General features: G+C 47.5%; 59 protein-coding genes. 6 read left to right on the top strand and 53 right to left on the bottom strand.

Annotation, left to right across the window (positions count from 1 at the left end):
* Positions 1 to 2: 2 nt before the first annotated feature.
* From EBR25_04170 to EBR25_04130, 9 genes are all read right to left on the bottom strand, one after another.
* Positions 3 to 2,561 carry an ABC transporter permease gene (locus EBR25_04170; GenBank protein NBW40185.1) on the bottom strand — a complete coding sequence of 853 codons (2,559 nt, stop codon included), beginning with the start codon at positions 2,559 to 2,561 and terminating at the stop codon, positions 3 to 5.
* Complete coding sequence (locus EBR25_04165) at positions 2,558 to 3,244, bottom strand: ABC transporter ATP-binding protein (GenBank protein NBW40184.1); 687 nt, start codon at positions 3,242 to 3,244, stop codon at positions 2,558 to 2,560. Before EBR25_04165 ends, EBR25_04170 begins: the two co-directional genes overlap by 4 nt.
* Complete coding sequence (locus tag EBR25_04160; GenBank protein ID NBW40183.1) at positions 3,241 to 3,738, bottom strand: DUF1499 domain-containing protein; 498 nt, start codon at positions 3,736 to 3,738, stop codon at positions 3,241 to 3,243. Before EBR25_04160 ends, EBR25_04165 begins: the two co-directional genes overlap by 4 nt.
* Positions 3,689 to 3,901, bottom strand: a complete 213-nt coding sequence (locus EBR25_04155) for a DUF2256 domain-containing protein (protein ID NBW40182.1) — start codon at positions 3,899 to 3,901, stop codon at positions 3,689 to 3,691. Before EBR25_04155 ends, EBR25_04160 begins: the two co-directional genes overlap by 50 nt.
* Entirely contained in the window at positions 3,885 to 4,448 is a 564-nt protein-coding gene (locus tag EBR25_04150; protein ID NBW40181.1) for a DUF3833 family protein, read from the bottom strand. The genes EBR25_04155 and EBR25_04150 overlap by 17 nt, the downstream gene beginning before the upstream one ends.
* Before the next feature lie 12 nt (positions 4,449 to 4,460).
* A complete protein-coding gene (locus EBR25_04145; protein ID NBW40180.1) occupies positions 4,461 to 5,189 on the bottom strand; it encodes an SDR family oxidoreductase in 729 nt (242 codons plus the stop codon).
* Positions 5,190 to 5,383: 194 nt separating this feature from the next.
* Positions 5,384 to 5,926 (bottom strand): hypothetical protein, encoded by a 543-nt coding sequence (locus tag EBR25_04140; protein NBW40179.1) that lies wholly within the window; start codon positions 5,924 to 5,926, stop codon positions 5,384 to 5,386.
* A 124-nt stretch (positions 5,927 to 6,050) separates the two neighbouring features.
* Positions 6,051 to 6,824 carry a hypothetical protein gene (locus tag EBR25_04135; protein ID NBW40178.1) on the bottom strand — a complete coding sequence of 258 codons (774 nt, stop codon included), beginning with the start codon at positions 6,822 to 6,824 and terminating at the stop codon, positions 6,051 to 6,053.
* Between the two features lie 160 nt (positions 6,825 to 6,984).
* The gene (locus EBR25_04130; protein NBW40177.1) at positions 6,985 to 7,413 is read right to left on the bottom strand and encodes a hypothetical protein; all 429 of its coding nucleotides are present in this window, start codon (positions 7,411 to 7,413) and stop codon (positions 6,985 to 6,987) included.
* A gap of 692 nt (positions 7,414 to 8,105) precedes the next feature.
* Between EBR25_04130 and EBR25_04125 the strand changes: the two genes are divergently transcribed.
* Positions 8,106 to 9,053 (top strand): hypothetical protein, encoded by a 948-nt coding sequence (locus tag EBR25_04125; GenBank protein ID NBW40176.1) that lies wholly within the window; start codon positions 8,106 to 8,108, stop codon positions 9,051 to 9,053.
* A gap of 109 nt (positions 9,054 to 9,162) precedes the next feature.
* Here EBR25_04125 and EBR25_04120 read toward each other — a convergent pair whose 3' ends face one another.
* The 3 genes from EBR25_04120 to EBR25_04110 form a co-directional block, all read right to left on the bottom strand.
* Positions 9,163 to 9,984 carry an OmpA family protein gene (locus EBR25_04120; GenBank protein NBW40175.1) on the bottom strand — a complete coding sequence of 274 codons (822 nt, stop codon included), beginning with the start codon at positions 9,982 to 9,984 and terminating at the stop codon, positions 9,163 to 9,165.
* A gap of 124 nt (positions 9,985 to 10,108) precedes the next feature.
* Positions 10,109 to 10,927, bottom strand: a complete 819-nt coding sequence (locus EBR25_04115; GenBank protein ID NBW40174.1) for a YmdB family metallophosphoesterase — start codon at positions 10,925 to 10,927, stop codon at positions 10,109 to 10,111.
* A 7-nt stretch (positions 10,928 to 10,934) separates the two neighbouring features.
* Entirely contained in the window at positions 10,935 to 11,552 is a 618-nt protein-coding gene (locus EBR25_04110; GenBank protein ID NBW40173.1) for a 5-formyltetrahydrofolate cyclo-ligase, read from the bottom strand.
* Between the two features lie 166 nt (positions 11,553 to 11,718).
* Between EBR25_04110 and EBR25_04105 the strand changes: the two genes are divergently transcribed.
* Together EBR25_04105 and EBR25_04100 are read left to right on the top strand one after the other, a co-directional pair.
* Entirely contained in the window at positions 11,719 to 12,432 is a 714-nt protein-coding gene (locus tag EBR25_04105) for a hypothetical protein (protein NBW40172.1), read from the top strand.
* 169 nt (positions 12,433 to 12,601) lie between these two features.
* On the top strand, positions 12,602 to 13,333 hold the full coding sequence (locus EBR25_04100; protein ID NBW40171.1) for a response regulator: 732 nt from the start codon (positions 12,602 to 12,604) through the stop codon (positions 13,331 to 13,333).
* Positions 13,334 to 13,485: 152 nt separating this feature from the next.
* On the opposite strand, the gene EBR25_04095 is transcribed toward EBR25_04100, so the two are convergent.
* Positions 13,486 to 14,025: a hypothetical protein gene (locus tag EBR25_04095; protein NBW40170.1), complete on the bottom strand. Its 540-nt coding sequence runs from the start codon at positions 14,023 to 14,025 to the stop codon at positions 13,486 to 13,488.
* Positions 14,026 to 14,169: 144 nt separating this feature from the next.
* Positions 14,170 to 15,765: a response regulator gene (locus EBR25_04090; protein NBW40169.1), complete on the bottom strand. Its 1,596-nt coding sequence runs from the start codon at positions 15,763 to 15,765 to the stop codon at positions 14,170 to 14,172.
* Between the two features lie 115 nt (positions 15,766 to 15,880).
* Here EBR25_04090 and dcd point away from each other — a divergent pair, with 115 nt between their 5' ends.
* From dcd to EBR25_04075, 3 genes are all read left to right on the top strand, one after another.
* Positions 15,881 to 16,411 carry a dCTP deaminase gene (gene dcd, locus EBR25_04085; protein ID NBW40168.1) on the top strand — a complete coding sequence of 177 codons (531 nt, stop codon included), beginning with the start codon at positions 15,881 to 15,883 and terminating at the stop codon, positions 16,409 to 16,411.
* A gap of 372 nt (positions 16,412 to 16,783) precedes the next feature.
* A complete protein-coding gene (locus tag EBR25_04080) occupies positions 16,784 to 17,047 on the top strand; it encodes a 30S ribosomal protein S20 (protein ID NBW40167.1) in 264 nt (87 codons plus the stop codon).
* A 297-nt stretch (positions 17,048 to 17,344) separates the two neighbouring features.
* Positions 17,345 to 17,788, top strand: coding sequence for a hypothetical protein (locus tag EBR25_04075; GenBank protein ID NBW40166.1), 444 nt, complete (start codon positions 17,345 to 17,347; stop codon positions 17,786 to 17,788).
* On the opposite strand, the gene EBR25_04070 is transcribed toward EBR25_04075, so the two are convergent.
* The 39 genes from EBR25_04070 to fusA form a co-directional block, all read right to left on the bottom strand.
* Complete coding sequence (locus EBR25_04070; protein NBW40165.1) at positions 17,785 to 19,122, bottom strand: rhomboid family intramembrane serine protease; 1,338 nt, start codon at positions 19,120 to 19,122, stop codon at positions 17,785 to 17,787. The genes EBR25_04075 and EBR25_04070 overlap by 4 nt on opposite strands.
* Positions 19,123 to 19,147: 25 nt before the next feature.
* Positions 19,148 to 19,810 carry a hypothetical protein gene (locus tag EBR25_04065; protein NBW40164.1) on the bottom strand — a complete coding sequence of 221 codons (663 nt, stop codon included), beginning with the start codon at positions 19,808 to 19,810 and terminating at the stop codon, positions 19,148 to 19,150.
* Positions 19,811 to 19,912: 102 nt separating this feature from the next.
* The gene (locus EBR25_04060; GenBank protein NBW40163.1) at positions 19,913 to 20,818 is read right to left on the bottom strand and encodes a dienelactone hydrolase family protein; all 906 of its coding nucleotides are present in this window, start codon (positions 20,816 to 20,818) and stop codon (positions 19,913 to 19,915) included.
* Complete coding sequence (lptG, locus tag EBR25_04055) at positions 20,815 to 21,960, bottom strand: LPS export ABC transporter permease LptG (GenBank protein ID NBW40162.1); 1,146 nt, start codon at positions 21,958 to 21,960, stop codon at positions 20,815 to 20,817. The genes EBR25_04060 and lptG overlap by 4 nt, the downstream gene beginning before the upstream one ends.
* A 34-nt stretch (positions 21,961 to 21,994) precedes the next feature.
* On the bottom strand, positions 21,995 to 22,807 hold the full coding sequence (locus tag EBR25_04050) for a hypothetical protein (GenBank protein ID NBW40161.1): 813 nt from the start codon (positions 22,805 to 22,807) through the stop codon (positions 21,995 to 21,997).
* Positions 22,808 to 22,818: 11 nt separating this feature from the next.
* Positions 22,819 to 23,157: a hypothetical protein gene (locus EBR25_04045; protein NBW40160.1), complete on the bottom strand. Its 339-nt coding sequence runs from the start codon at positions 23,155 to 23,157 to the stop codon at positions 22,819 to 22,821.
* A 218-nt stretch (positions 23,158 to 23,375) separates the two neighbouring features.
* Positions 23,376 to 24,137, bottom strand: a complete 762-nt coding sequence (locus EBR25_04040; protein ID NBW40159.1) for an enoyl-ACP reductase — start codon at positions 24,135 to 24,137, stop codon at positions 23,376 to 23,378.
* Between the two features lie 20 nt (positions 24,138 to 24,157).
* Positions 24,158 to 24,652 (bottom strand): 50S ribosomal protein L17, encoded by a 495-nt coding sequence (locus EBR25_04035; GenBank protein NBW40158.1) that lies wholly within the window; start codon positions 24,650 to 24,652, stop codon positions 24,158 to 24,160.
* A gap of 87 nt (positions 24,653 to 24,739) precedes the next feature.
* Complete coding sequence (locus EBR25_04030) at positions 24,740 to 25,759, bottom strand: DNA-directed RNA polymerase subunit alpha (GenBank protein NBW40157.1); 1,020 nt, start codon at positions 25,757 to 25,759, stop codon at positions 24,740 to 24,742.
* 113 nt (positions 25,760 to 25,872) lie between these two features.
* Positions 25,873 to 26,499, bottom strand: a complete 627-nt coding sequence (locus EBR25_04025) for a 30S ribosomal protein S4 (GenBank protein ID NBW40156.1) — start codon at positions 26,497 to 26,499, stop codon at positions 25,873 to 25,875.
* A 93-nt stretch (positions 26,500 to 26,592) separates the two neighbouring features.
* Positions 26,593 to 26,994, bottom strand: coding sequence for a 30S ribosomal protein S11 (locus tag EBR25_04020; protein ID NBW40155.1), 402 nt, complete (start codon positions 26,992 to 26,994; stop codon positions 26,593 to 26,595).
* 58 nt (positions 26,995 to 27,052) lie between these two features.
* Positions 27,053 to 27,436: a 30S ribosomal protein S13 gene (locus EBR25_04015; GenBank protein NBW40154.1), complete on the bottom strand. Its 384-nt coding sequence runs from the start codon at positions 27,434 to 27,436 to the stop codon at positions 27,053 to 27,055.
* Positions 27,437 to 27,538: 102 nt separating this feature from the next.
* A complete protein-coding gene (locus EBR25_04010) occupies positions 27,539 to 27,655 on the bottom strand; it encodes a 50S ribosomal protein L36 (protein ID NBW40153.1) in 117 nt (38 codons plus the stop codon).
* A gap of 442 nt (positions 27,656 to 28,097) precedes the next feature.
* Complete coding sequence (locus EBR25_04005; protein ID NBW40152.1) at positions 28,098 to 28,667, bottom strand: adenylate kinase; 570 nt, start codon at positions 28,665 to 28,667, stop codon at positions 28,098 to 28,100.
* Between the two features lie 80 nt (positions 28,668 to 28,747).
* Positions 28,748 to 30,088 (bottom strand): preprotein translocase subunit SecY, encoded by a 1,341-nt coding sequence (secY, locus tag EBR25_04000; GenBank protein NBW40151.1) that lies wholly within the window; start codon positions 30,086 to 30,088, stop codon positions 28,748 to 28,750.
* Positions 30,089 to 30,441: 353 nt separating this feature from the next.
* On the bottom strand, positions 30,442 to 30,939 hold the full coding sequence (locus tag EBR25_03995; GenBank protein NBW40150.1) for a 50S ribosomal protein L15: 498 nt from the start codon (positions 30,937 to 30,939) through the stop codon (positions 30,442 to 30,444).
* A gap of 215 nt (positions 30,940 to 31,154) precedes the next feature.
* Positions 31,155 to 31,355 carry a 50S ribosomal protein L30 gene (locus EBR25_03990; GenBank protein ID NBW40149.1) on the bottom strand — a complete coding sequence of 67 codons (201 nt, stop codon included), beginning with the start codon at positions 31,353 to 31,355 and terminating at the stop codon, positions 31,155 to 31,157.
* Positions 31,356 to 31,444: 89 nt separating this feature from the next.
* Positions 31,445 to 31,981: a 30S ribosomal protein S5 gene (locus EBR25_03985; GenBank protein NBW40148.1), complete on the bottom strand. Its 537-nt coding sequence runs from the start codon at positions 31,979 to 31,981 to the stop codon at positions 31,445 to 31,447.
* Positions 31,982 to 32,046: 65 nt separating this feature from the next.
* A complete protein-coding gene (locus EBR25_03980; GenBank protein NBW40147.1) occupies positions 32,047 to 32,448 on the bottom strand; it encodes a 50S ribosomal protein L18 in 402 nt (133 codons plus the stop codon).
* Between the two features lie 74 nt (positions 32,449 to 32,522).
* Complete coding sequence (locus tag EBR25_03975) at positions 32,523 to 33,059, bottom strand: 50S ribosomal protein L6 (protein NBW40146.1); 537 nt, start codon at positions 33,057 to 33,059, stop codon at positions 32,523 to 32,525.
* Positions 33,060 to 33,153: 94 nt separating this feature from the next.
* On the bottom strand, positions 33,154 to 33,555 hold the full coding sequence (locus EBR25_03970) for a 30S ribosomal protein S8 (GenBank protein NBW40145.1): 402 nt from the start codon (positions 33,553 to 33,555) through the stop codon (positions 33,154 to 33,156).
* A gap of 31 nt (positions 33,556 to 33,586) precedes the next feature.
* Positions 33,587 to 33,772 carry a type Z 30S ribosomal protein S14 gene (locus tag EBR25_03965; GenBank protein NBW40144.1) on the bottom strand — a complete coding sequence of 62 codons (186 nt, stop codon included), beginning with the start codon at positions 33,770 to 33,772 and terminating at the stop codon, positions 33,587 to 33,589.
* A gap of 21 nt (positions 33,773 to 33,793) precedes the next feature.
* On the bottom strand, positions 33,794 to 34,342 hold the full coding sequence (locus EBR25_03960; GenBank protein NBW40143.1) for a 50S ribosomal protein L5: 549 nt from the start codon (positions 34,340 to 34,342) through the stop codon (positions 33,794 to 33,796).
* 73 nt (positions 34,343 to 34,415) lie between these two features.
* Positions 34,416 to 34,766 (bottom strand): 50S ribosomal protein L24, encoded by a 351-nt coding sequence (gene rplX, locus EBR25_03955; GenBank protein NBW40142.1) that lies wholly within the window; start codon positions 34,764 to 34,766, stop codon positions 34,416 to 34,418.
* Positions 34,767 to 34,847: 81 nt separating this feature from the next.
* A complete protein-coding gene (locus tag EBR25_03950) occupies positions 34,848 to 35,216 on the bottom strand; it encodes a 50S ribosomal protein L14 (GenBank protein ID NBW40141.1) in 369 nt (122 codons plus the stop codon).
* A gap of 114 nt (positions 35,217 to 35,330) precedes the next feature.
* Complete coding sequence (locus EBR25_03945) at positions 35,331 to 35,639, bottom strand: 30S ribosomal protein S17 (protein ID NBW40140.1); 309 nt, start codon at positions 35,637 to 35,639, stop codon at positions 35,331 to 35,333.
* Between the two features lie 104 nt (positions 35,640 to 35,743).
* The gene (locus tag EBR25_03940) at positions 35,744 to 36,025 is read right to left on the bottom strand and encodes a 50S ribosomal protein L29 (GenBank protein NBW40139.1); all 282 of its coding nucleotides are present in this window, start codon (positions 36,023 to 36,025) and stop codon (positions 35,744 to 35,746) included.
* Between the two features lie 12 nt (positions 36,026 to 36,037).
* Entirely contained in the window at positions 36,038 to 36,463 is a 426-nt protein-coding gene (locus EBR25_03935) for a 50S ribosomal protein L16 (protein ID NBW40138.1), read from the bottom strand.
* Between the two features lie 100 nt (positions 36,464 to 36,563).
* Entirely contained in the window at positions 36,564 to 37,229 is a 666-nt protein-coding gene (locus EBR25_03930) for a 30S ribosomal protein S3 (GenBank protein NBW40137.1), read from the bottom strand.
* 839 nt (positions 37,230 to 38,068) lie between these two features.
* Entirely contained in the window at positions 38,069 to 38,440 is a 372-nt protein-coding gene (locus EBR25_03925; protein ID NBW40136.1) for a 50S ribosomal protein L22, read from the bottom strand.
* A gap of 95 nt (positions 38,441 to 38,535) precedes the next feature.
* On the bottom strand, positions 38,536 to 38,799 hold the full coding sequence (locus EBR25_03920) for a 30S ribosomal protein S19 (protein ID NBW40135.1): 264 nt from the start codon (positions 38,797 to 38,799) through the stop codon (positions 38,536 to 38,538).
* A gap of 82 nt (positions 38,800 to 38,881) precedes the next feature.
* Entirely contained in the window at positions 38,882 to 39,709 is an 828-nt protein-coding gene (locus tag EBR25_03915; GenBank protein NBW40134.1) for a 50S ribosomal protein L2, read from the bottom strand.
* Between the two features lie 65 nt (positions 39,710 to 39,774).
* Positions 39,775 to 40,092 carry a 50S ribosomal protein L23 gene (locus EBR25_03910; GenBank protein ID NBW40133.1) on the bottom strand — a complete coding sequence of 106 codons (318 nt, stop codon included), beginning with the start codon at positions 40,090 to 40,092 and terminating at the stop codon, positions 39,775 to 39,777.
* Positions 40,093 to 40,148: 56 nt separating this feature from the next.
* Positions 40,149 to 40,841 carry a 50S ribosomal protein L4 gene (locus EBR25_03905; protein ID NBW40132.1) on the bottom strand — a complete coding sequence of 231 codons (693 nt, stop codon included), beginning with the start codon at positions 40,839 to 40,841 and terminating at the stop codon, positions 40,149 to 40,151.
* Positions 40,842 to 40,871: 30 nt separating this feature from the next.
* Positions 40,872 to 41,546: a 50S ribosomal protein L3 gene (locus tag EBR25_03900; GenBank protein ID NBW40131.1), complete on the bottom strand. Its 675-nt coding sequence runs from the start codon at positions 41,544 to 41,546 to the stop codon at positions 40,872 to 40,874.
* Between the two features lie 56 nt (positions 41,547 to 41,602).
* Complete coding sequence (locus EBR25_03895; GenBank protein ID NBW40130.1) at positions 41,603 to 41,914, bottom strand: 30S ribosomal protein S10; 312 nt, start codon at positions 41,912 to 41,914, stop codon at positions 41,603 to 41,605.
* A gap of 134 nt (positions 41,915 to 42,048) precedes the next feature.
* Positions 42,049 to 42,234, bottom strand: coding sequence for a hypothetical protein (locus EBR25_03890; protein ID NBW40129.1), 186 nt, complete (start codon positions 42,232 to 42,234; stop codon positions 42,049 to 42,051).
* A 327-nt stretch (positions 42,235 to 42,561) separates the two neighbouring features.
* Positions 42,562 to 43,758, bottom strand: coding sequence for an elongation factor Tu (gene tuf, locus EBR25_03885; protein NBW40128.1), 1,197 nt, complete (start codon positions 43,756 to 43,758; stop codon positions 42,562 to 42,564).
* 163 nt (positions 43,759 to 43,921) lie between these two features.
* Positions 43,922 to 44,280: elongation factor G (gene fusA, locus EBR25_03880; protein NBW40127.1), on the bottom strand; the 359-nt coding region annotated here is incomplete at its 5' end.

The raw sequence follows: 44,280 nt of genomic DNA, 5'->3' as shown, positions 1-44,280 counted from the left end.
ACCTACTCATAACGTAATACCTCCACTGGAATTTCTCGCAAGGTATAGTGGGCGACAATTGAGGGAACGATAACCGCCATCAACAGAACCGTGAAAAAGAACGCGCCCAACAGACTCCATGGAAATAGAAATACTACAGTCCATCCAAAGAATACTACATTCACCCGATACACAAGAAGTAACGACAGGCATAAACCAAAGAAAATTCCAAGAATCGCTGCTGCTGCCACGACACCCACAGACTCTCGTATGAGAAGTTGTCGTAAAAATGAGTACGGTGATCCAATACTGCGTAAGGTTAACTGCTCACTCTTTGCATCCAGTACAGATGTTACTAAGAGTAAAACCAGAAAAAGCGAAGCGATAGCGGTGGTAATCAATTGTAATACATAAGTAATTGTAAATGTTCCGTCAAAGATCTTCAAAGCAGTCTGTCGCAGCCCTTCTCGATCAGTAACCTGAAAGAGTTCGGGGAAATGTTCTTCTATCAACTCTTTCACATCCTGAGGCTCACTTCCCTCACGCAGAAAAACCGAAATGCCCGTAAATATACCAGAATCTCCGAATACTTCCTCGTATCGATTCTGATCCAAAAGGATAGCTCCGAGATCTGATGAAAAATCTTGAATGACACCTACAATTTCAAAAATATGCTCCTCTCCATCGCCCGCAACAAAAAGACTATCTCCTACACGTAACTTCAGTTTTCGAGAAAAGCTTTCTGACACGACAGCACCCTTGCCAGAAATGAAATCACTCCACTGAACTTGCTTCTCACCCAAGACCACGAGCGTATTCATACGTTGCGCTAACGGAGCATCAATACTCCGAATAAAAATTTGCTCGCCCTTATACACATAACTCAGCTGACGTCCTGATTGCACCCCCTCGGTATCTTGACTCTCATGCATCATCCTCACTGCTCTCTGGAGTTTCTCCGGCGTAGTATGCGGCCCCTCTTGGGGGGTAAGAAAAAGATCGGCTGAAAGTACCGTCTCTAACCATCCATTAAAGGTAACTCGAAAACTTGAGACCATCGTAGAGACACCAATCAATAAACCAAAGGTTACTGATAGCGCTCCGACAGCAAGCGCAGAGTCTCCCAATCTCATTCTGATATTTTGCATAGCAATCTGGGTACTGGGACTCAACTTGTCTGAAATCGGATCGAGAATTGAGAAGAACACAATGAGGAGAATCGGTGCTATAAGTAAAATACTGGCACTCAGTGCTGTAGGAGAAAGGAATGGCATCAACAGGGCACCTCGCATAAACAACTCGCTTGATGTGCCGTATGCCACAAGTGCAAGAAGAACAGCTCCACATCCTGCAACAAACGGATGTATGAGAAGCCTCTGACGCAGATGCTCACGTGAAAAATATGAGAGGGGTGCCTTTCGTCGAATCATAATCGCGGGGAAGGCTCCTGAAATGATACCAATCAACGCTCCAATAGCAGCACCTTCGAACAATGGGCCAATGTCGGGAGTGATACCTTCAGAGAAAAGTGGCATATACAAGGTCTGTATTGTACCTCGCACAGCACTCACGGTGTACTGACCAAGAAGATAACCACCAACCCCTCCCAAAAGCCCACCAGCCACGCCAAGCCAAAGTGCTTCCACAAGCACGAGCCGAGAAAGTGCTGACGGAGACGCTCCAATTGAAACAAATGTTGCCATATCGCGGCGACGCCTGAGGAGCAACAAGCTCACGATCTGAAATCCGAACAATATGGCTACAAACAAAGAAAGAGCCGATAGAAATACGAGATTAATCCGAAGCGCTTCACTCGTTTGAGCAAGATGTTGCGAACGAAGCGCAGGAGTCGTTAAGAATGTACTGCCTGGAAGTATCGACTCCACCTGATTTTTTACCTGTTCGTCAGAACGTTCTGCCGAAAGATAGAGATTTATCCCTGTGAGCCGTCCAGGTGTTCCAAGGAGGGTATCAACAAGGGAGAGATCTCCAATCGCTATTTTTTCACCATATACATCATAGATATGAGAGCCTGCCTCAAGAAGTGAAACAGACAGCCTATGGGTGTCGCCCGGCTTTCCTAAAAACGTAGACGACTGCTCCTCAATAAAACCCTCTAAGGCTGGAGCAAGATAAATCCGCCCATATTGAAGTATAGAAAAGTCAAATACATTTCCTGCTTCTCTCTCAGAACCCCCAAGACCTCCAACAAATTCACCAATACGACTATGGAGAAGATCTATTCCCAGCAATGTAATTTGCTCTACGCGTTCTCCATTTGCTATCCAAACCTGTCCGAGACGAAACGGAAAAATATCTTCAACCCCTTCAACGGCACGAATCCTTGGAATAACAAGATTCGCTTGAAAGGTTTCACTTCTCGGAACAATCTGAAAAGCACTCGTTCCACTCAGAAAATCAACAGTCTGTTGAAATTCCTTCAAGACCGCTTGATTTGCTAACCGAATCGATACAAAGAGCGAAACCGCTAGAGCAATAGCGCAGAGCCCGAGCACAGTAAAAATTCGCTCTCGTACGAATACACCGAATGAGTATCGAACAAGAAGAGAGGAGAACCTCACTGCAACACTCCATGAGCACTCATTTCGAGCACTCTATCAGCATCCGCTGAAAATCCCCGATCATGGGAGACCATAATCAGTGTAGTTCCTGTCTCACGCACAATCTCCTGAAACAATTCGCCAACTCGTTGAGAATTCTCCTCATCAAGATTGCCCGTGGGTTCATCCGCTAGAATAAGAGTTGGACTCAAAAGAAGTGCTCTGGCAATGGCTGTACGCTGTGCCTCACCACCAGAAACCTGATGTGGGCGCCGGTCAAGGATCGTTCCTACACCCATAAAATGAACAAGATACTCCATCCGTTCTCGTACTTTCCTCCTCGATATCCCAGCGATATCCGCTGGTAGGAGAATATTTTGAGCCAGAGTAAGATGACTAATAAGATTAAAAAACTGAAAAACTATCCCAATCTGATGAAGGCGAATGTGCGCTAACTCCTCAATCCCCTTCCCCTCATAAGACTCACCATTGAGCACTATAGAACCCGACTCATAACTCTCAAGCCCCGCTATACAGTGAAGAAGACTACTTTTTCCCAGACCACTCTTCCCAGTAATAAGAGTAAATGTTCCCCGCATCACCTCTAAGAACAAACCGTTCAGCACTGGCTCTTCTCTGCCGGGATACCCCTTCGTCAGATCACGAACGGTTACAATAGGAGCCTGGCCATCACCTCCTCTCACGATCTCTCATCCTCCTGGGGCACAAGTCGATTATTCTGCTGAAGCCTCTTTTCAATTTCTCTAAACAAACTCGTAATTCTCCTCGCATTGACTCCTAAGTCGCTTTTTCCAATTCGCGACCGCGAACGCATATGTACGATAGCCTCATTCTCTCCATCGAGCGATCGCACCTGAAGCACTATATCATCACGAAATCGGAACAGCCGAGAGACAGCAACTGCCGTAAGCTGAAGATTATCCACATCAACCCTTACATCACACCAACTCGTTTCATCTTTGACCACAGTAATAATAACCTCTAAGAGTTCTGTTGGAGATACCTGAAATATACGGGGCCTCACGAGCGGATATTTTTTTCGTTGAATGTCACCAAACCGCTCTGGATACGGCACCTGTTGGCCATGACGGTAGAGGGGAAGCGGATCGAAGGGGTCCGTCGTAATATCATTGATCGGAGGGTAGCATCCTGTCAGCATTAAGGAGGTCATCAGCATCACTATCCCCTTTCCTATCACCGCTCCGATTATTTCTACACGCTGCACTACAGTACTTCACCTGCTCCCAGACTCGTGCCCATTTCTTTCTCCACACGAAGGGTCGCTCGCAGACAGGGCATATCTTCGTTGGAAAATCGCGCTTCTTACGATTTCCCGCCATCTTCACCCTTATGAATACTCTTTCGGAACGTCAGAAACACCTCTCCTACAGACAAGCCAAATTTTGTAGCATACGCTCTGTTCAGGACAACTCCGTTTTCTTGAAGAAACATCCAGTCATCGAAGGAGAGATGCCATATATCTCCTCCTATTTCCTCTTTTAATACGTATTTCCAGTTCAACACATTTCCGTATGACTCAATCGTTCCATCTCCATCAAATGCCTCTGACTTGACGGTATAGTGATGGTCATCCTTCTTTTGAATACGGTACTCCCGTTGCAAACGCCTTCCATCACTGTACCTGAGGTCTTCCGCTAAAATGAGAAGGTCTCCCTCCTGTCTCCCATCAAGAGTGAGTACAAACGATTTCCGCATCTTTCCAAAGCGATCAAAGAATACTCCGTGTGCCTCACCCCGCCCCAAAAAGTACTCCTCAGGCAAGAACCGTGGAGAATAGTTGGCAAACTGTGATGCCTTCATTTGAGAACACCCCGAAAAGCCAAGTATTCCCACAATTAAAATAAGTATCTGTTTTAATCGACTCATATTTCCCTTCCTCTATCCTTTCAAGTTCGAAAGGCCTCCATCGATATGTAGAATATGCCCACTCACCCACGTTTGCTCAGGTGATAGCAGCCATACAACACCACTTGCAATATCCTGAGGAGTACCGAGACGCCCAATAGGATGAAGCTTTTGGGAATACTCCCGACTCGCCTGAGAACTTGTGATGCGCTCTGTAAGTGGAGTTTCAACCAACCCTGGAGCAACCGCATTTACTCTGATACCTCGTGCAGCATAGCTGGCAGCGGCGCTCCGCACCATCGCCTCAATTCCTCCTTTCGCAGCCGCAATTGCTTCATGATTTGCAAGACCGATAGAAGCCGCTGCTGATGAGAAAAACACGAATGAGCCCCCAGAGTCCCTGAGCGCCCTCACCCCATAATGCAAAACTGAAAAAGCAGAAGTCAGATTGACCTCAAGCACCTTAGAGAATTCACTCGGTGACGTAAGATGCGCTGGTTTCAGTAATACGCTTCCGACGGCATACACAACCCCATTTAATGCTCCAAGAGATGTTGCCGCCTCCTCATACGCAGCGCCAACCGATTCAACAGAGCTCATATCGAACACACCATAAGGACTATCCAGTTCCTTCGAAAGCACCTCTAGCTTTTCCTGGTTGCGTCCACACAAGAAAACTTGATTGCCCCTTGCAACTAATTGCCGGGCCACTTCACTACCAATCCCTCCAGTTGCTCCGAAAACGAGTGTCCTCTCTGCCATATAATCTTCCTATAGATACAGTCCTACTCACTACTTCCAACAGTAGTCGAGCAAAGCTCGGAAAACATACCGAAAGATCATTTATTTCGCTATTGACCCTTCCGAGTTGCAGATACGCTTCACTGAACAAAAATATAACTGAGCAATAATACAGGACTGGTGATACACCGTAATGCCTATATCTCCGAGATCGACTATCTCTTCTTAGAATTTCGTCTATCCGCTCGCTTTTGATAGCCGCGAAGGGCTCTGAGCGCATCGTTTAATTCCTCAGGGCTTACTGAATCGGGCGAACGCACTCCGGCTGGAGTAAAACGGAAATTTGGGTTTGTCGCTCCATCACTGCTCGGAGATTCTTGCGCATCTCCTTCTTGCGCATCTCCTGTGAGAGTGATTTCGCGAATAGCCCGCTTGGCATCCAAGTGATTGTCCTCCTTGGACTCTTCAGACGTCAGGGCTACCCACGGGCGATGATTGCTAGAGGATTGACTTGTAAGAAAATCAACAAGGGGAGAAAAAGAAAAGGTTCTCTTGAGCGCCTGCTTATTATTTTCTGGGATGAGATTCAATGCGAGACTCACTGCACGCTGAATTCTCTCGCTTACATGACCTGGAAACGGACGAACGGAAGAAGTATGTCGTCCTTCCTCTTCAATCTCAAACATGAGAGCACTGTCTATCTTTACTTCTCCCACATCCTGCTCCTGAGCGTGCTTATCCTTTTTTTCGTCTGCCAATTTCAAATCCAGAGTTCAAACTCGTACTGAGAGTTTTGCCAGCTTCCACATAAAAATCAAGCGAATCGGAGTAGGAAATTTCTCTTTCTATTCGGAGATTCTTTCATGATCCAATCCCACCTCTTTACTGCACCGGAGTCACTCCACATAGCGCAAAGACGAGAGCATACGAGAGGAATCCCCACGCTCCCCCAACCACCACCTGACTAAGGGTATGTCGATCGAGATACAGCCGAGTCCAACTTACCAACAACAGTAAAAATAAAGAAAGAAGCCACATCGACCACGGGAGAAACTGGAGTGAGACATAGAAAAGACATCCAACTCCACCGCTGTGGACACTCGCTTTCCATCCTCGCTTCATCGTAACGAGAGTTAATACGAACATGAGAGCCGTTGCTAAAATATGTGCAAGAACGAAAACAGAGAACAGCGCTGGGGCCTCAACGGTAGCGAGAACTGGAAGCAAACAAATGGCACCTCCACACGCGAGAAGGAATCCAACAGTTCGCTCACCAGAGGTATTCAGGTCAAGGCTCTTAATGAAACCAAAACCCCTCAATATGAGCAGCGCGAGCAGCGGAATACATCCACCAACAAGCCCAACAAGGTATGCGACATCAAAAGGATTGAAGACGTGGCCAACTCGGTTGGTTTTCATTAAGAGCTTTTGGACCACCTCTTCTCCACCCTCAAATACCTCTGAGGTTGATACAAAGGAGAGGTCCATTATTGAAAAGGGAGTGGAAAATCCCACGGTTACCGCAACAGCAACTACCAGTGCCGTAAGGAAAAAAGTAAACGGAGGAGCGCCAAGATTCGTGAGAATACGGGCGAGAACCCGTGTCCCTCGCTCGTCTATACTGAACTCCTTATGAACTCCCTCAACAACGGTCACGCTATACCCTCAATACAAATGCCCCGATTACCATAAAAGAGTACATGATTCGCGGAGTTAAACCAAATAATCGCCATCAATCTGCTATTGTAAATAAATTCAGAGATTTGCACAGAAGGAGGCCTCTGTGTTTCTTCTTCTCCGGATAGCAACTGATCACTCAGTCGGCTGAGCTCTCTCTAGAGACTAAGGTCGCGACGGCAATTGAATCAACGAACCGATCTAACCCCTCAAGAACCCGTACCTGGTACTGGAACTCACTCTCAGCGTTTTTTTGAGTAGGAAAACAAACCTCATAAAGTTCCGTGCTGTTTTGAGCTTCGGCTTGCACACCCTCTGTTCCGACATTCCACTCTACAGTAATACCGTCGTTCTCTCCCGAGATGAGTCGAACGAGCGTCCCGTGCTCGAACTGGTATGTTAGGCTTTTTGCTTCACCGACTACGCCAACAAGAGCATCAAGCAGCACACGCTGGGAGGCTTCAACTACCTTCACCTGCTCCTCTTCCTCTGTCCCGGTCCTCTCCATCCATCGTAAGAAGGTACTTGTAATGGACTCTTTCTTTCGTTTTCTCTTTAACCTGACCATGCTGATGCAGCTCCATTGAAATACCTCTCTAAGGTATTGAATTTAAGATAGGCATCCACTTGTCTCACCACCGATAACCAAGGTTATAAACTTTTTCTGAAGCAGGTAGCATAGTTTTCCCGATAAGGGAGATTAAAAAAGATATTCTTCGGATTCTCAGCTAGTTATCCCAATTAATTTATCGCTCTACAATAAACCGCCATTTTATGCGCCAAACCCTTTAGCAAACTCGCCTATCCCCCGATGGCACACAAGTGGTTGGGAATGCTTGAAGAGGCAGGCGAAATGCCATTTTCTACCTCAAGCGGAGTAACCTGACCCAAGGGATAGTAAGAGTGATGTTTAAGCAGTTTTTCTTCATTTGTATCGGTATTTTTCTTACCCTTGAGACCGCGAAGTGGCCGGGTCTTGAGCATCAGATGGCGTCACTCACCCTGCTGGCATTCGCTTACGCGTTTCTTGCCGACTCAAAGGCATCAAAGAAAAAGGGCTCTTCCTGAGGGAAGCGGGACTCTAACCTATCGGTCTGACTACAAACAGCAGACCCTTTCCACACTCAAACTGGTGATTCTCGGGTATCAATGAGGACCCCTTTCCCCCACGGGGACTCTTTATCCATCTTTTGGCTTAGAGGTTGGTCAGATAAAACATCTGTTGTAAGCTCGTGGCAAAGAGCGACAAGGAGAGCGGAAATGGGATTCACAAACTTTATATCTGAAGCGGAAGCGATGCATGTGTGTGGAGTCTCAGCCAAGACACTCGCTCGGTTCGCAGAAGCAGGATATCTCTCAATTGAAAAAGAGTCTGACGGTCTAAAACTCTATTCTACCAATGAGCTTGAAAAGGTGTTCGGAAAAAGCCCAATGACCAAGCGTGTTTTCCGTAAAGAGGCTTCGGGGCTGCGCGAATCCGTTACCGTATCTTCAACACCGAACTCTGCGGGCTCTTCTGAACTGGACGTCTCGGCACAAAGTGAGAGTGAGACCTTATCTCGCAATGAATCCGTAACAGGATTAAGTGCTCTTACTAATAGTTCAGACTCTCAGCTTTCTTCAAATGATTCTGAGAGTGTTCAACAATGCGCCCCCACTCCCGATACCACAACGGAGCAGCGGATGAACTTGAGCGCAACTCCTCAGCCTTCGGCCGAGAGCGTTAATACGGCTGCAGATCCAAATAGCCAGGAGGTGTCATCTCCTATTGATACAAAGACTCGAATAATACCACCGATTCCCTCGTCGCCATCTCAACATGAGGAGTCACCTCCTTTAAGAGAAACAAATGAAGAAGTTCTCACTATAGATGAGAGAGAAGAACTCATACATCTGCGGGCAGACAATATCGTTCTCCAACGGGTAAATGAAGTGAATGAAAAGATCATCGAGCTACGAGAAGAACGGATTCAAGAGGTAACGAAAGAACGAGACTGGTTGCGAGAGCGTGTTGAGAAGCTGGAGCAAAAAGCTGAACGAGACCAAATTCTTCTCATGTCAGAAACGCAACTCCTCAGACAAGTGATGGAGCAACATGCCATGCAACGCTCCCCAATGAGAAAAGCCCTTGAATGGATTGGCCTGGTCGAACCACCAAAATCTCCATTCCAATCCGGAAAGGATCGAGTGGTACTCGGTGATCAGTAGCCATAATGGGACCTGTCAACATCAAGCAAGACGCTCAAGTATAAAAAATACCCGCCGCTCATCGTCTTGGAGCGGGAAAAGATTATAAGAGTCAGACAACAATTATGGCTTAAGGCTGTACTGAGGGTGTCGCTTCGTCAACGTGCACTTCAACACGTCTGTTGACTGCTCGAGCCCAGTCCGACTCTCCAGCTACCAACGGTTGAGATTTTCCAAAGGTAACTGTTGAAACTCGCTCTGGCGAAACGCCTAGGGCAATGAGCTCTTCCCTTAAAGACTCTGCTCGCCGAGAGCCGAGGTTTTCGTTGTACTCCTCAGTCCCAATGAAATCAGTGTGGCCTTCGAGCACTACATGTACATCACTCTCATCTTCTAAGAGGTCTGCTATTTGACGAGCTCTGCCCTTGCCCAGCTCTGTGAGCTCACTCTTATCAAAATCAAAGTTTACATTAGGGAAAAATACTTGCCTGATGGGCTCATCCACTACCGGTTCTGCAATGGCCATCTCAACTGCCTCCGGAGTGATAGAATCGTAGTTATACGGCATAACACTACGGCAGTCAGGAGAGGAGTGGTCCGAAGAGAAACATTCAGGTTGTCGATAATCGAACGGGTCTCTATACCCCATGACGCTCCTATGGGTCTCGCTCGAAGAAGCAAGATAACTGAGCGGTCGAAAAACAAGCTCACGGGCCACCCACCCAATTGGATGAAAAATGTAGGAGAGAACTCGAAGTGGATGCGACTCAGAATCTCGATAATGTGGAGCCACATGATACGTTGAAAGCCCGTTATCCCGAGGCAGCTGATCTTGCGCGCTCGCCTCAAAGCACAGTCCTGTACAGATTACGACCAATAACGAAAAAACTATGGAACGAAAAAGCATCTTCTTCATTTGAACAAACCTCTGATAAACAGACATGACCTTCATCAAGAAATTACCATACTCTAAGATAGATGAGCTATCGAAGAGTTTGTTTGCAAAGAGAAAAATAACCTTGTTTGAATAGCTTGGTTCTGGCGATGCAGAATCATCAGCAAGCTCTTGAGTTTATTCATAAAGCTACTGAAACATTCTCATCATCATCTTGTAGCGCAGATGTAACCCGCTGAATACCGCATGGCTGCAATGTTCTCGAATCAAGCTCTACGAGAACTGCATTGAACTCAAGCCCCCCCTTTGCTGGTCGGTAACTCGACGGCAAACCGGTTAGAAATCGATCAATGGCAGTTTGAGCATCCATCCCAATGACACCAGCATGAGAGCCCGTCATTCCCACATCGGTAATTGCAGCTGTACCACGAGAAAGGATGCGAGCATCAGCAGTAGGAACATGGGTATGCGTACCAAAGACCATGGTAAGACGACCATCGAAGTGTCGAGTAAACGCTATCTTCTCAGAGGTAGCCTCAGCATGAAAATCAACAATTCGAACCGGCACATCCGTAAAGTGATTCTTAATTACACTCTCGACATACTGGAACGGACAATCAAGTGCTCCCGACATAAATGTTCTACCGAGCACATTGATTACCCCAACACGAACTCCATTGATTTCCCGAATAATCCAACCACGAACCGCCGCCTCTCCAATAGGATAATTTCCAGGGCAAATACACGAATACTCCGCTCCTTTTAACAAAGTCGCAACTTCACTACGACGCCACGTATGATCTCCGAGCGTGACAACATCTGCACCTGCCTTTACTAACTCTTGGTAACACTTTAGGTCAATTCCAGAGCCTCCCGCTGAGTTCTCTCCATTAACCACCACGAAGTCAACTTCATACTCCGTTCGCACCTTTGATAAGGTTTTTTGAAGCACCTCCCTTCCGGGTCGCGCAACAACATCCCCCACACAGAGAATTTTCATACTTCTCTTACTCCTCTACCGCTTCAGCACACACAATCAATTCTTGTTCGGTGCACAAAAAATCCATCGCTACATCATGATGGGCCGGATGCAGCGTTGCTACCGTCTGCAATTCCCAACAAACCCCCACAACAGCCGAGCTTCGCATCTCAGACTTCCCAAGAAACCTATCGTAATATCCCTTACCTCGCCCCAGTCGGTTACCAACTCTATCGAATGCAAGTCCTGGAACAAGTACAATCGTCCGCGATGCATCTTGCTCAGCACTATACAAGTCGCCAGCTTCAAAGCACGGCTCAGGTATTCCAAATCCTCCTGGTTCAACCTCCCGCGTCCAATCTCGTCCAATTGATACGAAATCCATTGAAAAATCTGGGTTCGAGCGGGGCAGGTAAAAGCTGCGCTCATCGCCTAACTCACTGATCAGCAGCGAAAGGTCCACCTCTCCTGGAAAGAATGATGTCCAGGCTAAAATATGAGAATAGCCACGAAACTGTTTGGAACTGAGAATTGAGACAAGCCTCTCAGAAGTTTGTTTACTGGCTGCCCGAATCCATCGACCGTCTAAATTTGAGAGAAGACGCTTCATATCTGAACGAATCTCTTGATGGGATTGCTGGCTCATTTCTCTCCTCCTGAACTCTTGGCGATAACACCCCAATCATTCTCATGATCTTAAGGATAAGCGGTTTTGACGAAGATTTCCACTAGGGGCCATAGCACTCCCAGCCTCTCCTCCTCCCTACTGCTCAGAAAGAGCTCCTCAATCAAGTTTTCGAACAGATATTCCGATGATGAATCCTCTCTCTCATGAAAGGACTCCTAATAAGAGTAGGAATAGGTATCGAACGAAAGAAACGGGAAAGGGCTCAGTGCTGAGAATCACTCCTCTATTGCTCACTTTTGTACTCCTTAGTGCTTTACTCCTCGGTGCAAATGCATCTGCATCTCCCATTTCCAACTCCTTCCCCCTAACGAATACAGCTCCAAATAGAATCGAAGTCGATACTGCCGAGGCACACGTTCAAAGCACAACGACATCATGGGAAGAGGAAGGAAGCCGGATTCTCCATCTTCTTGTCGGGGATGATACGTACTCTTTTCTCGGCTTTCAGCCTCGCATTAAGGTAATTACCGCATCGCTGCCTATGGCCTCCCTTCAGCCAAAAGAAGAAATTATTCTCTCAACAGGCATTCTCAATCTGATCGGAGATGATGAGGAGTTTGCTTTTATTATTGCTCATGAGATCGCCCACCGGATGCTCCGACATAATGAAATGACAGAGACCACTCATTCAGACTATCGACAAGAAATAGAGGCAGACGCCTTGGCATTAGAACTGATGAGTGGCTGCAATATGGGCAGCAGTGGGGCTAGCTCACTCCTTCAGAAACTCGTTCACTTTGGCGGAGAGCACGGGTTTCGGCTCGGGGACTATTACCCCACCCTCAAGCAACGAAGCTCTCTTATAGCGACCAAAAAAGAAGCACTATCGCGCTCTTAGACCGAACCAAGAAACTTCATGAGGCAACTCGGCCAACCAAATATCGTTTCAAAAATAGTCAAATTATCCCTTCAAGTTCACCTCGTGCTCTGCCGACTCTCTAGAAAGGAAGAGAAGTTGAGTCGTGGGAAGTCGATTCAGTTTCCTAATGCAGGAAGGTGCGAGGTAGATGAGCCATTACGAAAACGAATTATATCTTACCCCCAAGGAACGGAAAAAAGCCTTAATATTAGTCGTTGAGACCGATCCTGCCCAACGACACAACATGCGCTCAACACTCCAAAAGCTTGGCTTTGGCGGGATAACCGATGTTCCAAGTCATGCAGCTGCCATTGAAAAGATTCAGACAAGGCCAGTTACTCATATTATTTTCGATGCAAAAAAAACGAACATGCCGCCGAGAGACTTCGTCAGTCAGGCCATGGAACTGGACTCCCGTTTAATACTGATACCGACTTCGTTTGAACCAAGCGTAGATGACGTCTTTGACCTCTTATGTCTTGGCGCTCGAGGATATCTTGTAAAGCCATTCACGATGGATACAGTGGATGCGGCTGTCATCGGTGCCACGAAGGGAGAGCCGATCGCTGAATCGGTAAGGCAAGCAAAAGACCGCAATGAAGCGCTCATTGCGATTCTCATGTCGAGCCTCGATAAAGTCGCCACCTTGATGAGACAAGCAAAACAGTTCGAAACCGCAGAACGAGAAGTCCCGCGTGCCCTCAGAGGGTTTCGGGTCTCAGCGGACCTGGCCCAGACATTTGCAAAAGGTGGAGAAGAAGGGCTCATCAAAGCATTACAAAAGTTCTGCATTGATCGAAGTAAAGGACCTGCTTCGCGGCTGGGTCGTCTCAGAAAACGTCTAAAAACTTCGAGAAAAGAAGAAGCTATTGGAGCCTAAAAGAGACGCGTTTGCCTGCCTTATGCCCTGCTTAATGCACTCTATCCACAACGACTGATACTCCCTCCCTCGCAGCTCACTGGGTTTCTTCTGATTGAATCAGCGCTAAAGATGAAACTCCATTATCCTTGCTACAATCCCGCTGGTCGGTACTAGACTCCCGCCTTCTCTACCTGAAAAGAAGTCGTTTCTAGCTCTTGAGCAAGTAAATTATAGGAGCGCGCCACGAGTAGCTTTCTCGTATCAGCATTGGTGATCCCGCCAGCGTCTTGCACGGCCCGAGAAGTCGATGGATCGGCGCTCACTGATAACGGCACCTCACGTCCACTCAGCCCTGTTAAGCTTCGATACGCTTTCGATATCTCTCCCATCGCAGGACGGTTCGTATAAGCAGATTGTGTTACAAGCTCGCCAAGCAAAGCCTCCGCCCGAGTCGCTGCCTCAACCACTTCATTATCTGAACTTGCCTGTAGAAGGCTATCCATTATGCCAGTAAGTTGAGTAAGCTTTTCGGATGTCTCAGTGCTTAATTCTGCTGAGGCGAGTCCGCGCTCATATCTTGCTTTTGCAATTTGAAATACTTCGTCAAGCGACTTCGTTTCTCCTCTTGGCGCACAGCTCGCCAAAAACCCGAGGCCCACCACAACTGCGAATAAGAAGAAATGTCTTGTGAAAGATCGTATACTCATCATCTACTTTTTTCCTTGAGATAAATGTACTTCCTAGCGTAGCTCCTGATACGAGGTACCCAATCTCTTTCGGGCGGAGGTGCTGTTCAGCACTTCCATTCACCTATCACGAAGTCATGCTCGACTCTATACTGCATCATTTTATGATTATGGTTCAAGGGGCATCTCTCGCTCCTCATCAGAGAAGACCAGACTTATCAACTCCCCCCGTTCATTCACAGGCGGTGAACTTGGGAAGTATAGCGTGAATCGGGTTCCACGTCGTGTCTCACTCTCAACCTGAATTGAACCCCCGTGAGCATCAACAATACTTTTCACAACAAATAATCCAAGTCCTGTTCCTGAAATTTCGCGATGACGGTCAAGGCGGGCATACCGGTCAAAAATTCGGCTCAATTCAGCCGCTTCAATTCCCGAACCAGTATCAGTTACAACAACACACAGGTCGTCCTCCTCTCCCAGCGAAGCCTCGACCTGTACCATCCCTCCGCGGGGAGTAAACTTGAGCGCATTACTCAAAAGATTACCCATAGTGCGTATAAATCCAATCTTATCCACTTGAACTTCAACTTCCCTCGGGAATGAAAAACGCAGGTCTATTCCTCGAGAGTCTGCAATCGTCTGGTAATTTCCTTCGATCTCTTCTAGAAGCCGCGAAAGACTCTGAGAGGTGGGGCGAAGCACGAGGTTCCCCTCTTCAATACGACGTGCACTCAGAAACTCATCGATGAGATTGACCACGCCATGTGCCGCCGACTGAACTCGAAGAAGAATCTGCGATGCTTTCTCGTGCTCACGTACCAAGTTACTGACAAGCTCAGCTCCGGTGATAATAGCCCCCATCGGTCCCTTTAAATCGTGAGTTGTCGTTGAAAGAAGCTCTCGCTGAAATCGCTCGCGCCTCTTCATTTCAGTGATATCCCGCACCCAAAGAACAAGCTCTCTTTCACCGTCTGTCTGTTGAGCCTTGCCATTTTCTTTTTGCAGAAGTCCAGCCCGTTCAACACTTCCATACCCAAGCTCTGCATCAAGTCCAGATAATGTCACTCCGTAGGCCCTGAATTCACTCCCACATAGACTCACTTCCGTATTCCAGACAGCTCCCCCCGAAAGAGTTCCGAGCTTCATCCGCAATTGATCCTTCAACGAGTTTCCATGCGTGAGCCTATGCACATCAAACGAAAAGAGATTATTCGCTTCCCCTCCGCACCTCGTAAAAAATAGTTCATAGGCTCGATTCCAGTAACGGACAATTCCATCACGAGTTACAAGAGCCAATCCATCATCACTATTCTCTATTGCCACTTGTAGCTTCTTCCGCTCCTGCTCCAACTGTAGAGAGGCATGCACTCGTGCGAGAGAAAGACGAAGAAGCTCGCGAAAGTCAGATTCGAAACTTTTTAGAATGAAGTCCTTTGCACCAAATCGCATAGCTGCAACCACGTTCTCAATCCGAGTAGTAACCGTGAGCACGACGACAGGAACTCCCTCTTGAATCTCCTGAAAATCTTTTACGTGGGTAACCCCGTCTGAGTCCGGCAAACTGAGGTCCGTTACAACAAGGTCAAAATGGCACGAGGAGAGCTTCGTCCTCGCCTCCGAAACCGTCCGCGCGATCTCAAGCGAGTGCACGACTGGCTCAAGAGCACGCTGAATGAGCAGACTGTGCCTTGGGTCATCCTCCACCAACAGGGTTTTTATAAACAGGGGCTTACCCTCATGAGAAACATCGAACTGGCTCATACTATCATTCAGCCTACCCCATAAGGTCCTTACCCCACAATTTTTTCATGCCTATATCAATTTCAGCTGCTGATTTGTTTGACCTGAGCCGACAGTTGCTCTTATTATCTGGGGCATGATTAAACCAGATTTTTGGATACATGAGTTCGGCTCCAATGGGGGCATTCAGCCCTTTAACCCAGAGCAGGTCAATCCTGCGAGTTATGATGTTACCCTCGGAAATCACTGGATATGCCCCACCCGTGATCCTGAAGAAACTCGGGCTGATCACTTTACACTCTTCCCAGGCGAGGTGATTTTAGCGACAACAGCTGAGGTCATTCAGTTGCCACGAAATGTGGTCTGTGACCTAAAGCTCAAAAGTTCGCTCGGTCGGCTTTGGCTCAACCACAGCCTGAGCGGGTGGATTGACTGTAATTTCCAGGGTCAGGTAACGCTGGAGCTCCAAAATCTCGGCCCATATCCGCGAGAACTCGCAGCCGGTATGCCAGTAGCTCAACTTGTGTTTCTTACAATGGAGGCCGAGCCAAAGGTGGCCTACGGCGAGAATGGAAAAGGCCACTATCAAGGACAAAAGGGAGCGACCCCTGCATGGGATGAGCAATTATTTCCAAGGGTTACAGGGCCAAAGCAAAGCTCCCGATAAGGGTCCCTGTTAGTATCGGGTCCCTATTGGCATCTCCTCAAGTAGGAGCCTCTTGCTTCAATAGCTTTCGCTTTCTTCATTAGCTCGAGAACGGGGCCCCTAAGTGGCTCTCGAGCTCGAACGAGCTCCGCTCATCTGGGAGGAGATGAACCCTATCAGCCCTCTATGGGCAAATAAGTCCGTGAAAGCATGGCCAAAAGTTGATTTTCTTTGACCAGAGCATTACCATGATGCAGATGGGAAGGGCTTAGAGGAGCTGTTCCCCTAGCACAGACTGGGGCGTAGTGACATGAAAAGCTTCTAATGGAACTTTAAACGCCCGCCCTTAGGATTTTATTAACAGGCTAATAACAACGTAAAGAACAGGCTAGAATGGCAAATCATAAGTCAGCGCTCAAAAGGATGCGTCAAAACCAAAAAATACGAGACAGAAACAGAGTCGCTCGCGCCTCAGTTCGAACTGCGATTAAGAAGGCAAAGGCTGCTATTGAGTTAAAAGATAAGACGCAAGCACAAGAGCTTGTTAAAATCGCTGAAGTTGCTATCCAGAAAGCTGCGAGCTCTGGGCTCTACCATAAGAACAACGCGAACAGAAAGGTTGCACGCCTCGTTCAGCAAGCACAGAGCATAGCTTAACAGCGTACAGCTTAACAGTGCTTAGCTTAACAGTGCTTAGCTTAACAGTGCATAGCTTAAACGAACAGTGCCTTCCCTTAGCGCTTTCTAGGGGTTCCTATCGAGATGCTGCAGCAAGGAAGCAAAGTCGCTCTCCTGACAAGAACGGTCGCCTTGAGAGCATGAACCACGGATTATCATTATAACAGCCGGAGCATCTTGAAATCTGCCCGTCAGCCGTTACAGAATTTTCTTCCCGAAACGCACTATGAAGAGCGTCCGGTCGGGGAGAGCGTTCAATCGATAATCCTCCATTCGATGCATAATCCTCAATGCACAGAAGACCCCTACTCGCTCCAATCTTGCAAAGATTGCCTTGAAAAGCTTGAGCTTTCCGTTCACTACCTCATCGGACTTGATGGAGAAATCTGGAGTCTCGTTCCTGAACATTTGAAAGCATGGCATGCAGGAGAGAGCGTCCTGCCGCACGATGGCAAGACGGGAGTAAATGCTTTTAGCATTGGCATTGAGCTTGTCGGCTCAGAGACAACGTCACCTACAGAAGAGCAATACACGTCTCTCGTATCCCTATGCGTCGAAATTATAAATCGTCACCCGATTACCTCCATCTATGGTCATCGACATATCGCCCCAACGCGAAAAACAGACCCATGGAACTTTGACTGGGAACTTCTCTCTCACTCGCTCCGAGAGATCATACCGACGCACAATCTAATCCTGCCCGAAGCTTGTCATCCTTAAGAATCTTTTTCCCAGACTCGGCGAGAAAAAAGAGAAGTAAAGAAGAAGAGGGAAATACCACTGAGAAGCCCACCGAAGTGAGCAAGGAAGCTAACCTGTGGGGTTGAGATATCAAAAAGAGTCTGTAGCGCTATGATAACAAGCACAGACTTCAACTGCTCTCGATGATACAAAGAGCCCGACTTCCAATAAGAGATAATGTAGAAAGAAAAGTAGCCGCCGACTAATCCCATAACGCCACCTGATGCACCAATCATCGGCTTTGGATCAATCAAGCTGAACCACATGAGCATCAACATCCAAAGCGAAGCGCCTATTACTGCAAGGATGAAAAAAGACAAAAATCTTATATTGCCCATGTATCGAGCAAGAAACGGCCCAAGCAGGAATATTCCAAGACTATTTGAGAGAAAGTGAAGCCCGCCGGCGTGCACTAATCCACAGGTAAGAAGTCTCCACCACTGATCATAAACAATAATAAGATATGGATCGAAGGCAAATAGTGAGAGCACGCGTTCATGACCAAATAGAAGCTGCGCAAAGAAGCCACTCAAAAGGATGCCAAGAATTATCTGAACGCCTAAAGGCATTCCCTGTGGAAGAGCCGAGTCATCCTTCACGGATACATTCACGGAAGCGAAAAGAGCAGAGTGTAGTTCTTCGGGAGCATAAGAACGAAGACATCTTACCATACGTTCACGACTGGCTTGTGAAGGAAGAGTGGTCATATACCTCTGCAGCACCTCTTCAAAAACATCACGTCTGCCTTGGAAGAGCAGCGCAAGAAGTCTCATTTGCATGAAAAAAGGAGAATATCGTCTTGCCCCATCTTCTAAAATTACTCTCGAGAATTTCTCTAATTCATCCCATGCCTGTGAAAAAAAGAGCAGTCGTGCTCTTGCATAAATAGCAACAAAGGATGGAGTAGTTGCTATTTGGAGCAGCATCTCTTGCTCACTTTGTGATATTTCAAATGAAAACGACTTTTCGATGAAAATAAGCTTCTTCCATAAGTGGCCCCAGATCCTAAACAGAGGAACGAGAGATACACGGTGTAAAAGCTTGGAGAGACGCTCCAGCTCCCCTTCTTCAAAGAGCATGATCACTTTAGAGAGGAGTATCTGCTGAAGTATGATTCCGAAAAGCCATGGGAGAAAGACGAGATAGCCTATAACAGAGGGCAAAAAAAGTGCCCCAACTGAGAGAGCAGCGAGTATAAGAATAGCGCACCAAAATAGTGTCCGTAACTCTATCTCACTGCGACCCCGAGTACGGAGAGCAGTTAATACCGCTCCAATTCCAACTAACCATGCAAGAATATAGTTTGCATCCACTCGATACTCTAAAAAGGCAAGTCCGTTAGAACTCAGGAAGTACAGCTTCTGAATAAATTCGCTGAGCTACCGTTGATGTCAGATCCTCAAGCGCCTGTTGTTCCTGTCCTCGACTCACTTCTCGGTCGCTCAGATTAGAAAAGTCTGATGTTCCCATCGACCCGCCAGCAAAGTCAGCCGAAGAGGTCACGACAACTCCACTCTGAGCTCCAAATGCTTTCGAAACACGCAGATTTCCCGTCCTCCAAAGGAGCACCCCATTACGCCGTCTCAATTCAGATTCCACGGTCATCACCGTAAACATTTGCAGTGCAATATCGGTGTTAGACGTCGTGGCTCCTCTCTCCTGAAGCACACTGCTAATAGTCGTATCGAGTGTTGCGTCGGCCTCAGATGCGCGATCTACTACTGTGAGCACACCATACCTTTCAAACTCGTCACGCAATGCCTCTGTAAGCAGATTATCCACCTGTGCTTCCGTACTCTGATTCGATACCCTTGGAATATAAACGGTACGGATATCTGGGGGTAGAGCGCTCTCTGAGCCTCGAAACTGATAACCACATCCGCCGACGAAACCAGTTACGAATAAGGAAATAGCGAGTACTCCAATGCGAGTACTGTCCACAAGATTTTGTCTCATCTTGGATAGAAGAAAACCTGCTCGGATTACTTTTAACTCTTTCATGCTCTCCCCATTACAATTGACCACAGCCTTAAGATCACAGCTTTATGATCATAGCCTTATGATCATGACCTTACGATCATGGCCTTAGTCTGACACAGCTCTTCAACCCTTAACAGAGCTCGATTCATCCCATATTCCACATCCGATGCACGGAGGCTTTTCCTCTACAATACGCTTATCTCTCGGGAAAAGCTGCCGAATAAACGCATAGGTTCCAGACCATGCAAGCTCAGCTGCACGCTGATGGTATCCCATATCCAATCCGAACTCCTTTTTATACTCATCCGCTCTTGGATTCATAAAGCTATGCCGTGCACCCGCCAAAACCAGAAGCTCTGCGTCAGCGTTTGCCTGCCGCATTTCGTTCTGAAACCTCTCTCGCTCCTCCTTTGGTATGAGCGTGTCATGCTCTCCAACGAACACCAGTATGCGAGATGCGATCTTACCACCTTCAATCTTTGAATCGAGTCCCCCATGAAAACTCACAACTCCCGAAAGCGGAAGATTAAGTCTTGCCATATCCAGCACGGTACTACCGCCAAAGCAAAAACCGAGAGCAACAATCTTTTCCTTATCTACGTCTGAATGCGATGAGAGATACTTCAATGCCGCACGAAACCGTTTCTCTCTAAGCCCTTTCGTCTTAAGAATTTCACCTGAGAAGCGCTTAGCGTCCTCCGGATGCTTCGCAACTCGCCCATTGCCAAACATATCTATGGCAAATGCTACTATTCCGAGCTCTTTCGCGAGTCTTATAGCCGCCTCTTTAATGAACTCATCATGGCCCCACCACTCATGCACAAGTATAGCCGCAGGAGTCTGACCAGTGGCATAGATGGTATCAGGCAGGACTAAATAGCCCTTAAGAGGAACATCTCCATCATAATACTGAACCGCTTCTCTCTTTACTTCTGCCTGCAATACAGAAGCAGCCAAGAACAGTGAAACGAAAAAAACTGATATAACTCCCTTTCTCAGACAAGCCATTTTTATTCCTCCAATCATCATTCCGGTGCCTCAGCACCTAGAAAGAGCACCAGACCAACTGCCGAGAGCACAATATTTGCTGCCCATGCTGACAGCAATGGTGGCCAAAGCTCAGCTCTTGATAATGCAATCGCAAGAGAGTGAATAATGTGGTACGAGAAGCCCGTTATCACTGCCGCTAGAGCTGCTCCTGCCAGACTTTTTGTTCGACTTGAGCCAACCGCAAACGGGATGACTAATAAAGGAACAATGAGATTAATGAAAGGGAAGGCCAACTTCGAATACAGATCACCAAGATAGCTCGTGGTAGATAGCCCATTCCTCTCTTGCTCTTGAATAAACTCTTTTAATTCACGATAACTCATCGTCGCAGGATCCGTCTTCGTAATATAGAACTTTTTTGGACTAGCACTAATCGGAAGGGGTAAAGATTGAAAGTCGAGCTTGTTACTCATTCCCTGACTGTCAAAGCTCTTTTCCACAACACCACTCATATTCCAACCAAGAGAATCACTCAGATAGACTGCCTTATGAGCATCTCGTCTTCGTCGCATTAAAAAAGAACTATCAAGTGAAAGAATAGAGAGGTCAAGAAGTGCATTCTCCCTGGAGTCAAATAATGAAATAGAATAGAAATCATCGCCCTCTCGAAACCAAAATCTACGACGGTCGTAATGGCCATCCTGATCGCGTTGCTTAATATCCACATTCCACATTTCGTGCACGCGACGCTGAGAGTATGGGATAACGGTTTCGCTCAATAAAAAAGAGAATAAGGACACACCTAAACCAACAACAAAGATTGGGCGAGACAAAGAAAAAAGGGTAAATCCAGAGGCCCGCATTGCAGTCAACTCAGAACTTCGTGTTAGAAGTCCGATCGTAAAAAGAGCAGCTACCAGCATACTGATGGGAAGCGTCATCAGAAGAAAATATGGGAGCTTGAGCGAAAAGTATGAGAGCATAGTCCCGAATGATGACTCTCTTTCAAGAATAGAATCTATACGATCAAAGAAATCAACAAAGAGAAACAGTGCACTGAAGATAAAAACACTAAGCGCTAGATTCCTGATAACCTGGTGATAAATATAGCGAGTGATAATATTCATCTCTGCTCTTTTTCGCTCTTCTTGATCTCCAGTGTCTTCTTGCCCATATCGCAAACAAGACTCTCTAACTCCTGAGCCCCTCCATCACTTATAGTTGATCAGCTGGACGCGTCACTTTATAACCCTCTGGGATACGGAAGAGGCCTTCTGGTACCGACTCTTGGGTAATACGTGTAATTAGCGTCGAGGAGCCTTTGCTCCCATTTTTGTATTGGATTGTCTCGAGTGGAACACCATCTATCTGACCCATTGCAGCGTACGGATTGTTTAACATTGACTGCAGGGGAGTCTCATGGAGTGTCTCAAAAAGATTCGAGAAAAAATTTCCCATGGATGCGAAGGCACGTACCGCCTCCTCTCCTCCATCTATCGAGCTTTTTGGAGCGATCCAATATTCAAAGGATATCTCCCCATTTCTCGTAACAAGATACTGCGCGCATTCCGTTCCTAAGAGTTTCTTTGTTTTCCCCGTTTGGGTGACCTGCAAGGAGGCCTCTTGCTGCTGTCCCTGGGATGGCATTTTTACTCCCATCATTTGCTGCATCTTTTCACGTTGCTCGGCCGACATATGCTGCATTTGCTCTTGCATTCTCGCCATGATGTTTCCAAGCCGTTGCCCCATTTTCTGGAAGTCAGCCTCTGTCATAACCGTAGCCTCTTTGCGGCTTGCATCAACCACGATGATTCCTTCCTTTGGACCTTTAAAGATCATTTCACCTGCTGCATCCCCTTGCCCATTACTCCCGAACATACGGATCATCCCATTCTTTACAAGAATCTTTCCTTCGCCACGTGGACTCGTGATATGAAGTGTGACATCTGCTGAAGAGACAGAGGGAATACTTACGAATCCAACTATCGTGAGTACGAGATGAAATAAACAAATGTATCTAGGCTGCATGAGCGCTCTCCTTATCCCTTTTTAACGTTCCTTACACTAAGTCGCTTCGGCAAGACATCGAGGTACTTTACCAGCCCCACTCCTTTCTTTCTCAAGCCTACCATCTCGTGAGAAAATTCTGTCTCTAAATTTCGAGCCCATGTCATTACTCGCTCGTGACGGGTTTCTATCTCACGTAGCTGCTCAGAAGATAGTCTTGTGAACTCATCACTCGCTAACAACTGGTCAAAGGTATCTGAGTATTGCTCAAGAAGTTCGAGCTTCTTTTCCGCAGATGCACCACTCTCATCCAGTATATGGCGGGTGAGGTCAAGAAGTAGAATGGAGAGAGACGAGTCTGAATCTTTCATGACACTATACAAGCATACTGCTTCACAACGAAAAAGATAAAGCTTCGAAAGAACTCGGAAAGGGGGTCCGTTAGCACTCTTTTCTCTCCTGTACTCACCAAACCCTCAACACTCAGCATAATACCCACAGGAAATTACAAACGGTATGTACGCGCAGCTCTCTAGCCCAGCAAAGAGGAGAAGCTAAGATTTGTCCGTAAGCTGTTATAGGTTGGAGATTATGCTCCAGTAATCGAGTAACCGCCGTCGACGTATATGGTCTCACCAGTAACGCCTGACCCCAACTCACTCAAGAGGTAAAGGGAGGTACCAGCAACATCAACAGTATCCACTGTTCGACGAAGCGGAGCCTTTTCAGAAAAGTGCGCGAGCAGCTCTTTAAATTTTGGAATACCCGAAGCAGCAAGTGTTTTAATGGGGCCTGGAGAAACAGCATTCACTCGTATGCCGCTCGGTCCAAGGTCAGCAGCAAGATAACGAACGCTTGCTTCAAGCGCTGCCTTCGCAACTCCCATCACGTTATAATTCTCAACAGCCCTTTCGGCACCAAGATAGCTCATAGTTATGATACTCGAGCCTTCTTTCATCATTTTCTTTGCACGACCTGCTACTGCGACAAGTGAGTAAGCACTTACGTCAAGAGCAGTATGGAAACCACTTCGAGATGTCTCTGAGAATGGATTTTGAAGGTCTTCTCGTTCAGCGTATGCAACAGAGTGCACCACCCCATCAAGAGTTCCCCATCGCTCCCCAAGCTCAGTAAAAAGGTTCTCTATCTCTTCATCAGACTGGACATCACAAGGGAGAATCAACGACCCTTGGAGGGATTCTGCAAGTGGACGGACTCTTTTTTCGATGGCCTCATTCACATACGTGAATGCGAGCTCTGCCCCCTGTTTGTGGAGCGCCTCAGCTACCGCCCAAGCAATGCTTTTTTTGTTCGCTACTCCGAGGACGAGGACTTTCTTTCCTTGAAACATCTTTTCTCTCCAGATGCCACCTATTCAGTAGCTTTCGGCTCTTCTGAAGCTGTCTCAGTCTCCTCTGCTGGAGCTTCCTCAACTTTCGCTTTCGCTGCTACTGGAGCCGCTTCTTTCTTTTTTGAACGTGTCTTTTTCTTCGGAGACTTTGGTTTGTAGTCTTCTTGAACTAACTCGATGATAGCCATCTCAGCAGCATCACCCGCTCTTCGCGCCGTCTTCAGTATCCGTGTATACCCACCAGGACGCTGCTTAAACTTTGGACCTACTTCAGCAAAGAGCTTATGGACGACGCTCTTTTCAGGCAGATAACCGTACGCAAGCCGTCGGCGGTGAAGCGTATCTTCCTTAGCAAGGGTGATCAGCTTCTCTGACACTCGCCTTAGATCTTTTGCCTTCGCCAGCGTCGTCTCAATCCTTTCATGCTTGATCAGCGACGATGCAAGATTCTTGAGCAATGCCTTCCGATGGGATGGTGCTCGACCAAACTTTCTTAATACCTTTCCGTGTCTCATTCTGCCTTACTCCCTGTCGAACACCATCCATTCGACCTTATGACTGCTCTCGCATTCGTTCCCGATACTTGAATACGTTTGACTATTTTATTGCTCAACCTGCTCCCGGTGCATTGAATCGAGCGCTGCTCTCTCTGGAAACTCTTCGAGTCTCATTCCGAGCGAGAGTCCCATACCAGAAAGAATCTCTTTGATCTCATTCAGAGACTTTCTTCCGAAATTCTTCGTTCTGAGCATCTCGGCTTCGCTACGCTGAACGAGCTCTCCGATATACTTGATATCAGCGTTCTCCAGACAGTTTGCACTCCGCACGCTTAGCTCAATCTCTTCAATTCTTCTGAAAAGGTTTTCATTAAGCTGCTTTTTCGGCTCCTCTTCAATGACTGGCTCCTCTTCTACAACTAAGCCATCACCGACAAAGAGATTTAACTGATCAACCAAAATATGAGCTGCTTGTGCAACGGCTGACCGTGAATCAATACTCCCGTCAGTCCAGATTTCCATGGTAAGCTTGTCATAGTCGGTTCTCTGACCTACCCGAGCATTCGTTACGACATGGTTGACCCGACGAATTGGAGAGAACACAGAATCAATAAAAACTGTTCCCATTGGAGCACCCTCAACCTTATTTCTTTCGGCTGATACATATCCCCTGCCAACCTTGACGGTCACATTCATCTTCAGAGAAGCACCTTCACCCAAGGTGGCTATCTTTAAGTCAGGATTCAGAATCGCAACAGCCGGGTCACCACCAAACATTCCCGCGGTAACTTCACAAGGGCCACTCGCATCAATAGAGAGATGCGCTTCATCCTTCTCCTCGAGAAGCGTGACCACCTCTTTTAGGTTCAATACAATCTGTGTCACATCCTCAAGAACCCCCGGAATAGTAGAGAACTCATGCATTACGCCTTCTACCTGCAAAGCGGTAATGGCAGATCCCTGCAATGACGAGAGCAGGATCCTTCTTAGGCTGTTTCCTACCGTTAATCCGAAGCCTCTTTCTAGTGGTTCAGCAACGAACTTTCCATATCGATCATCCAGTGTACTTGCCTCAATCTCTACTCTCTTTGGCTTAATTAAGTCCCGAAGCGTAACTCTTTTCATTCTCTTGTCTCCGCTAAATGAAATTTATCTCTTCGACAAAAATCTCTTTTTCTCAAATCTTACAAAGATTCAACACCTTCATGGCTGAACCTTTTTTGACTACTCGTCGCTTATTACTTGGAGTAAAGCTCCACTATTAACTGCTCTTGGTACGATTGAGGCATTTGCTCGCGCGTTGGCAACGCAACTACCGTTCCGCGAAACTGCTCCCGATCAAGATTAAGCCATTCAGGGATTGAACGGCTCTCACCCAGTGCTACCGCGGCACCAATGCTTAAATCCTTCTTCGACTTCTCACGAACCTCAACCACGTCTCCGACACGCACCTTAAATGAAGGAATATCCACTCGCTTCCCGTTCACTACGATATGGCCATGATTTACTACCTGACGAGCGTGAGCCCGTGATGTCCCAAATCCGAGGCGATAGACAATATTGTCAAGACGCGTCTCAAGCTGCTGCAACAACTCCGTCCCAGTCACGCCCTTCGACTTTGCTGCTACCTTAAAGTAGTCCCGGAACTTCTTCTCAAGCACTCCGTAAGAACGACGGACTTTCTGCTTAGCGCGAAGCTGCACTTTATAATCAGAAAACTGTTGTCGACCTTTCCCGTGTTGCCCCGGACCACCTTCGCGCCGTTCGACGGTGCACTTGCTCGTGTAACACCGCTCTCCCTTTAAGAACAACTTCTCTCCCTCTCTTCGGCATAACCGACAAACAGGTCCCGTATACTTCGCCATTCAACTACTCCCTAAAACTTCCTTCTTCTTCCGTTTGAATTAGGCCGTGACTACCACTCACAGCACTTCCTCTTTTCTTCAGTCCTAAAATCTCTACACTCGACGACTTTTTCGTGGACGACACCCATTGTGTGGGATCGGCGTCACATCCTTGATAACAGAAATATTCAGTCCAGCTGATGCTATTGCACGCAAAGCAGACTCTCGTCCTGCTCCTGGTCCTTTCACCAACACACTAACCGAACGCATTCCAACATCCCTTGCCTTCAGCGCAGCCTGTTCTGCTGCTACCTGAGCTGCAAACGGGGTAGACTTTCTCGAGCCTTTAAATCCGTTACAACCAGAACTTGACCAAGCAACAACATTCCCCGTTGGGTCGGTAATGCTCACAACCGTATTGTTAAAAGTTGCTTGAATGTGAACGACTCCGTTCGGTACGTTCTTCTTCGTTTTCTTTTTTCGAGATGATCCTGCGGAACCTTTTGCTTGTGCCATATATCCTAGTCTTCCTTATCCCTAGCTTTTCGCTTTCTTCTTGACCTCTTACTTATTCCTACTTCTTCGTTGCCTTCTTCTTACCAGCCACCTGCATCTTTACAGGTCCCTTCCGAGTTCTGGCGTTCGTTTTAGTGCGTTGTCCTCTCACAGGCAATCCACGACGATGTCGCAGACCACGATAGCATCCAAGATCCATCAAACGCTTCACTGCCATCTGGCGTTCGCGTCTGAGATCTCCCTCTACCTTCTCTTCTTTCTCAAGGATACTTCGTATACTCGCTACCTGATCTGCCGTAAGAACATCAGACCGAGTATTTGGATCAATGCCAGCCCGCTCTAGGATTTGAGTGGACTTCGAGATGCCGATTCCATAAATATATGTCAGCGCTCTTAGAACTCGCTTATTCCTTGGTAAGTCTACTCCTGCAATTCTTGCCATCTCCGCCGCCTTTTAACTCTCTTCTTGTTACCTACAAAACTGTTTCAAATTCAGACTGTTTTAAATTCAGACTGTGCATGCGCCCTCTTCAGCGCATATTCATTACCCTTGGCGCTGCTTATGTTTCGGCGAACGACTGCAAATGACGTACACCTTCCCTTTCCGCCTCACAACTCTGCAATACGAGCAAATTTGTTTTACTGATGCCCTTACCTTCACGGTTCCTTCCTCCAAAAAGTCCGACCTACATGAAATGCAACCGAACACTTTCTTACAAACTCATAAACAGACATTCAGTACGAGTCACAAGAAAAAGCGGTAACACCAACTGATGCTCCAACTTCTCCAAATGCGACTTCACACAGAAGTTGCTTTTCAAAAAGTACCTGTTGTACCCGTGCGCTGAAGAATGACGGTAAGCACACGAACTTACAGAGAACTGTCTGGCTCCGAACTCTCTGACTTTTCACCCTTCAGGGGATAAGCCCTCCGCTCTACCAGAGACCACGGATATTACCGAGCACAGCGAAATATCTCAACTTTTGAGAAAAAAAATTCAATAATTTCGACGGTGGCTCCCATGAAAGGGTCTGAAGGAAGCAATAGCGAGCAGACGCTTAGAGGGAACATCTCTCCAAGGCTGGATAACTACTTGATTATTTTAGTTTTTAATGGCGCTCATGATTCTCTGCGAGACTTCTTCGACTGAGCCAAGCCCATCAACATCTCGATATCGTCCCGAGTCGCGATAATAGCCACTCACCGGCGCTGTCTGCGCCCAGTACACCTTTAACCTCTCAGCTGCGACCTCCACACTATCATCAGTCCTGCCAGACCCAGCAGAGGCTCTTCCTTTGATGCGATCCAGCAAAACAGCTTCCTCGACCCGGAGATCTACTACATCTGTAATCGGAGCCTCTAGCGCCTCTAACATAACATCCAGAGACTGCGCTTGAGCCAATGTTCGAGGAAAGCCGTCGAGGAGAAAACCACCCGCACAGTCTTCCTGCGAGAGTCGCTCTTTTGTAAGGTCAATCACCAATTTATCTGGGACCAATTGCCCGGCATCCATATACTCTTTCGCCTTTAATCCCAGCTCTGTTCCCTCTGCCACCGCCTGGCGCAGGATATCTCCTGTTGAAATATGCGGCACTTCAAGCGCAGCACACAGTAAAATGCTCTGGGTTCCCTTACCTGCTCCCGGTGGCCCCAATATGATCATACGTTTCATACGACTTCCCCTTCAGTAGTACCCCTTACTGACAAGCTTTTAACCTTACACTTACAACTCGAGTAGTACTTTACACGCCCTTAGCGTCGCAATAGTCGGTTACGAGTGTAGCTCGTAGAGCCTGCGCCTCCCCTCTTTTTGGTACTCCTATTCATAAATGACTCGTAGTTTCTTGAAACAACAAACGACTCTATCTGTGAAGCGGTATCGAGAGTAACAGCAACAACAATAAGCACCGCTGTGCCCCCAAAAACATACGCAAACGACTCTACTCCAAAAGAAAAGTAAACCAGCTGGGGGATGATACAAATCCCAGTAATGTAGAGCGCACCCCAAAGAGTCAAACGATTTAAAACACGGAACAGGAACTCCTCGGTAGGCTTTCCTGGACGCACAGTAGGAATAAATCCCCCGTTCTTCTTCAAATTTTCAGAAACCTCTTCTGGATTGAAGATGATCGGAACATAAAAGAAGGTAAACAACATGATTAGCGCAGTGAAGACTAATGTATAGCTCCACGTGCCTGGAGTCAGATAAGCAACGAGGTCCTGAACAAGCTCAGATCCACTGACAGAACCCACCGTCGCTGGAACAACGAGAAAGGCTGAGGCAAAAATTGGTGGAATTACCCCCGCCATATTCACTTTCAGCGGCATATACTGGGTTTGACTCTGCGTCATTTGATTCCCAACCATGCGGCGAGGATATTGAATTGGGATTTTTCGATGTGATCGCTCGACAAAAACGATGACTGCAACAGTTGCAACACAGAATGCGAGCAGCACAATTACCGATAGTGGTTCAATTTCCCCAGTCTGCGCCAATGCAATAGTGGCCGCCAAGACCTGAGGCATTTGTGCAATGATCCCCGCAAATATAACTATGCTGATCCCGTTTCCTATCCCTTTCTCGGTAATTTGTTCGCCGAGCCACATAACGAAGGCTGTTCCTGCAGTAAGAGTAATCATGGTCGATAAACGAAAGGTCAGCCCTGGCTCTAGTGCAAGCCCCTGAGACTCAAGCCCCATGGCGATAAAAAATGACTGTGCTAGCGCGAGTAATATCGTTCCCTGCCGGGTGTACCGCGTTAAAATTCTTCTGCCCGACTCCCCCTCTTTCTTAAGAGCATCAAGAGCCGGGATCGCGGGGGTAAGAATTTGCACAATAATAGACACACTAATGTAGGGCATAATGCCAAGTGTGAAGATCGAAAATCGCTCAAACGAACCACCGGAAAAAGTATTAATCATTCCGAATAACGTTCCGTCTTGCATATCAAAAAGGCTACGCAACTGTGCGACATCAATCCCCGGAGTCGACACATACACACCAAGCCGATAAACGGCCAACATGAGCAGCGTAAAAAATATTCTATTCCGAAGCTCTGGGATTTTCCCTACGTTTCCAAGACCACCGACCATATAGCTTTCCTTTTTTCGACCACAAGTGCGTGTTTTGCGTTCCTCTAATTTGGCACCCTTAAGACAACCACAGAGTGGCTCTCGGTGAAAGTATTTTACGATCAAATACTTCCTTCATCTTAAAATACCCCATAGTTTTCTTTATTTCATCTCTGTAAACGAAGGTCACATCAGAACACACCCGATATGCATCAGGATCTCATACCTCAGTAGAGGAGTTGCCCCTGCAGACTATCGTCCAGCGTCGCTCCACTATAAAAAAGTTAAGGAACAGGGCAAAGGAAGTAGCTTCTTTTCGCTTCGCCTACAGAAGACGAGTACCGCGGATTACGCTTCAGCGCTCTTTGCTGGCACTACTCTTTGCTGGCACTACTCTTTGCTGGCACTGCCTTCGCTATCAGCTCAACTGTTCCGCCCGCTTTCTCAATTTTTTCGCGTGCAGAGGCAGTAACCGCTTCAACCTTGACTGTCAGCTTCTTCGCGATCTCACCGTTTGCTAAGATTTTCACACCAGCTTGTGTCTTTGGACTGATTTTTATCCCCTTCGTCTTGAGAAGTTCGGTTGTAACTTCAGTGCCATCTTCGAACTGATCAAGGAATGAGAGAGATACCAGTGCGTATCGGTTAAGACCCATAAACTGCTTCGGGGAGCGAAAGCCAATTTTTCCTACTCTACGATAGAGAGGCATCTGACCCCCCTCAAAGTAGGCAGGGACTTTTCCTCCAGAGCGAGAGAGTTGCCCTTTATTGCCTCTTCCCGCAGTCTTTCCCCAACCTGATGATTCTCCTCGACCAATCCGTTTTCTCCGGTGACGAGAACCCTTTGTTGGACTCAAGTTCTCAAGCGCCAATTCTTTGGAGTCGATGTTTTCTAAATCATTTGCCATGGTGCACTCTTTTTCTTTACTGAATCGTCTCGGTCTACCATTCCCTGCTGAACCAAACGATTCTCTCACTCAATATCGTTACTAACTTTACTTCTCTTAGGCTCCGCTTACTCTTTGCCTTTAATAAACAATAATGTATTCCGGACACCCTTCATTGTTCACTTAAATTCCTTGTTCACTTAAATCTTTTCAACAGAAACAAGGTGACGAACTTTCTTCACCATTCCGGCTACCGCTGGATTAAATGCTAACTCCTGAACCTTACCAATTCTTCCAAGCCCCAGAGCTGCTAAGGTATCTTTCGCCCGCTGGGTTCGCTGGCATGCACTGCGCGTCTGCTTTACCCTGATTTTTCCTTCGTACTTGATCTCTTCTTTCATCTCTCTTTCCCTCGCCTTCGAGCCAACCACTATATCTTCTCTTCGCAATCACGCTCTCACTAGCACAATACTATCTAGAATAGTGCACTTTAGTATGGTGCGTACTGAAGCTCCTCCAAGGACACCCCTCTGAATCGAGCCACCGCCTCCGGATCTTTCAACCGCAGTAGCCCATCAATAGTAGATTGAATCACATTCTGAGCCCGATTAGAGCCAATACACTTCGTTCTAATATCTGCAATCCCTGCCGCTTCCACGATAGAACGTACAACCGACCCTGCGATAACCCCGGTACCTGGCTGAGCAGGCTTCAGAACTACCGTAGCTGGCCCAAACTTCCCTACAATATCGTGAGGGATTGTCGCGCCTCGAAGTGGAATTTTAACGAGAGATTTCCTCGCTGCTTCAGAGGCTTTACGAATTGCGTCAGGCACTTCATTTGCCTTACCAAGACCAAAGCCAACATGCCCCTGACCATCACCAGTAACTACCAAGGCACTAAAGCTAAATCGCCTACCACCTTTTACCACTTTTGCTACTCGGTTGATCGCTACTGTTTTATCAGTCAGCTCTCCACACTGCTCTGCCGCTACTCTTCTGGCGTGAACTAATTCCTTAAATCGCATTCGCTACTCCTTGAAAATCTCACTCCCGACGAATCTCTCTCGTCCGGTTTTTCTTACAATTTAGATTAGACCTGCAGTCCTCCTTCGCGAAGTCCATCTGCAATAGCCTTCACCCTTCCGTGGTAAAGAAATCCGTTCCGGTCAAATACCAATTTCTTAATACCTTTTTCGATGCACTTCTCAGCAACGACCATTCCTAGTCCCTTTGCTGCCCGAACACTCTTTGGACTTACTGATGCGCCCTCACGGGGATCTTCGATAGAACTCGCCCGTCCTGCAACGTTCGCGTCTTTCGTCGATGCGCTGACCAGCGTTTTGCCCGTTTCATCCGAAACTACTTGCACGTAGGTGTACTTGTCGCTCCTAAATACACTCAACCTCGGCTTTTCGGCTGTTCCCATTAGACGGGTTCTAATCCGAAACTTCCGTCTTTTTCTCGCTTCTGCCTTCTTCTTCAGCTTATTCATCACTCATTCTCACTTCGAATCAATTGCTAACAACTCTCGAATTCTTTATATCCGTTTTTCAGTAGCTCTGGTTTTTACTTCGCCCCTGTCTTTCCAGCCTTCCGCCTTACATGCTCATTGGCGTAACGCACTCCTTTTCCCAGATACGGCTCTGGCGGACAAACGTCTCGTAATTGTGCAGCTACTCGTCCAACGAGCTCACGATCACACGATTCAAGACTGATGCTTTGTTTTTCAACTTTAACGGTAACTCCACTTGGAATCTCAACATCCGTCTTATGCGAATAACCAGTAGCCAGTGTCACAGTACTGCCCTTCAATGCAGCCGTAAAACCAACGCCCTGTAGCTCCAGATTCTTCGACCACCCTGTGGTTACTCCAACAATCGAATTGCTCACTCGAGACCGCAATGTGCCCCAATTTGCCTTCGACTGACGCGAGCCTGTCTCACCACTAAAGATTATCTGTCCCTCTTCGATATCAACCTTCACCAAAGGCAATAGCGGCAATGCAAGCTTTCCCTTGGGTCCTTCGATCTCGATCTGATTCTCGTTTATGTTCGCTTTAACTCCCGAAGGAAGCGATACTGGTTGTTTCCCTACCCGTGACATCTTTCTTAATCTCGCTGTTACACTCTTCTTTTTCTAACCGCTAGCACTTTAACGCAGCCTTGCCTGTCGCTTGAACACAGCTCCCACACAAAACTTACCGAATATATGCCAGTACCTCTCCACCGATATTCTCTTGTCGCGCCTTACGATCAGCCATCAACCCTTGCGATGTTGAAATCACTGCCAGGCCTAATCCATGCTCAACCCGCGGAAGCTCAGAGCTACCACGATACCAACGTCGACCAGACCTACTGACGCGCTGACAATCAACAATCGCTGGCTCGCCACTCTGATGGTACTTCAGGACGACCTCAAGCTCATCGAACTTACCAGCCGAATCTTTCTTCACTTCATACGAATCAATGAAGCCCTCCTCTTTGAGAACATCAAGGAAAGCCCGAGACATTTTTGAACTCCGGACGCGAACCAACGGATGCCCCGCTTGTTGTGCGTTACGAATTCTCGTTAGTAAATCTGCAAGTAGGTCTGTTAACATCTTTTATTCCTGTAAAAACTCTATTTCCGTACTACCAGCTGCTCTTCGTTACACCTGGTATCAGCCCGCGGTGAGCGTGCTCCCGAAAGCAAATGCGACACAACTTAAATTTCTTATAGACAGACCGAGGTCGTCCACACACCTGACATCGCGTATACCCACGAACTGAAAACTTGGGTTTCCGACTACACTTCACTAATAAACTTGTCTTTGCCACTATGCCTCTCCTCTAAATATCTTATGCTGCTTTCTTCCGGAACGGCATTCCGAGGTGAGTGAGCAGTGCCTTCCCTTCCTCATTCGAGTTTGCCGTTGTTACAAACGTTATATCCATACCACGAATCTTATCGAGCTTATCAAGATTTACTTCTGGGAAAACAATCTGTTCCTTAATCCCGAGTGTATAGTTCCCTCGACCGTCAAATCCTTTGATAGGAGTCCCGCGAAAATCTCGCACGCGCGGCAACGCTATTGAAATGAGCCGGTCAACAAAGTCATACATCCGCGCACCACGAAGCGTTACCTTTACACCAATCGGCATCCCTTCACGCAACTTAAAGCTCGCTATTGATTTCTTTGCCTTTGTCACCACTGGCTTTTGACCTGAAATCTGAGTTACAGCGTACACAACATTCTCAATCGCCTTGCTGTTTGCGACCGCCTCACCAACTCCGCAGTTTATCACTACCTTTTCAAGGCGCGGCACCTGCATGACGGACTTATATCCGAACTCTTCCTTCAGTTTTGGAGCTGCTTCCTCGCTGTATCTTTCTTTCGCCCTTTTCATAACTTCCTCGAATCCTACGAACCAAAAGTTCCTTTCCTAATCTGTCTCTCCAACTCTCAGTTGAAAGTTCATGCTAAATCTGCTCGAACTCCCCACTTTCCGGATGAATAAATCCTCTTACTTTCTGGCCATCCTCAAGCATCTTTTTCTTGAGTCGCACAGGCTTCTTCAACTTCTCTGAATAGAACATCACGTTCGACACATGAATAGCCGCTGGAATCTGCATCTTCGTTGACTCTTCCCCTGGCTTCGTTGCTCGCTTATGTTTCGTGACGAGGTTCACCCCCTCCACGATAACGCGATCAGCACCCTGAAATGAGAGAATCTGACCCACCTGGCCCTTGTTTGGACGCTTCGTCTTATTACCGCCAGCGATGACCATGACCTTATCGCCCCGTTTCAATGTCGTCTCTTTTTTATTCATGACTCTTTCCTCTCTTGACCAGTCAGCGTGATCCTGCGCCTCTCCGCTGTTTCCCGATCTCTTTCCTTTCCTCTTATTCCTTTACAGAACCTCTGGGGCTAACGATACGATCTTCATGAAACGCTTACCGCGAAGCTCACGCGCCACAGGTCCAAAAATTCGAGTTCCAATTGGATCCTTTTGAGCGTTAATCAGAACCGCACTGTTGTCATCAAAGCGAATCGTTGATCCATCCTCTCTTTGAGTCTCCTTTGTAGTGCGGACGATAACCGCTTTCTGAATAGACCCCTTGGCAATTTTCGAATTTGCCATGGCATCCTTAACCGCTACTACAATAATGTCTCCAATAGCGGCGTAACGCCGCTTGGAGCCACCAAGCACCTTAATGCACGAGACCTTTCTCGCTCCAGAGTTATCCGCCACATTTAAAATCGACTTTGGCTGAATCATTATCTCTCCTGCCTAACTTCAATCATCTTCTGTAAAATTACATCTCATTTCCCACGGCTCGCTCCTTCCCATCACGTTTACAGAGCATTCGTAGGACCCGCTCAACGCCTCGCTTTACACCGCCTTTTGAATAACCTTGAGCAAGCGCCAACGCTTCGTCTTGCTTAATGGCCGTGTTTCAACAATCTGAACCCGATCGCCAATCTTCGCTTCATTACGCTCATCATGAACGTGAAACTTCTTTGTTACCCGAACATACTTCTTAAAGGTTGGGTGCTTCATCAGACGCACAGTTGATACGACCAGCGTCTTCTCCATTTTATCGCTTACCACCACACCTTCCCGAGTCTTCGGCAGGCCTCTCTGCTTGTCTCTTGGCTTGGTTGCCGCTTCTATCAGTTCGTTTAACTCTTGTGACTCCATATCTTCCTCTTCTCTTCCGGTTGAGACCTTCTCGTTTCAAATCCAGCCTGCTCATAACCTGAGCAATCCTGACGAACGATTCAGGCTTATATCCCTACCGCCCTCTATTCAAACTTTTCCGAATATACCGTCTTTGCCCGCGCTAACTCCCGTCGCACCTCACCGATACGATGAGTCTCGTTGAGTTGCCCTGAAGCGGCCCGAAACCGTAACTTCATTCGCTCTTCGGACAGGCTACGAATCTTCTCCCGCAACCCCTCTTCTGTGAGTTCTCGTATTCCCTTCAGATAATCTCTCGTTTTCATCAGAGCCTCTCTTTCCTCTTCTCTCTCTTGCCTCGCACTCATCACCGACAGAAAATGATAGCCACCGCAAATGATAGCCACCGCCTCGGAATGCTAGATAAGAGTCCTTGTTCTCTCTACAATTGTACAACGCACCGGCATCTTCGATGCTGCGAGCTCCAGTGCACGACGCGCTGTTTCTCGCTCTACTCCAGTTATCTCATACATGATTCTTCCAGCTCGTACAGAAGCCACCCATTTGTCAGGTGCTCCCTTTCCTTTCCCCATTCGGGTTTCAGCCGGCTTTGAGGTCAAAGGCTTGTCAGGAAAAATCCGAATCCAAACTTTCCCACCTCTCTTCGCATAGCGAGTCATTGCCACACGTCCCGCCTCAATTTGGCGGGCGCTGATCCAGCCAGCATCAAGAGCTTTTAGTCCAAAATCACCAAAGCTCAGACTTGTTCCTCGGGTCTCCGTACCGCGAAGGTGTCGCACCCGCTTCATCTGCTTTCGATATTTAGGCTTCTTCGGCTGTTGCATCTTTCTCTCTCAACTTGTCGTTACAAACTCTTCTCTTCCCTGCTCTCTACTGGGGCTAGACCCTAGCTTTCTCCGGCCTAGACCCTATAGTCGCATTACTTCATAGTTGCATTGCTTCTAGAGGGACTTGCTCACCCTCTTCAAACTTTTCACCCTTAAAGATCCAGACTTTAATTCCGAGAATGCCATACGTTGTCTTGGCCTCAGCAGTCCCGTAATCAATTTCGGCTCGCAGAGTATGCAAAGGAATCCGTCCTTCCTTGTACTGCTCGGTTCTTGCGATGTCGGCGCCGTTCAATCGACCGCTCACACTGACCTTGATACCTTCAGCACCAGCTCTTAACGCTCGCCCTACAGCATCCTTCATCGCTCTTCTGAAGTTTACTCGTCGAGACAACTGGAACGCAGCCGCCTCTGCCACAAGCTGAGCATTCATATCAGCTTTACGCGCCTCTATGATATTCAGGCTAACATCTCGCTGAACGAGAGCTCTCAGCTTACCCCGGAGCTCTTCAATATCTTTCCCCTTCTTACCAATCACCAGTCCTGGCTTCGCAGAGTAAATATTGATCTTCACCTTCGCAGCGGCCCGCTCAATTTCAATATTTGGTATGCCTGCTGTGTGAAGTTTTGACTTCACATAATCTCGAATTTTTCGATCCTCATGAAGATATCTTGCGGTATCCTGTGAAGTCCCAAACCAACGCGACCTCCAAGTCTCAATAACTCCAACCCGCATTCCGAAAGGATTAACTTTCTGTCCCATACTTTCCTATTCTTCGTAGACGCCTTCGTTTGTTGCGTTCTTAATTTCTAATATCTCGTCCTGTACATTTGTAGCGGACTACTCTCTGCAGGAGTTGACACTCTGCGCATTCTTGCTCACCACCTCAGCTCCTGCCCTGTACTCGCTTCCCGAGCTCGCACACACCAGAACTGGCGACTAACACACGCGGTGCCCTACCAAACAGAACCCGTTCCCGTTGAAACTCCGCTCCCATTGCAACTTCGGTGCTTTTTTGCACGAAACTCGCTACCCGTTAATTCAAGCCACCTTGTTTCGTGCCAACTGGGCCGATCATCAACTTTCCAATGACATCCGTGTCCAGCCAAACCGAAGAACCATGAGATTCTACAAATTCCCCTACCTTTACCCCTGTGGATTTGGCCACAAGGACAAAGAAACCGCGCCCCACCAGAATGGGACTAAAAAGACAAGCTGCGTAAGATTAGCTAAATGGGCATGACAAATCAAACATCTGGCACTAAATATTTGGAAAGATATGAAATAAAGGAAGGGAAGTAAGAAGAGGGATGGGGGTGAAATAAAAACGGGGCCACCAAAACACCGGAGCGTATAAACTTTCCCAACCAACACACTGATTTCTTTACGAATATACTCGCTAGGCGTCGATTCATGACGAGGAATAGAGGATTCAAACCCACGGACCACTTCATGCCCTGTATTCGGGGGCTTTCCAAAGCGCCACGCGTTCACCAACCGGACCCTTCGTCCGTCCTTGCCCAATGATCACACTGCCCAATGATCACGCTGCGCCAGACATTATAGCTCTACCGGAGAATGGAACTACAGCGCTTCAGACTCTAGAGATAGCGTCCTAACTGAACCGTAATATGTGAAGACCGCTTCCTGATAGGGGTTGCTCTTCCCTGTGCTCGCGGGAGAAATCGTCGCAAGGTCTTTCCCATATCGACATGACCACCTGTTACCCACAGCTGATCCACGTCCACGTCCCCCTTCTCTTGGGCATTTGCCATAGCGGAACGGAGTAATTTGTAGACGATTCGCCCACCTTTCGTTGGATGAAATTGAACTGCATTAAGAGCTGGTTCTAGCTGCTTTCCCTTCACCAAGTCGAGAACCAACCTCACCTTCTGTGGGGGAATTCGGACATGCCTTAGGGTAGCTGACGCTACCGATTCAGATTTTTTCTTTTTGTTTACTTGACTGGTCATCGTGTACCTCTGGCGCTCTTCCGAGTTTGTCCTGCCCGCTAAACAGGCTACAGGGACTTCCTCTCTTTTCTTCTCTTTCCTATCTAATTCCGAAACTATTTCTTCACTGAGTGACCGTTATACGTTCGGGTCGCAGCAAATTCTCCCAGCTTATGTCCTACCATGTTATCGGTAATGAACACTGGGATGAACTTCTTCCCGTTATGAACAGCAAACGTTAACCCAATCATATCGGGAATGATTACCGATCTCCGAGACCAAGTCTTGATAGGGCCTTTGTGGGCTCCACTCTTAGCTCTATCAATCCACTTTAGTAGATGGTCATCAACAAATGGTCCTTTTTTTAACGAACGTGGCATCTCTTCTTTACTCCTTTAAAGACTCAACTCCTATGCGCCGCATACACTACTCAAGCGATGCAGGCTGCGTGCACTATGCCCTCTACTTACTCCCTCGACGACGAACGATAAACCGATCCGTACGCTTATTGTGTCGGGTCTTGTACCCCTTGGTGGGCTTCCCTGATGGGGTACATGGATGTCGACCACCAGCCGACTTCCCTTCTCCTCCACCCATTGGATGGTCTACTGGGTTCTTCGCAACACCCCTTGTGTGTGGACGGCGTGACAACCATCTTGAACGCCCAGCTTTTCCGAGACTAATATTTTGATGTTCTGAGTTCGATACCTGCCCAATGGTTGCTGAACAAGCAAGCAATACCTTTCTCATCTCACCTGAAGGCAATTTGATAAATGCATATTTGCCCTCCTTCGCTACTAACTGAGCAGCCACTCCTGCTGAACGAACTAACTGCCCACCGTGCCCGATCTTCAACTCAATATTGTGAATGGATTGTCCAGTAGGAATCTTTCTCAGCGGAAGATTATTCCCCACCTGCACTTCTGCAGCCTCTCCGCTCATTACCTTACTGCCTACTCGTAGTTTCAGTGGAGCAAGGATGTAGCGCTTCTCTCCATCTGCATAGTGAAGTAACGCGATACGCGCCGTTCTATTCGGGTCGTACTCGATAGCCGCAACGGTTGCTGGGATTCCATCCTTATTGCGCTTGAAGTCGATCTCTCTGTACCGTCGCTTATGTCCACCACCAGTATTGAGATTGGTAATACGTCCATTATTGTTTCGACCACCAGTACGCGACAACTTCTTCAAAAGCCGTTTTTCGGGCTTCTTTGAAGACACCTCAGAGTAGTCGGCGACTGTGTAAAAACGTCTGCCAGGAGTTATCGGTTTAAACTTTTTGAGCGCCATAATATTACTTCCAACTAATCAAAATTTCGCCAGCCTATCTCACTCAGAGAAGACCTCTCCCTTCCCTATAAACCTTCAACGACATCAATAGCCTGCCCTGGACCGAGTGTCACATAGGCTTTCTTATAACTGTTTGTCATGCCAACTTGACGACCTCTACGCTTGAGCTTTCCTCGGTAGTTGAGAATATTTACTCCCAACACCTCAACATCAAAGATGCCGGCCACAGCTTCCTTAATCTCTTGCTTCGTTGCTGAGCGAGCCACCTCAAAAGTAACTACGGATCCAACCTCACCAACATATGAGCTCTTTTCTGTCACTATCGGACGAACCAACGTGTTGTAGTGCTTACTCAGAACTTCCTTTTCACTTTTCTTTGCCATATCTCTCTCAACAACAACAAATTCTACTAGCTACTTCCTGATGCCTTCCCCGAAACCTATAACGAAGAGGCGCTTTCTCCTGCTCCCACTTTGTCAATCTGAGCACCTAACTTCTGCGTTACATTTGCTAACGATTGCTCTGTAAGCAGTAAACAATCTGCGTTCACCACATCATAAACGTTCACCCCTTCCACTGGGAGACACGTCACACCTGAAATGTTTCGCGCTGACACCGCAGCCGCTTCCTCTCCCTTCGAAAAGAGGAATACCACCTTTGGTGGCTTCGACGGTGAACCCTCGGAACCCCGTAGATTCAAAGTCGACAGAATACTGAAAAATTCTTTCGTCTTCGGCTTCTCGATAGAGATTGCATCGACGACTACGAGCTTTCCAGCCTCTACCTTGGCAGAAATCGCACCGCAAAGCGCCTGACGACGCACCTTACGCGGCAACTTGAACGAGTAGTCTCGTGGCTGCGGACCAAATATTACGGCTCCACCAACCCAGAGAGGAGAGTTTACCGACCCGGCACGTGCCCTACCAGTTCCCTTCTGCTTGAACGGCTTCTTGGTACCACCAGACATTCTCGCAAGGTTCAGCGTTGCATGTGTACCAGCCCGTCGCTTGGCGCGCTGCCATCGCACTACTGAGTGCACAACACTCTCGTTCACTCCTGCTCCGAAGATATCATCTCGAACCGATACCTTCTTTACCTCTGACCCTGATGTATTCACTACTGCTAGTTCCATCTCTTTCTCTCTCTATCTGATGAATGCTCTTTAGGCTACCTTTGCGACCTTCTTTTGAGCTTTGTGAACCATAACTATCCCATTGATAGGACCAGGCACGGCGCCTTTGACCAACAAAAGATTCTTCTCTGGAATGACATCGACCACCTGAAGGTTCATCTTCGTCACATTCTTTGACCCCATGTGTCCTGGCATTTTCTGGTTTTTCCAAACTCGTCCTGGGAATTTTCGGCAACCAATTGAACCGATATGTCTTCGCATTTCGTGAGTACCGCGAGTTGCTGGCTGACCCCGAACTCCAAATCTTCTCACAACGCCTTGGAACCCTTTCCCCTTCGATACCCCAGAGACATCAAGGTACTGACCTTTCTCAAATACATCCGAAACGCCAAGTTCTTTTCCAATTTCCGCCCATCCAAGCTCTTCTACATCACACCGAACTTCACGAAGGTGATAAAAGGCTCCTTTGCCCGCCTTTGAACAATGTCCGGTTCTCGCCTTATTTACTCGTTGCGGCTTCTTCGGTTCGAACCCGAGCTGCACGGCATTATAGCCATCATTCTGCTCAGTCTTCACCTGCACTACCACATTTGGTCCCGTCTGAATGACGGACACGGGCACTGCCGCACCATCTTCAGAAAAAATCTGGGTCATACCAAGCTTTTTCCCTATGAGCCCTTCTTTGTATTGACGTACTGTTGCCATGACTTTCTTCCGCTCTTTCTCGTTCGTTCCTAACACCCGATCACTGCACTTCACATTTACTGAAGCTTCAACTCAACATCGATTCCTGTTGAAAGCTCCAACTTGCCCAACTCATCAATTGTTTGCTGGGTTGGTTCAAGAATATCTAATAAGCGCTTGTGGGTTCGAATCTCAAACTGCTCCCTCGACTTCTTATCGATAAAAGTCGATCGGTTCACTGTGTATTTCTCAATGCGAGTCGGCAATGGAATTGGTCCGGCCACCCGACCACCAGTTCGACGAACTGTCGAAACAATTTCCGTAACCGCTGTATCTAGAAGCTTATGGTCGTATCCCTTAAGACGTATTCTGATTAACTGACCACCTATCATACCAAACTACTCCTGCTGCTTTCCTAATCCTCAACTCTTGGAGGAAGTATCAAACCTTTACCAGCTCCAACTCTTTAAAGAAATTTTCTCAAGGGTGAATTGCTCACTCTATCGATTACTCGCTCGCCTCATTATCGACGTTCCTGCACACAGAAACTGTCAAGCATCTCAATGCAACGCATCCCGTTCCGCCTATAAGTTCTCTCAAACTCACACCCCGCAAGCCAAGGAGAGGTAAGCCAAGGAGAGGTAAGCCAGAGCAAACCTTCAAACTTTGAGAGCAGAGCGCTGTAGCGCCGAGCACAGAGAACGAACACTATGGACTAAGTCCGATTTCTTTTCAACGCAACGGGCCCCGTGAGAAAAAAAAATTGTAATTTTACGCCTCTATCCCAAAGTTTGCTCACCACCCCCTGAACGACGATCCGCGTCCAAACACCATAAGCTACTGAAATTACATGTTTTTAGCAGACTCTTCCAACCGTGCGTGAATCCAACCCTCAACCAGTCGTATTCTGGCTCCCCTTTGGAACCAAGCTCAGCCATCGAAGACAAAAAAACCGGCTACAAGAGCCGGTTTTTTATCTTTCTGTTGGGGGAGTCTCGCCTCTAACGAGGCTGGGCTCCCTCCTCAGTTGCCTTCATTACTCAACAACTTCGGTTACAACACCAGAACCTACAGTCCGTCCACCCTCACGGATAGCAAAGCGTACTTGCTTTTCAAGAGCGATAGGCTGATGGAGCTCAACATCAAGAGTGATGTTGTCACCTGGCATCGCCATCTCTACTCCCTCTGGAAGGTTAATCGACCCTGTTACGTCAGTTGTTCTGAAGTAGAACTGCGGACGATATCCTGTGAAGAACGGCTTATGACGTCCACCTTCTTCCTTCTTCAAGATGTATGCTTCCGCCTTGAACTTCTTGTGTGGTGTGATTGAACCTGTCTTCGCAATTACCTGCCCACGCTCAATCTCATCGCGCTTCAGTCCCCTGAGAAGCAGACCAACGTTGTCCCCTGCCTGCCCCTGGTCAAGCATTTTACGGAACATCTCAACACCAGTGATAGTTGTTTTCTGCGTGTCACTGAGACCAACGATCTCAATTTCCTCACCGACCTTCACAACTCCCCGCTCGATACGACCAGTCGCTACAGTTCCTCGACCTTCGATTGAGAATACATCTTCAATCGGCATCAAGAATGGCTTGTCAACATCACGCTCAGGCACAGGAATGTACTCGTCAATGGTGCTCAATAGCCGGTCAATGCTCCCGATACCGAGATCATCATTATCGCCGTTTAGTGCCTTCAGAGCACTCCCTTTTACCACTGGAGTATCATCTCCTGGGAACCCGTACTCATTCAAGAGATCACGAACTTCCATTTCAACAAGCTCTAGTAATTCTTCATCATCAACGATGTCTACTTTGTTGAGGAATACAACAATCTTTGGAACACCTACTTGACGAGCAAGAAGGATATGCTCTCGTGTCTGAGGCATTGGTCCATCCGCTGCACTTACAACGAGGATTGCTCCGTCCATCTGCGCAGCACCAGTGATCATGTTCTTCACATAATCTGCGTGTCCTGGACAGTCAACGTGTGCATAGTGCCGGCTCTCTGTTTCGTACTCAACGTGAGCACTTGCAATAGTAACCGTTTTCGTCTCATCTCGCTCGGTTCCACCCTTCGCGATGTCCTTGTATGAAAGTCCTGTAGCTAAACTTCTTGATGCTTGAGTGTTCACAAGCGCCGCTGTTAGCGTAGTCTTTCCGTGGTCAACGTGCCCAATAGTTCCGACGTTTACGTGCGGCTTGGTCCGTTCAAACTTCTCCTTTCCCATAATGCCAATCCTTAAGTAATTATCTCTACTTTACAATACTTACCATAAGAGCGAGCTCTCGCCCACTCTCTTCGGAGGTAACTCATTTAACACTCCCAGTGATGCCTTCCTCCTTAGCGAACTTCGCGGAATAGGGCTAACCTCATCGGAATAAGCCCGTAGACTACTGAGAAGCGATAGTTTCTGCAATATGCGAGGGAACTTCCTCATAATGGTCGTATTCCATTGAGAAATTCGCCCGCCCCTGCGTATTAGAACGCAAATCCGTAGCATAACCAAACATTTCAGCAAGTGGAACCTCTGCCGAGATTACCTGCCCGCCACCACGAGTGTCCATACCGAGGATCTTGGCTCTTCGCCTGTTCAAGTCCCCAACAACATTACTCGTAAACTCCTCAGGAGCCACAACCTCTACTTTCATAACCGGCTCCAGAAGCTTTACTCCCGCCTTCCGGGCTGCTTCCTTCACGCACATTGAGCCTGCTATCTTAAACGCCATTTCACTGGAGTCAACCTCATGGA

Source organism: bacterium (genome assembly GCA_009926305.1).
Lineage (GTDB): Bacteria > Bdellovibrionota_C > UBA2361 > UBA2361 > RFPC01 > RFPC01.
The sequence above is the reverse complement of the archived record's forward strand: the minus strand, read 5'-3'. Positions and strand labels throughout refer to the sequence as shown.

What these genes read in the sequence shown, in the direction of transcription:
- EBR25_03960 (NBW40143.1), bottom strand. Translation starts at nt 34,342, where the DNA reads ATGAAAAGGGCGAAAGAAAGATACAGCGAGGAAGCAGCTCCAAAACTG.
- EBR25_04120 (NBW40175.1), bottom strand. Translation starts at nt 9,984, where the DNA reads ATGAAGGTCATGTCTGTTTATCAGAGGTTTGTTCAAATGAAGAAGATG.
- EBR25_03975 (NBW40146.1), bottom strand. Translation starts at nt 33,059, where the DNA reads ATGTCACGGGTAGGGAAACAACCAGTATCGCTTCCTTCGGGAGTTAAA.
- EBR25_04125 (NBW40176.1), top strand. Translation starts at nt 8,106, where the DNA reads ATGGGATTCACAAACTTTATATCTGAAGCGGAAGCGATGCATGTGTGT.
- EBR25_04155 (NBW40182.1), bottom strand. Translation starts at nt 3,901, where the DNA reads ATGGCGGGAAATCGTAAGAAGCGCGATTTTCCAACGAAGATATGCCCT.
- EBR25_03970 (NBW40145.1), bottom strand. Translation starts at nt 33,555, where the DNA reads ATGTTAACAGACCTACTTGCAGATTTACTAACGAGAATTCGTAACGCA.
- EBR25_04100 (NBW40171.1), top strand. Translation starts at nt 12,602, where the DNA reads ATGAGCCATTACGAAAACGAATTATATCTTACCCCCAAGGAACGGAAA.
- rplX (NBW40142.1), bottom strand. Translation starts at nt 34,766, where the DNA reads ATGAATAAAAAAGAGACGACATTGAAACGGGGCGATAAGGTCATGGTC.
- EBR25_03920 (NBW40135.1), bottom strand. Translation starts at nt 38,799, where the DNA reads ATGCCACGTTCGTTAAAAAAAGGACCATTTGTTGATGACCATCTACTA.
- EBR25_04015 (NBW40154.1), bottom strand. Translation starts at nt 27,436, where the DNA reads ATGGCAAGAATTGCAGGAGTAGACTTACCAAGGAATAAGCGAGTTCTA.
- EBR25_03915 (NBW40134.1), bottom strand. Translation starts at nt 39,709, where the DNA reads ATGGCGCTCAAAAAGTTTAAACCGATAACTCCTGGCAGACGTTTTTAC.
- EBR25_04005 (NBW40152.1), bottom strand. Translation starts at nt 28,667, where the DNA reads ATGAAACGTATGATCATATTGGGGCCACCGGGAGCAGGTAAGGGAACC.
- EBR25_04030 (NBW40157.1), bottom strand. Translation starts at nt 25,759, where the DNA reads ATGAAAAGAGTTACGCTTCGGGACTTAATTAAGCCAAAGAGAGTAGAG.
- EBR25_03910 (NBW40133.1), bottom strand. Translation starts at nt 40,092, where the DNA reads ATGGCAAAGAAAAGTGAAAAGGAAGTTCTGAGTAAGCACTACAACACG.
- EBR25_03935 (NBW40138.1), bottom strand. Translation starts at nt 36,463, where the DNA reads ATGCAACAGCCGAAGAAGCCTAAATATCGAAAGCAGATGAAGCGGGTG.
- EBR25_03990 (NBW40149.1), bottom strand. Translation starts at nt 31,355, where the DNA reads ATGAAAGAAGAGATCAAGTACGAAGGAAAAATCAGGGTAAAGCAGACG.
- EBR25_04025 (NBW40156.1), bottom strand. Translation starts at nt 26,499, where the DNA reads ATGGCGAAGTATACGGGACCTGTTTGTCGGTTATGCCGAAGAGAGGGA.
- EBR25_03905 (NBW40132.1), bottom strand. Translation starts at nt 40,841, where the DNA reads ATGGAACTAGCAGTAGTGAATACATCAGGGTCAGAGGTAAAGAAGGTA.
- EBR25_04050 (NBW40161.1), bottom strand. Translation starts at nt 22,807, where the DNA reads ATGCAGCCTAGATACATTTGTTTATTTCATCTCGTACTCACGATAGTT.
- EBR25_04035 (NBW40158.1), bottom strand. Translation starts at nt 24,652, where the DNA reads ATGAGACACGGAAAGGTATTAAGAAAGTTTGGTCGAGCACCATCCCAT.
- EBR25_04040 (NBW40159.1), bottom strand. Translation starts at nt 24,137, where the DNA reads ATGTTTCAAGGAAAGAAAGTCCTCGTCCTCGGAGTAGCGAACAAAAAA.
- EBR25_04080 (NBW40167.1), top strand. Translation starts at nt 16,784, where the DNA reads ATGGCAAATCATAAGTCAGCGCTCAAAAGGATGCGTCAAAACCAAAAA.
- tuf (NBW40128.1), bottom strand. Translation starts at nt 43,758, where the DNA reads ATGGGAAAGGAGAAGTTTGAACGGACCAAGCCGCACGTAAACGTCGGA.
- EBR25_03985 (NBW40148.1), bottom strand. Translation starts at nt 31,981, where the DNA reads ATGCGATTTAAGGAATTAGTTCACGCCAGAAGAGTAGCGGCAGAGCAG.
- dcd (NBW40168.1), top strand. Translation starts at nt 15,881, where the DNA reads ATGATTAAACCAGATTTTTGGATACATGAGTTCGGCTCCAATGGGGGC.
- EBR25_04090 (NBW40169.1), bottom strand. Translation starts at nt 15,765, where the DNA reads ATGAGCCAGTTCGATGTTTCTCATGAGGGTAAGCCCCTGTTTATAAAA.
- EBR25_04020 (NBW40155.1), bottom strand. Translation starts at nt 26,994, where the DNA reads ATGGCACAAGCAAAAGGTTCCGCAGGATCATCTCGAAAAAAGAAAACG.
- EBR25_04115 (NBW40174.1), bottom strand. Translation starts at nt 10,927, where the DNA reads ATGAAAATTCTCTGTGTGGGGGATGTTGTTGCGCGACCCGGAAGGGAG.
- EBR25_04095 (NBW40170.1), bottom strand. Translation starts at nt 14,025, where the DNA reads ATGATGAGTATACGATCTTTCACAAGACATTTCTTCTTATTCGCAGTT.
- EBR25_04150 (NBW40181.1), bottom strand. Translation starts at nt 4,448, where the DNA reads ATGAGTCGATTAAAACAGATACTTATTTTAATTGTGGGAATACTTGGC.
- EBR25_03945 (NBW40140.1), bottom strand. Translation starts at nt 35,639, where the DNA reads ATGGAGTCACAAGAGTTAAACGAACTGATAGAAGCGGCAACCAAGCCA.
- EBR25_04075 (NBW40166.1), top strand. Translation starts at nt 17,345, where the DNA reads ATGCATAATCCTCAATGCACAGAAGACCCCTACTCGCTCCAATCTTGC.
- EBR25_03900 (NBW40131.1), bottom strand. Translation starts at nt 41,546, where the DNA reads ATGGCAACAGTACGTCAATACAAAGAAGGGCTCATAGGGAAAAAGCTT.
- EBR25_03925 (NBW40136.1), bottom strand. Translation starts at nt 38,440, where the DNA reads ATGACCAGTCAAGTAAACAAAAAGAAAAAATCTGAATCGGTAGCGTCA.
- EBR25_04130 (NBW40177.1), bottom strand. Translation starts at nt 7,413, where the DNA reads ATGGTCAGGTTAAAGAGAAAACGAAAGAAAGAGTCCATTACAAGTACC.
- EBR25_03950 (NBW40141.1), bottom strand. Translation starts at nt 35,216, where the DNA reads ATGATTCAGCCAAAGTCGATTTTAAATGTGGCGGATAACTCTGGAGCG.
- EBR25_04145 (NBW40180.1), bottom strand. Translation starts at nt 5,189, where the DNA reads ATGGCAGAGAGGACACTCGTTTTCGGAGCAACTGGAGGGATTGGTAGT.
- EBR25_04110 (NBW40173.1), bottom strand. Translation starts at nt 11,552, where the DNA reads ATGAGCCAGCAATCCCATCAAGAGATTCGTTCAGATATGAAGCGTCTT.
- EBR25_04065 (NBW40164.1), bottom strand. Translation starts at nt 19,810, where the DNA reads ATGAAAGAGTTAAAAGTAATCCGAGCAGGTTTTCTTCTATCCAAGATG.
- secY (NBW40151.1), bottom strand. Translation starts at nt 30,088, where the DNA reads ATGGTCGGTGGTCTTGGAAACGTAGGGAAAATCCCAGAGCTTCGGAAT.
- EBR25_04045 (NBW40160.1), bottom strand. Translation starts at nt 23,157, where the DNA reads ATGAAAGATTCAGACTCGTCTCTCTCCATTCTACTTCTTGACCTCACC.
- EBR25_03980 (NBW40147.1), bottom strand. Translation starts at nt 32,448, where the DNA reads ATGAATAAGCTGAAGAAGAAGGCAGAAGCGAGAAAAAGACGGAAGTTT.
- EBR25_04105 (NBW40172.1), top strand. Translation starts at nt 11,719, where the DNA reads ATGATGAATCCTCTCTCTCATGAAAGGACTCCTAATAAGAGTAGGAAT.
- EBR25_04160 (NBW40183.1), bottom strand. Translation starts at nt 3,738, where the DNA reads ATGCTGATGACCTCCTTAATGCTGACAGGATGCTACCCTCCGATCAAT.
- EBR25_03930 (NBW40137.1), bottom strand. Translation starts at nt 37,229, where the DNA reads ATGGGACAGAAAGTTAATCCTTTCGGAATGCGGGTTGGAGTTATTGAG.
- EBR25_04060 (NBW40163.1), bottom strand. Translation starts at nt 20,818, where the DNA reads ATGATGATTGGAGGAATAAAAATGGCTTGTCTGAGAAAGGGAGTTATA.